The sequence below is a fragment of the Arenimonas terrae genome (genome assembly GCF_006265115.1).
Classification (GTDB): Bacteria; Pseudomonadota; Gammaproteobacteria; order Xanthomonadales; family Xanthomonadaceae; genus Arenimonas; species Arenimonas terrae.
In genome coordinates this window covers 1,118,355-1,171,813 of record NZ_SMDR01000001.1, presented here as the reverse complement: position 1 = coordinate 1,171,813, position 53,459 = coordinate 1,118,355, and the positions used below count along the sequence as shown (strand labels likewise).

At 70.1% G+C, this 53,459-nt stretch carries 59 protein-coding genes (2 of these 59 cut by a window edge); 29 read left to right on the top strand and 30 right to left on the bottom strand.

The genetic code is table 11. The features are described from left to right. The 4 genes from hutU to E1B00_RS05690 all read left to right on the top strand — a co-directional run. Window positions 1-1,487, top strand: the 3' portion of a protein-coding gene (hutU, locus tag E1B00_RS05705) for a urocanate hydratase (RefSeq protein WP_139446504.1). Its footprint begins 181 nt before the window's first position; the window shows 1,487 of its 1,668 coding nt (coding positions 182-1,668); its start codon lies off the left edge, out of view; it ends in the stop codon at window positions 1,485-1,487. Window positions 1,488-1,512: 25 nt separating this feature from the next. Further along, window positions 1,513-1,890 (top strand): VOC family protein, encoded by a 378-nt coding sequence (locus E1B00_RS05700; protein ID WP_139446502.1) that lies wholly within the window; start codon window positions 1,513-1,515, stop codon window positions 1,888-1,890. Beyond that, a complete protein-coding gene (locus tag E1B00_RS05695; protein ID WP_139446500.1) occupies window positions 1,887-2,687 on the top strand; it encodes an energy transducer TonB in 801 nt (266 codons plus the stop codon). Before E1B00_RS05700 ends, E1B00_RS05695 begins: the two co-directional genes overlap by 4 nt. 65 nt (window positions 2,688-2,752) lie before the next feature. Next, a complete protein-coding gene (locus tag E1B00_RS05690) occupies window positions 2,753-3,010 on the top strand; it encodes a GlsB/YeaQ/YmgE family stress response membrane protein (protein WP_139446498.1) in 258 nt (85 codons plus the stop codon). A gap of 6 nt (window positions 3,011-3,016) precedes the next feature. Here the strand turns inward: E1B00_RS05690 and E1B00_RS05685 are convergent, their stop codons facing one another. From E1B00_RS05685 to E1B00_RS05675, 3 genes are all read right to left on the bottom strand, one after another. Next, window positions 3,017-4,267, bottom strand: coding sequence for a PQQ-dependent sugar dehydrogenase (locus tag E1B00_RS05685; protein WP_220396234.1), 1,251 nt, complete (start codon window positions 4,265-4,267; stop codon window positions 3,017-3,019). Window positions 4,268-4,345: 78 nt separating this feature from the next. Beyond that, on the bottom strand, window positions 4,346-4,564 hold the full coding sequence (locus E1B00_RS05680) for an RNA-binding S4 domain-containing protein (RefSeq protein ID WP_139446496.1): 219 nt from the start codon (window positions 4,562-4,564) through the stop codon (window positions 4,346-4,348). Between the two features lie 17 nt (window positions 4,565-4,581). After that, window positions 4,582-5,475, bottom strand: a complete 894-nt coding sequence (locus tag E1B00_RS05675) for a LysR substrate-binding domain-containing protein (protein WP_139446494.1) — start codon at window positions 5,473-5,475, stop codon at window positions 4,582-4,584. Between the two features lie 106 nt (window positions 5,476-5,581). Between E1B00_RS05675 and E1B00_RS05670 the strand changes: the two genes are divergently transcribed. The 5 genes from E1B00_RS05670 (at window position 5,582) to E1B00_RS05650 (ending at window position 8,880) form a co-directional block, all read left to right on the top strand. Beyond that, window positions 5,582-6,481, top strand: a complete 900-nt coding sequence (locus E1B00_RS05670; RefSeq protein WP_139446492.1) for a DMT family transporter — start codon at window positions 5,582-5,584, stop codon at window positions 6,479-6,481. A gap of 9 nt (window positions 6,482-6,490) precedes the next feature. Beyond that, complete coding sequence (locus E1B00_RS05665; RefSeq protein WP_139446490.1) at window positions 6,491-6,718, top strand: cyclase; 228 nt, start codon at window positions 6,491-6,493, stop codon at window positions 6,716-6,718. Between the two features lie 418 nt (window positions 6,719-7,136). Continuing rightward, entirely contained in the window at window positions 7,137-8,156 is a 1,020-nt protein-coding gene (locus tag E1B00_RS05660) for a fatty acid desaturase (RefSeq protein WP_139446488.1), read from the top strand. Window position 8,157: 1 nt separating this feature from the next. Continuing rightward, window positions 8,158-8,520: an energy transducer TonB gene (locus E1B00_RS05655; protein WP_139446486.1), complete on the top strand. Its 363-nt coding sequence runs from the start codon at window positions 8,158-8,160 to the stop codon at window positions 8,518-8,520. 12 nt (window positions 8,521-8,532) lie between these two features. After that, window positions 8,533-8,880 (top strand): GFA family protein, encoded by a 348-nt coding sequence (locus tag E1B00_RS05650; protein ID WP_139446484.1) that lies wholly within the window; start codon window positions 8,533-8,535, stop codon window positions 8,878-8,880. On the opposite strand, the gene E1B00_RS05645 is transcribed toward E1B00_RS05650, so the two are convergent. The 5 genes from E1B00_RS05645 to E1B00_RS05625 all read right to left on the bottom strand — a co-directional run bounded on the left by E1B00_RS05645 (window position 8,877) and on the right by E1B00_RS05625 (window position 13,972). Beyond that, window positions 8,877-10,184, bottom strand: a complete 1,308-nt coding sequence (locus E1B00_RS05645) for an NTP/NDP exchange transporter (RefSeq protein WP_139446483.1) — start codon at window positions 10,182-10,184, stop codon at window positions 8,877-8,879. The genes E1B00_RS05650 and E1B00_RS05645 overlap by 4 nt on opposite strands. Then, on the bottom strand, window positions 10,184-11,098 hold the full coding sequence (locus tag E1B00_RS05640) for an aldo/keto reductase (protein ID WP_139446481.1): 915 nt from the start codon (window positions 11,096-11,098) through the stop codon (window positions 10,184-10,186). Before E1B00_RS05640 ends, E1B00_RS05645 begins: the two co-directional genes overlap by 1 nt. 152 nt (window positions 11,099-11,250) lie before the next feature. Beyond that, window positions 11,251-11,613 (bottom strand): hypothetical protein, encoded by a 363-nt coding sequence (locus E1B00_RS05635; protein WP_139446479.1) that lies wholly within the window; start codon window positions 11,611-11,613, stop codon window positions 11,251-11,253. Window positions 11,614-11,748: 135 nt separating this feature from the next. Next, window positions 11,749-13,263, bottom strand: coding sequence for an esterase/lipase family protein (locus E1B00_RS05630; RefSeq protein ID WP_139446477.1), 1,515 nt, complete (start codon window positions 13,261-13,263; stop codon window positions 11,749-11,751). Window positions 13,264-13,366: 103 nt separating this feature from the next. Next, the gene (locus E1B00_RS05625) at window positions 13,367-13,972 is read right to left on the bottom strand and encodes a response regulator (RefSeq protein ID WP_342774263.1); all 606 of its coding nucleotides are present in this window, start codon (window positions 13,970-13,972) and stop codon (window positions 13,367-13,369) included. Between the two features lie 131 nt (window positions 13,973-14,103). On the opposite strand from E1B00_RS05625, the gene E1B00_RS05620 reads away from it, so the two are divergent. Continuing rightward, window positions 14,104-14,652 (top strand): YaeQ family protein, encoded by a 549-nt coding sequence (locus E1B00_RS05620; protein ID WP_139446475.1) that lies wholly within the window; start codon window positions 14,104-14,106, stop codon window positions 14,650-14,652. Window positions 14,653-15,298: 646 nt separating this feature from the next. On the opposite strand, the gene E1B00_RS05615 is transcribed toward E1B00_RS05620, so the two are convergent. From E1B00_RS05615 to E1B00_RS05605, 3 genes are read right to left on the bottom strand one after another with little or no spacing between them, the layout of a single operon-like run. After that, window positions 15,299-16,225, bottom strand: a complete 927-nt coding sequence (locus E1B00_RS05615; protein ID WP_139446473.1) for a DMT family transporter — start codon at window positions 16,223-16,225, stop codon at window positions 15,299-15,301. Then, window positions 16,222-16,482 (bottom strand): GIY-YIG nuclease family protein, encoded by a 261-nt coding sequence (locus tag E1B00_RS05610; RefSeq protein WP_139446471.1) that lies wholly within the window; start codon window positions 16,480-16,482, stop codon window positions 16,222-16,224. The genes E1B00_RS05615 and E1B00_RS05610 overlap by 4 nt, the downstream gene beginning before the upstream one ends. Then, on the bottom strand, window positions 16,479-16,790 hold the full coding sequence (locus tag E1B00_RS05605) for a YkgJ family cysteine cluster protein (RefSeq protein ID WP_139446468.1): 312 nt from the start codon (window positions 16,788-16,790) through the stop codon (window positions 16,479-16,481). Before E1B00_RS05605 ends, E1B00_RS05610 begins: the two co-directional genes overlap by 4 nt. Before the next feature lie 113 nt (window positions 16,791-16,903). On the opposite strand from E1B00_RS05605, the gene E1B00_RS05600 reads away from it, so the two are divergent. After that, window positions 16,904-17,800, top strand: a complete 897-nt coding sequence (locus E1B00_RS05600; protein ID WP_220396233.1) for a DUF2785 domain-containing protein — start codon at window positions 16,904-16,906, stop codon at window positions 17,798-17,800. A 4-nt stretch (window positions 17,801-17,804) separates the two neighbouring features. Here E1B00_RS05600 and E1B00_RS05595 read toward each other — a convergent pair whose 3' ends face one another. From E1B00_RS05595 to E1B00_RS05580, 4 genes are read right to left on the bottom strand one after another with little or no spacing between them, the layout of a single operon-like run. Continuing rightward, window positions 17,805-18,740 (bottom strand): peptidylprolyl isomerase, encoded by a 936-nt coding sequence (locus E1B00_RS05595; RefSeq protein ID WP_139446466.1) that lies wholly within the window; start codon window positions 18,738-18,740, stop codon window positions 17,805-17,807. 51 nt (window positions 18,741-18,791) lie between these two features. Continuing rightward, entirely contained in the window at window positions 18,792-19,769 is a 978-nt protein-coding gene (locus E1B00_RS05590) for a serine/threonine protein kinase (RefSeq protein ID WP_139446464.1), read from the bottom strand. Between the two features lie 33 nt (window positions 19,770-19,802). Then, window positions 19,803-20,393, bottom strand: coding sequence for a class I SAM-dependent methyltransferase (locus tag E1B00_RS05585; RefSeq protein WP_139446462.1), 591 nt, complete (start codon window positions 20,391-20,393; stop codon window positions 19,803-19,805). Then, window positions 20,390-21,256, bottom strand: a complete 867-nt coding sequence (locus E1B00_RS05580; protein WP_139446459.1) for a bile acid:sodium symporter family protein — start codon at window positions 21,254-21,256, stop codon at window positions 20,390-20,392. The genes E1B00_RS05585 and E1B00_RS05580 overlap by 4 nt, the downstream gene beginning before the upstream one ends. Before the next feature lie 129 nt (window positions 21,257-21,385). On the opposite strand from E1B00_RS05580, the gene E1B00_RS05575 reads away from it, so the two are divergent. Next, window positions 21,386-21,811 (top strand): DoxX family protein, encoded by a 426-nt coding sequence (locus tag E1B00_RS05575; protein ID WP_139446457.1) that lies wholly within the window; start codon window positions 21,386-21,388, stop codon window positions 21,809-21,811. 4 nt (window positions 21,812-21,815) lie between these two features. Here E1B00_RS05575 and ygiD read toward each other — a convergent pair whose 3' ends face one another. Continuing rightward, window positions 21,816-22,604 carry a 4,5-DOPA-extradiol-dioxygenase gene (gene ygiD, locus E1B00_RS05570; protein WP_246048483.1) on the bottom strand — a complete coding sequence of 263 codons (789 nt, stop codon included), beginning with the start codon at window positions 22,602-22,604 and terminating at the stop codon, window positions 21,816-21,818. Window positions 22,605-22,745: 141 nt separating this feature from the next. Between ygiD and E1B00_RS05565 the strand changes: the two genes are divergently transcribed. Both E1B00_RS05565 and E1B00_RS05560 read left to right on the top strand, forming a co-directional pair. Further along, window positions 22,746-23,111 (top strand): PadR family transcriptional regulator, encoded by a 366-nt coding sequence (locus E1B00_RS05565; protein WP_139446455.1) that lies wholly within the window; start codon window positions 22,746-22,748, stop codon window positions 23,109-23,111. Continuing rightward, window positions 23,108-24,013, top strand: coding sequence for a sensor domain-containing protein (locus E1B00_RS05560; protein WP_139446453.1), 906 nt, complete (start codon window positions 23,108-23,110; stop codon window positions 24,011-24,013). The genes E1B00_RS05565 and E1B00_RS05560 overlap by 4 nt, the downstream gene beginning before the upstream one ends. Before the next feature lie 54 nt (window positions 24,014-24,067). On the opposite strand, the gene E1B00_RS05555 is transcribed toward E1B00_RS05560, so the two are convergent. After that, complete coding sequence (locus E1B00_RS05555; RefSeq protein WP_139446451.1) at window positions 24,068-24,460, bottom strand: MAPEG family protein; 393 nt, start codon at window positions 24,458-24,460, stop codon at window positions 24,068-24,070. A 137-nt stretch (window positions 24,461-24,597) separates the two neighbouring features. Here E1B00_RS05555 and E1B00_RS05550 point away from each other — a divergent pair, with 137 nt between their 5' ends. Beyond that, complete coding sequence (locus E1B00_RS05550; protein WP_139446449.1) at window positions 24,598-25,899, top strand: NADH:flavin oxidoreductase/NADH oxidase family protein; 1,302 nt, start codon at window positions 24,598-24,600, stop codon at window positions 25,897-25,899. Between the two features lie 9 nt (window positions 25,900-25,908). Next, on the top strand, window positions 25,909-26,481 hold the full coding sequence (locus E1B00_RS05545; RefSeq protein ID WP_176693127.1) for a DUF1415 domain-containing protein: 573 nt from the start codon (window positions 25,909-25,911) through the stop codon (window positions 26,479-26,481). 4 nt (window positions 26,482-26,485) lie between these two features. Here E1B00_RS05545 and E1B00_RS05540 read toward each other — a convergent pair whose 3' ends face one another. Then, on the bottom strand, window positions 26,486-28,267 hold the full coding sequence (locus E1B00_RS05540) for an acyl-CoA dehydrogenase C-terminal domain-containing protein (RefSeq protein WP_139446447.1): 1,782 nt from the start codon (window positions 28,265-28,267) through the stop codon (window positions 26,486-26,488). Window positions 28,268-28,381: 114 nt separating this feature from the next. On the opposite strand from E1B00_RS05540, the gene E1B00_RS05535 reads away from it, so the two are divergent. Next, window positions 28,382-30,199: a DUF885 domain-containing protein gene (locus tag E1B00_RS05535; protein WP_139446445.1), complete on the top strand. Its 1,818-nt coding sequence runs from the start codon at window positions 28,382-28,384 to the stop codon at window positions 30,197-30,199. Between the two features lie 12 nt (window positions 30,200-30,211). Here E1B00_RS05535 and E1B00_RS05530 read toward each other — a convergent pair whose 3' ends face one another. Continuing rightward, complete coding sequence (locus E1B00_RS05530; RefSeq protein ID WP_139446443.1) at window positions 30,212-31,447, bottom strand: BaiN/RdsA family NAD(P)/FAD-dependent oxidoreductase; 1,236 nt, start codon at window positions 31,445-31,447, stop codon at window positions 30,212-30,214. A 93-nt stretch (window positions 31,448-31,540) separates the two neighbouring features. On the opposite strand from E1B00_RS05530, the gene E1B00_RS05525 reads away from it, so the two are divergent. Both E1B00_RS05525 and E1B00_RS05520 read left to right on the top strand, forming a co-directional pair. After that, window positions 31,541-32,347 carry a DUF4349 domain-containing protein gene (locus tag E1B00_RS05525; RefSeq protein WP_139446440.1) on the top strand — a complete coding sequence of 269 codons (807 nt, stop codon included), beginning with the start codon at window positions 31,541-31,543 and terminating at the stop codon, window positions 32,345-32,347. A gap of 10 nt (window positions 32,348-32,357) precedes the next feature. Next, a complete protein-coding gene (locus E1B00_RS05520) occupies window positions 32,358-33,029 on the top strand; it encodes a hypothetical protein (protein WP_139446438.1) in 672 nt (223 codons plus the stop codon). A 22-nt stretch (window positions 33,030-33,051) separates the two neighbouring features. Here E1B00_RS05520 and E1B00_RS05515 read toward each other — a convergent pair whose 3' ends face one another. Further along, window positions 33,052-34,932, bottom strand: a complete 1,881-nt coding sequence (locus E1B00_RS05515; protein WP_139446436.1) for a DEAD/DEAH box helicase — start codon at window positions 34,930-34,932, stop codon at window positions 33,052-33,054. Window positions 34,933-35,105: 173 nt separating this feature from the next. Between E1B00_RS05515 and E1B00_RS05510 the strand changes: the two genes are divergently transcribed. From E1B00_RS05510 to yddG, 3 genes are all read left to right on the top strand, one after another. Further along, window positions 35,106-35,900: a M48 family metallopeptidase gene (locus E1B00_RS05510; RefSeq protein ID WP_139446434.1), complete on the top strand. Its 795-nt coding sequence runs from the start codon at window positions 35,106-35,108 to the stop codon at window positions 35,898-35,900. Window positions 35,901-35,921: 21 nt separating this feature from the next. Then, on the top strand, window positions 35,922-36,341 hold the full coding sequence (locus E1B00_RS05505; RefSeq protein WP_139446432.1) for a CopD family protein: 420 nt from the start codon (window positions 35,922-35,924) through the stop codon (window positions 36,339-36,341). A 91-nt stretch (window positions 36,342-36,432) separates the two neighbouring features. After that, window positions 36,433-37,308, top strand: coding sequence for an aromatic amino acid exporter YddG (gene yddG, locus E1B00_RS05500; RefSeq protein ID WP_139446430.1), 876 nt, complete (start codon window positions 36,433-36,435; stop codon window positions 37,306-37,308). Here the strand turns inward: yddG and E1B00_RS05495 are convergent. Beyond that, window positions 37,305-37,700 (bottom strand): hypothetical protein, encoded by a 396-nt coding sequence (locus E1B00_RS05495; protein ID WP_139446428.1) that lies wholly within the window; start codon window positions 37,698-37,700, stop codon window positions 37,305-37,307. The genes yddG and E1B00_RS05495 overlap by 4 nt on opposite strands. A gap of 926 nt (window positions 37,701-38,626) precedes the next feature. Continuing rightward, complete coding sequence (locus E1B00_RS05485; RefSeq protein ID WP_139446426.1) at window positions 38,627-39,952, bottom strand: DEAD/DEAH box helicase; 1,326 nt, start codon at window positions 39,950-39,952, stop codon at window positions 38,627-38,629. 292 nt (window positions 39,953-40,244) lie between these two features. Here E1B00_RS05485 and E1B00_RS05480 point away from each other — a divergent pair, with 292 nt between their 5' ends. From E1B00_RS05480 to E1B00_RS05470, 3 genes are read left to right on the top strand one after another with little or no spacing between them, the layout of a single operon-like run. Beyond that, on the top strand, window positions 40,245-40,796 hold the full coding sequence (locus E1B00_RS05480) for a YkvA family protein (protein WP_139446424.1): 552 nt from the start codon (window positions 40,245-40,247) through the stop codon (window positions 40,794-40,796). A gap of 35 nt (window positions 40,797-40,831) precedes the next feature. Beyond that, complete coding sequence (locus E1B00_RS05475; RefSeq protein ID WP_139446422.1) at window positions 40,832-41,317, top strand: acyl-CoA thioesterase; 486 nt, start codon at window positions 40,832-40,834, stop codon at window positions 41,315-41,317. Continuing rightward, window positions 41,314-41,697 (top strand): YbaN family protein, encoded by a 384-nt coding sequence (locus tag E1B00_RS05470; RefSeq protein ID WP_176693126.1) that lies wholly within the window; start codon window positions 41,314-41,316, stop codon window positions 41,695-41,697. The genes E1B00_RS05475 and E1B00_RS05470 overlap by 4 nt, the downstream gene beginning before the upstream one ends. Here E1B00_RS05470 and E1B00_RS05465 read toward each other — a convergent pair. Further along, window positions 41,694-42,263, bottom strand: a complete 570-nt coding sequence (locus tag E1B00_RS05465) for a C40 family peptidase (protein WP_139446420.1) — start codon at window positions 42,261-42,263, stop codon at window positions 41,694-41,696. The genes E1B00_RS05470 and E1B00_RS05465 overlap by 4 nt on opposite strands. 38 nt (window positions 42,264-42,301) lie before the next feature. Here E1B00_RS05465 and E1B00_RS05460 point away from each other — a divergent pair, with 38 nt between their 5' ends. The 4 genes from E1B00_RS05460 (at window position 42,302) to hutG (ending at window position 46,997) form a co-directional block, all read left to right on the top strand. Continuing rightward, entirely contained in the window at window positions 42,302-42,781 is a 480-nt protein-coding gene (locus E1B00_RS05460) for an FKBP-type peptidyl-prolyl cis-trans isomerase (protein ID WP_139446418.1), read from the top strand. Window positions 42,782-43,684: 903 nt separating this feature from the next. Beyond that, window positions 43,685-44,920: a DUF418 domain-containing protein gene (locus E1B00_RS05455; protein WP_139446416.1), complete on the top strand. Its 1,236-nt coding sequence runs from the start codon at window positions 43,685-43,687 to the stop codon at window positions 44,918-44,920. Between the two features lie 34 nt (window positions 44,921-44,954). Continuing rightward, window positions 44,955-46,211: an NAD(P)/FAD-dependent oxidoreductase gene (locus tag E1B00_RS15550; RefSeq protein WP_176693125.1), complete on the top strand. Its 1,257-nt coding sequence runs from the start codon at window positions 44,955-44,957 to the stop codon at window positions 46,209-46,211. Between the two features lie 9 nt (window positions 46,212-46,220). Next, window positions 46,221-46,997, top strand: coding sequence for an N-formylglutamate deformylase (hutG, locus tag E1B00_RS15545; protein ID WP_176693124.1), 777 nt, complete (start codon window positions 46,221-46,223; stop codon window positions 46,995-46,997). 25 nt (window positions 46,998-47,022) lie between these two features. Here hutG and E1B00_RS05445 read toward each other — a convergent pair whose 3' ends face one another. From E1B00_RS05445 to parE, 7 genes are all read right to left on the bottom strand, one after another. Beyond that, complete coding sequence (locus tag E1B00_RS05445) at window positions 47,023-47,838, bottom strand: hypothetical protein (RefSeq protein ID WP_139446413.1); 816 nt, start codon at window positions 47,836-47,838, stop codon at window positions 47,023-47,025. Further along, complete coding sequence (locus E1B00_RS05440; RefSeq protein WP_139446412.1) at window positions 47,835-49,811, bottom strand: carboxypeptidase-like regulatory domain-containing protein; 1,977 nt, start codon at window positions 49,809-49,811, stop codon at window positions 47,835-47,837. The genes E1B00_RS05445 and E1B00_RS05440 overlap by 4 nt, the downstream gene beginning before the upstream one ends. Then, window positions 49,808-50,599 carry a COG1361 family protein gene (locus E1B00_RS05435; RefSeq protein WP_139446410.1) on the bottom strand — a complete coding sequence of 264 codons (792 nt, stop codon included), beginning with the start codon at window positions 50,597-50,599 and terminating at the stop codon, window positions 49,808-49,810. Before E1B00_RS05435 ends, E1B00_RS05440 begins: the two co-directional genes overlap by 4 nt. Then, window positions 50,599-51,066, bottom strand: coding sequence for a hypothetical protein (locus tag E1B00_RS05430; protein ID WP_139446408.1), 468 nt, complete (start codon window positions 51,064-51,066; stop codon window positions 50,599-50,601). Before E1B00_RS05430 ends, E1B00_RS05435 begins: the two co-directional genes overlap by 1 nt. Next, window positions 51,063-51,704: a hypothetical protein gene (locus E1B00_RS05425; RefSeq protein ID WP_139446406.1), complete on the bottom strand. Its 642-nt coding sequence runs from the start codon at window positions 51,702-51,704 to the stop codon at window positions 51,063-51,065. The genes E1B00_RS05430 and E1B00_RS05425 overlap by 4 nt, the downstream gene beginning before the upstream one ends. Before the next feature lie 78 nt (window positions 51,705-51,782). Next, window positions 51,783-52,367: a hypothetical protein gene (locus E1B00_RS05420; RefSeq protein ID WP_139446404.1), complete on the bottom strand. Its 585-nt coding sequence runs from the start codon at window positions 52,365-52,367 to the stop codon at window positions 51,783-51,785. Between the two features lie 320 nt (window positions 52,368-52,687). After that, window positions 52,688-53,459 carry the end of a DNA topoisomerase IV subunit B gene (gene parE, locus E1B00_RS05415; RefSeq protein ID WP_139446402.1) on the bottom strand. It continues 1,118 nt past the right edge of the window, so the window shows 772 of its 1,890 coding nt (coding positions 1,119-1,890); its start codon lies beyond the right edge, outside the window; it ends in the stop codon at window positions 52,688-52,690.

The following is a 53,459-nucleotide window of genomic DNA, read 5'->3' as shown; positions in this document are numbered from 1 at the left end:
ACTGGGCCTGTTACGACGCGATCCTGAAGTCGCTGCGCGAACTCGGCGACGACGAGACCCTGCTGATCCAGAGCGGCAAGCCGGTCGGCGTTTTCCCCAGCCACGCCGACGCGCCGCGCGTGCTGCTCGCGAACTCCAACCTTGTGCCGCACTGGGCCACCTGGGAACACTTCAACGAGCTGGATAAGAAGGGCCTGGCCATGTACGGCCAGATGACCGCCGGTTCCTGGATCTACATCGGTTCGCAGGGCATCGTGCAGGGCACCTACGAAACCTTCGTCGAGATGGGCCGACAGCATTACGGCGGCGACCTCACCGGCCGCTGGATCCTGACCGCGGGCCTGGGCGGCATGGGCGGCGCGCAGCCGCTGGCCGCGGCGCTCGCCGGCGCCAGCTCGCTCAACATCGAGTGCCGCCAGACCAGCATCGACATGCGGCTGCGCACCCGCTACGTGGACGAGCAGGCGACCGACCTGGACGACGCGCTGGCGCGCATCGAGAAGTACACCGCCGCCGGCCAGGCCAAGTCGATCGCGCTGCTGGGCAATGCCGCCGAGATCCTGCCGGAGCTCGTGCGCCGAGGCGTGCGCCCGGATGCGGTGACCGACCAGACCAGCGCCCACGACCCGCTCAACGGCTACCTGCCAGCCGGCTGGACGCTGGAGGAGTGGTTCAGCGAGCAGAAGAACAACCCGCAGCGCGTCGTCGATGCCGCCAAACACTCGATGCGCATCCACGTCGAGGCGATGCTGCACTTCCAGAACCAGGGCATCCCGACCTTCGACTACGGCAACAACATCCGGCAGATGGCCAAGGACGTCGGCTGCGCCGATGCCTTCGACTTCCCGGGCTTCGTGCCGGCCTATGTGCGGCCGCTGTTCTGCCGCGGCGTCGGACCGTTCCGCTGGGTCGCGCTCAGCGGCGACCCCGAGGACATCTACAGGACCGACGCCAAGGTGAAGGAGCTGATCCCGGACAACCCGCACCTGCACCGCTGGCTGGACATGGCGCGCGAGCGCATCAGCTTCCAGGGTCTGCCGGCGCGCATCTGCTGGGTCGGCCTGGGCGATCGCCACCGCCTGGCGCTGGCGTTCAACGAGATGGTGCGCAACGGGGAAGTCAGCGCGCCGATCGTGATCGGCCGCGACCACCTGGACTCCGGTTCCGTGGCATCGCCCAACCGCGAAACCGAGGCGATGAAGGACGGCAGCGACGCCGTGTCCGACTGGCCGCTGCTCAACGCGATGTTGAACGTCGCCGGCGGCGCCACCTGGGTGTCGCTGCACCACGGCGGCGGCGTCGGCATGGGCTACAGCCAGCACAGCGGCGTCGTGATCGTGGCCGACGGCACAGACGCCGCGGCCAGGCGCCTGGGCCGCGTGCTGTGGAACGACCCCGGCACCGGCGTGATGCGCCACGCCGACGCCGGCTACGACATCGCCCGCGACTGCGCGAAGCAGCAGGGCCTGAAGCTGCCGATGCTCTGAACGCAAGGGCTGCCAGGAATCCACCATGATCGGCTACGTCACCCTCGGCACCCGCGACATCGTCCGCGCGGCCGCGTTCTACGACCGCCTGCTGCGCGATCTCGGCGCCAAGCGTTTCATCGACAGTCCCCGCTTCATCGCCTGGTCGGCGGGGCGGGGAAAACCCTGGTTCGCCATCGCGCTGCCCTACGACGGCGAGCCCGCGCACCGCGGCAACGGCCTCATGACCGCGTTGGCGGCCGAGGATCGCGGCGCGGTCGATCGCCTGCACGCGCTGGCGCTCGAGCTCGGCGGCACCGACGAGGGCGGACCCGGCGAACGGGTGCCCGGTTTCTACGCCGCCTACTTCCGCGACCTCGACGGCAACAAGCTCAACTTCTTCCACATGGGGCCGCGCGCGTGACGCCGTTCTTCGCACTTTGGCTGGCGCTTGCCGTCGCGCCGGCGCCGGTGCCGGTTGCTGCGTCCGAAACGGACGCCGCAGCGGATTTGTCGGCGTGCCCGCCACCGGTGCGCGGCTTGCCCCGCTACCCCATGGACGCGCTGCGCGCCAATCGTTCCGGCGTGACTCTGGTCCTGGCGCGCATCGATGCCTGTGGCCGCGTGGTCGAGTCGCGCATCCACACGCCCAGCGGCCATCCGCAGATGGATGAGGCGGCGCATGACGCGGTGAAAGGCTGGGTTCTTTCGCCAGCCGAACGCGAACGTATCGGCGGCGAGTGGGTGAAGCTGCCGGTCAAGTTCGGGGGCGTGACCACCTACTACCCGAAGCGGGTCGATTGGCCGGAATCACACCGTCGGCCGCACTACGTCGCCGACCCCGGGGGGATCGGCTATCCGGACCTGGCCGCGTTCTACGCGGCGAGGCGGCTCGCCGTTTTGCGCCCTCTGAAGTCGCCCTACGCGCGCGTGACCGATCGCATCGGAACCCGCGTGCTGACCTCGTTCTACCCCGATGTCGAAGACGATCGCACGTTCTGGATGTACTTCACCCAGCTCGACGAGCCGCTGCGGATCGCCGCCGGGAAGCGCACGATCGAATCGCGTGTGGTCGCGGTGGCCAGGTATCGGCTTGACGAATCGGCCCAGCGACCCATCGTGCAGGTGGGTCTGCTGTGCGATCTGGAGCCCGGCGCCTGCGACGAGCTGAGGGCCTTCCTGCTCGAAGGCCTGCCTATCGCCAGGCCGCCGCGCCGCTGAAGGATCCACGGGACGAGCAGTGCTAGGCTTCCCGCGCGGCATCCGCCGCATGGGAGGGCGCAAGCATGCTGAGCATTCTCTGGACCATCCTGATCGGTTTCGTGGTGGGCCTGGTCGCGCGCGCGATCAAGCCGGGCAACGACAAGCTGAGCCTGCTGTGGACGATGGTGCTGGGCGTCGGCGGCGCGCTGCTGGCCAAATTCGTCGGCCAGGCCATGGGCTGGTACGCCGAGGGCGAGCCGGCGGGATTCATCGCCTCGGTGGTGTTCGCCATCGTGCTGCTTTTCCTCTACGCCGCGGCGAAGAAGAACAAGGCGTCCTGAGCGCGTTCAGCGCTCGCGCGGCGGGGCTGTCGTTCGGCGTGCGGGCGACGGCGCCAGCCGCTGGCCGGGAGCGGGCGAGGGCAGGGAACGCGTGCGCGGACGCCAGACATTCTTGCCCTGCTCGATCTTCAGCACGCGGCCATTGGACGAGTCGGTCAGCAGGTACAGCGCGCCGTCGGGCCCGTTGCGCACATCGCGGATGCGGTAGCCGAAACCGTTGAGCAGGCGCTCTTCGCCCACGACGCGGTCGCCGTCGAGGTCGAGCCGGACCAGCTGCTGCGTCGCCAGCGCGCCCACGAACAGGTCGCCGTGCCAGCGCTGCATCTGCAGCCCGGTGTAGAAGGCCATGCCGCTGGGGCCGATCGACGGCACCCAATAATGCAGCGGCTGCTCCATGCCGGGCGCGCTGGTGCCGGTGGATTCCGGGATGGGCTGGCCGTTGTAGTCCAGCCCATGGGTGATGATCGGCCAGCCGTAGTTGCGGCCCGCCTGCGGGATGTTCACTTCGTCTCCGCCCATCGCGCCGTGCTCGACCGTCCACAGCACGCGTGTCCACGGATTGAGCGCCGCGCCCTGGGGATTGCGGTGGCCGTAGGACCACAGGTCCACCAGCGCGTCCGGGTCGTCGACGAAGGGATTGTCGGAGGGGATGCTGCCGTCCGGCCACAGCCGCACCACCTTGCCCTGGTGGTGGTCGAGATACTGCGCGGTGATGCGCACGTTGTTCTCGCCCAGGGTCACGAACAGGTGGCCGGCGTCGTCGAACACCAGGCGCGAACCGAAGTGGTTGCCGCTGCTGAGCTTGGGCGACTGGCGGAAGATCACCTGCACGTCCTGCAGCGCCAGGTCGACCAGGCGGCCGCGCGCCACGGCGGTGCCCGCCAGGCCGTTGCCGCCGACTTCGGCGTAGCTGAAGTAGATGCGCTGGTTCTGCGCGAAGGCCGGGTCCAGCGCGATATCCAGCAGTCCGCCCTGGCCCGAGGCCCAGACGCCGGGCAGGCCGCTGACCGGCGCCGACAGCGTGCGCGTGGCCAGGTCGAGGATGCGCAGCCGGCCCGGGCGCTCGGTCACCAGGGCGCGGCCGTCGGGCAGGAAGGCCAGAGCCCAGGGATTCTGAAGGCCCTGCACGATCGTCGTGACCCGCAGCGGGCCGAGGCTGCTGGGCGCGATGGCGACATTGCCGGTCTGAGCCGTCGTCATGCCGGCGACGGAGGACAGCAGCGAGATGGACAGCAGGCGAACGGCGAACCGGGACATGGTGGGGGCTCCAGCGTCCCGCCCGTGCGGGCGTGCGGCGATCTTAGCGCCGGCGCGTTCGTCCGGCGTGAGGGCGGCTCAGGCCGCGCGCACGCGGATCTCGACCCCGTCCAGGCGCACGACCTGGCCTGCGCGGACCTTGCACGTCTTGCGCAGCTCCACCTCGCCGTCCACGGTCACCGCGCCGCTGGCGACGATGGCCTTGCCCATGCCGCCGCTGTCGCAGAGGCCGGCGAGTTTCAGCAGCTGGTTGAGTTCCACGAACTCGCGGTCCAGTTCGAAGTCGATCGTGTCCATGGCGACAGCGTAGCGGATCAGGCGCCGTGTTCGGCGACGTCGTCGAGCAGCCAGCGCACGAAGGCCTGCGCGCCGGGGCGCAGGCGCCGGTGCGCGGGATAGACGATGTGGTAGCTCCAGCGCGCGGTCAGCTTCGGGCCCGGTAGCCGGCGCAGCCGTCCATCGGCCAGGAAGGGCCCCAGCAGCCGGTCGCGCGCCAGCACCGCGCCCAGGCCCTGCACCGCGGCCTGCAGGCTGCCGGTGCTGTCCACGAAACGGTAGCGCTCTTCGAAGCGCAGGCCGTGCACGCCGGCCGCGCGGAACCAGTCGGGCCAGCCCTGCCGCGCCAGGTCGGCGATCAGGGGCAGGGTGGCGATGTCGGCCGGCTCGCGCAGCGCGGCGATGCCGGGCAGGCCGGGCGACGCGACCGGGTAGAGCGTCTCGTCCATCAGCGGATGCGAGCTCAGCCCCGGCCAGTGGCCCGGGCCGTGGCGGATGCCCAGGTCGGGGCCGCCTTCGTCGAAGCGGGCCAGGCCGGCGTCGGTTTCGAAGCCCAGCGCGATGTCGGGGTGGGCCGCGGCGAACCGCGGCAGCCGCGGCATCAGCCAGCTGAAGCTCAGCGAGTGCAGGGTGGTGATGCGCACGCGCGGGGTTTCCTGGCGGCGGCCGCGCAGGCCGCGCAGGGTGCCGTCCAGGTCGGCCAGGGCATTGCCGGCGGCATCGGCCAGCTCGCGGCCTTCGGCGGTCAGGGACACGCCGCGGGCATGGCGCAGGAACAGCGTCACGCCCAGCCGCGCCTCGAGCTTGCGCACGTGGTGGCTGACGGCGCTCGCGGTCAGGTGCAGCTCTTCCGCGGCGTGGGCGAAATTCTGGTGCCGGGCCGCGGATTCGAAGGCGGCCAGGGCCGGCAGCCAGTCCGATCTCAGGGTCATTACCTAGCCTCAAGCAGGATTTGTGGCTGACTCGGAAAGTATGCGCTTGTGCCGCCCTTGGCCTCAAGGAAAATGGCGGCCAGACACGAATCGAGCTTGCCTCGCCATGAAGAACCCCAGCCCCGCGGTAGTGCCCGTCGAACCGGTCCAGGTCCCCGCCTGGCGGACTCCCGTGGAGCTGGGCCTGCTGGCCGCCATCTGGGGCGCGTCCTTCCTGTTCCAGCGCGTCGCGGCCCCGGAGTTCGGTGCCAGTGCGCTGTCGGAACTGCGCCTGGCCCTGGGCGCGGCCGTGCTGCTGCCCTTCCTGTGGCTGGCGCGGGCGGACTTCCCGGCACGGCTGTGGCCGCGGCTGGCCCTGCTGGGGGCGATCAATTCGGCGATTCCCTTCGCCCTGTTCGCCTGGGGCGCGCAGCGCGCCCCGGCCGGCGTGGGCGCCATCACCAATGCGATGGCGGTGCTGTTCACCGCCCTGGTGGCCTTCCTGTTCTTCGGCCAGCGCATCGGGCTGCGCAAGGTGCTCGCGCTGGTGGTCGGCTTCGTCGGCGTGATCGTGCTGGCCAGCGACAAGACCGAAGGCGCCAGCGTCGGCTGGGCCACGGCCGCCGGCGTGCTGGCGGCGCTGATGTACGGCGTCGGCGCGAACCTTGTGCCGCGGCTGCTGGCGGGCCTGCCGCCGTCGGCGGTCGCCGCCGCGACCCTGGGCAGCGCCGCCCTGCTGTCGCTGCCGTTCGCGGTCGCGCAGTGGCCGGAGCATGAGGTGTCGGCGCCGGCCTGGGGCTCGGCGATCGCGCTCGGCGTGATCTGCACCGGCCTGGCCTATGCGATCTACTATCGCCTGATCCAGCGCATCGGCGCCGCGCGCGCGGTCACCGTCACCTACCTGGTGCCGCTGGCCGCCGTGGCCTGGGCCTGGAGCGTGTTGGGCGAGCCGCTGACCTGGCCGATGGCCATCGCCTGCGCCCTGATCCTGGGCAGCGTGGCGATGAGCCAGCGGCCGGCGAAGTAGGACATCGCCATGCAGTGGCGGGTCGTGTTCGACTTCGAGATCGAGTTCAGCAACGGCGGCGGCCTGCAGGGCCAGGATTTCCGCCTGGACATCCCGGGCGAGCAGATCGGCGACGGCGACCTGGCCGCGTTCCTGGTCCGCGACCTGCGCCTGCTGATGGTCGAAACGGTGCGGATCTTGCGCAAGCGGGTGGTCGTCGAGCCGCACAAGCGGGCGGCGGAACTGTCCTGGGGCTGAGCCGCGGGCAAAAAAATGGCAGGGCCGCCTGTCCCGAAAACAGTCGATTGCCCTGCCCAAGGTCGTCAACGCCAGGGGGCGATTGACCTGAAGTGGCGCCGCCGTTCCGACGAGGAGGAACGGTGGCGTGCGGCGACTGGACCATTGCACGGACTCCGGACGCAAGCGCATGGCCGGGGCCCCACGGTGTCGGGCGCGGCTAAACTGCTCAGTATCACTGCCCAGTCGGCATCACGGCCTTTCAATCCAGTGGCTTGGCATGAACCAGCAGCGATGGCTGACAAGCTTTGCCTAGCTGTCCTTGCCAGGTACATAAACGCTGACGCACCGAGGGTCGCCGGGGCGATTGGAGCAAGCGCTTGAATTTGCCCAAACGCCTCCCGGGCCGGACAATGCCCCGTCCCCACGGAGCCGTGCCTTGAGCGAAGCCGCCGAAACACCGTCCACCCCCGTCAACCTGCGCCAGCTGTGCGCGGGTTTCGCAAAACCCCATCTGGGCAAGGCGGTCTGGCAACTGCTCAACACCCTGCCGCCGTTCGCGGCGATCTGGGCGCTGATGGCCTGGAGCATCCACGCCGACTGGAACTACCTCTGGACCCTGCTGCTGGCGATCCCGGCGGCCGGCCTCTACGTGCGCACCTTCATCTTCCAGCACGACTGCGGCCACGGCTCCTTCTTCGCCAGCAGCAAGGCCAACGACACCGTCGGCCGCTGCCTGGGGTTGATCACCCTGTTCCCCTACGGCTACTGGAAGAAGACCCATGCCGTGCACCACGGTACTTCGGGCAACCTCGACCGCCGCGAGATGGGCGACATCGAGACGCTGACCGTCGCCGAGTACCAGGCGCTGTCGCCGTTCCGCCGGTTCTGCTACCGCTTCTACCGCAGCACGCCGGTGCTGCTGGGCATCGGCCCGGCCTACCAGTTCGTGATCAAGCACCGCTTCCCCTTCGACCTGCCGTTCTCGTGGAAGAAGGAGTGGGCCAGTGTCTGGATCAACAACCTGATGCTGCTGGTCGTCGGCGGCCTGATGGCCTGGGCCATCGGCTGGCAGACCGTGCTGATGGTGCACATCCCGATCGTGCTGATCGCCGGCGCGCTGGGCGTGTGGCTGTTCTATGTGCAGCACACCTTCGAGGATGCGTACTGGACCAAGGGCAAGGAGTGGGATTCGAGCCAGGCGGCGATCGCCGGCAGCTCCTTCTACGACCTGCCGCGGGTGATCCACTGGTTCACCGGCAACATCGGCTACCACCACATCCACCACCTGGCCAGCCGCATCCCGAACTACAACCTGCGTGCCGCCTTCGAGTCGCATCCGCTGCTGCAGGCGGCGCCGCGGCTGACGCTCTGGACCAGCCTGAAGTCCGCGCGCCTGAAGCTTTGGGACGAAGAGCTGCAGCGCATGGTCGGTTTCCCGAAGCGCGCGCGGGCCTGACTTGGCGTTTGCGGCGCACCTGCTGTTGCTGGCGCTGGCTGCTTCAGGCGACCTGCCCGACGACGGCATTGACTATGGTGCCTTCGAGGACGTCAGCTGCCGCGAGCATGCGCCGCGGGTGAAGTACCCGGGGAAGTTGCGCCGAGCGGGCCTCGGCGGGATCGTGATCTACCGCGTGTCGGTTGACGCCGGGAACAATTACCTCGGTGCCGTCGTCCACCAGAGCAGCGGCCATCCCGAGCTTGATGCCGCCGGCATGAAGGTGTTGCCGACTTGGTGCTTCAAGGCTGGCCGCGAAGGCGGCGTACGCGTCGCCGGCGACGTGCTGGTCCCGATCCGGTTCACCCCGAGACAGTCCCGCTAAAGGAGATCGCGCATGAGCCACCAGGGGAGTTGCCACTGCGGACGCATCGCCTTCACGGTCGAGGGCGAGCCGGAGTCGGGCCTGGAGTGCAACTGCTCGATCTGCCAGCGGCGCGGCCACGTGCTGTGGTTCGTGCCGCGTTCGGCGCTGACGCTGCTGACGCCGGAGGCGGATATGGCGACCTACACGTTCAACAAGCACAGCATCCGGCACCAGTTCTGTGCGGTCTGCGGCTGCGGCGTATTCGGGCTTGCCTCCATGCCCGATGGTACGCCGATGGCGGCAATCAACCTGCGCAGCCTCACCGACATCGATCTCGCGTCGGTTCCGCGGCAGTTCTTCGACGGCAAGAGCCTCTAGCCGCGTGACGCCGGCTCGCTTGCGCCGGCCGCCAGGATCGTCTGCCGCCGCGCCAGCGACCAGCCGGTGAAGGCCCAGACCAGGGCCAGCGCCGCGCCGGCCACCGCGACCACCGCCGGATTCGACGCGATCGCATCGATGCCGGTTTTCACCCACGCGCTGACGGCATCGGCGCCGCGGTAGACCGCGGTGTCGATGACGTTCTTGGCCTTGTACTTGGCCTCGGGCGGCACGACGGTGAACAGCATCTCCCGGCCCGGGCGCGCCAGCGCGTATTCGCCGGCCCGGCGCGTCACCATCACCACCGCGAACACCGCGAAGGTCGGGGCCAGCGCCAGCCACAGGAAGCCCAGCGCCATCACCATCGGCACCGTCGTCAGCAGCACCACGATGCCCAGCCGCTGCACGATGCGCCCGGTCAGGAACAGCTGGGTCAGCAGCGCCAGGGCCTGAACGATGAAGTCGAGCGTGCCGAACACGCGCGCCTGGTCGGCGCGGTCCGGGAAGTGCAGTTCCACCAGCCGCGCCTGTTCGAAATAGAGGAAGGTCGTGACGCTGGCCAGCAGCACCACGAAGGCGGCGATGCCCAGCAGGTAGGGCGAACGCAGCACCGTGCCGATGCCCGCGAAGGGGTTGCCGCCCAGCGGCTGGCGGCGCGCGGTTGTTTCGTCCGCCTGCAGCGGACGGCGGTCGCGCCAGACCTGCAGCGCGCGCGCCGCCACCGCCGAACCCAGCAGCAGCGCGGTGCTGAGCACCATCAGGCCGGCCAGGTCGAGCGCGCCGACCAGCAGCACGCCCAGCAGCGGACCAGCCAGTCCACCGGCGCTGGCGCCCGCCGCCATCAGCGCGAACAGGCGCTTGGCCTGCGCGACGGGGAACAAGTCGGCAAGAACGCTCCAGGCCACCGAGATCGCCAGCAGGTTGAACACCGACAGCCAGATGTAGAAGCCGCGCGCGATCCAGGCGTTGTCCGGCTGCAGCGCGATCGCCGCGGCGAAGCCGAGCAGGTTCAGCGCGAAGAAGCCGTAGGTCCAGGGCAGGATGCGCCGCCGCGGCGCCCGCGCCGCGATCCATCCGAACAGCGGAATGGCCGCGAGCGTTGCGACGAAGGTCCCGGTGAACAGCCACTGCAGGTTGTCCACGCCGCCGGCGATGCCCAGGGTTTCGCGCACCGGCCGCAGCATGAAATAACCCGCGAACAGCAGGAAGAACATCAGCACGCCGGCAGCGACTGCCGGCGTTTCGTCGGGTTCGACGCCGAACAGCCGGGACAGCCCGCGGATGACCGGCCCCGGCGTCGCCATCAGGCAAACATCGCCGCGAGTTCGGCGCGCTCGGCGGGGCTCAGGTCGCGGCCGACGCCGGCCTTGAGGTTGTCGCTCTGCCGGTCGGGCTTGCCGGTGGCGGGGATCACCACGGTCACCGCCGGATGGCTGGTGACGAAGCGCAGGAACATCTGCGCCCACGAGGTGACGCCGGCTTCGGCCGCCCAGCCGGGCAGCGGCCGGTCGCCGACGAGGGAAAACAGCCGGCCGTCGTCGAAGGCGCGGTTGATCATCACCGCCACGCCGGTGTCCTTCGCCAGCGGCAGCAGGCGCCGGTCGGCATTGGTGGTGCTGACCGAATAGTTGATCTGGATGAAATCGGGTTTTTCGGCGGCCATGATGTCGGCCAGCTCGTCGTGCTTGCCGTCCACGTAGTGCGTGAGGCCGACGTATTTCGTCTTTCCCTGGGCCTTGAGCTCGCGCGCGAAGGCCAGCTGCGTCTTCCAGTCGCGCAGGTTGTGCACGGCCAGCAGTTCCACCTTGTCGGTGCGCAGGCGCCGCAGCGAGGCCGCGAACTGCGCCTCGCCCGCGGCGCGGTTGTCGGCGGCGAGTTTGGTTGCCAGCCAGATCCGGTCGCGGATGCCGAGCTCGGCCATCAGGTCGCCCAGCACGTCCTCGGCATTGCCGTAGTTGGGCGAGGTGTCGATGACGCTGGCGCCACCGGCGACGAAGCGGCGCAGCACTTCCTTCAGCGGCTCGCGTCCGGCGGCGTCGACTTCGAAGCTGCCCGAGGTGCCCATGCCGATCACCGGAATGGTCTCGCCGGTGGACGGGATGGCGCGCCGCGTCATCCCGGCCGCGGACGGCGCCGACGCGAAGGCGGGCAGGGGGTGCAGCGCCGCGGCGGCCGCGGCCAGTGCGGTGGCGGAAAGGAAGGAGCGGCGACTGGTCATGGCGGCACCTCGTGGCGTGGTTGGCCCGTCCGATGGTGCGTCAGCCTAGGTGAAATTTCCGTTCGTCAGCCCCTGCCATTCGTCGGGGCGTGGCTGGGGCGCGACGAACCGAGCGGCCCGTGCGGGCCTGCCATGTCGCCCGGCCGGAACGCTCAGGATTCGCTGAGCGTAAGTTCGATGGAGGTGTAGAACGGCGCCTTCCACGTGCCCTTGAAAGTGGCGGCCGGCAGCAGGGCGTGCACGCACCGGGCCAATGGGGTTTCGCCCTGGCGCCAGGTCTTCGCGACGGACCCGTCGGCGTTCAGCACGAACACCACGGTGAACTTGGACAGGTCCATCCCCGGGCGCGCGCACTGGGGCAACGCCGCTCGCAGGAAGTTGCCCTGCGCCTGCATGAGTTCGGACATCGTTTCCGAGGGCAGGCTGGCTTCGTTGGCGTCGGCCAGCGCCTTGGCCTCGTCATAGCTCTGGGCGGCGGAGGCGAGCTGGATGGCGAGCAGGATCACCTGGAACATGTCTGGTGCTTCCTTGAAGGCTTGAAGTGACGCCCGGAGCGCCGGTCGGCCCATGGTTCAGCAGCCTCGCTGGCCGGTCAAGCGTGTGCCTGCGGGCCCGCGGCGCCGGCAGTCGGCCGCGGCGATCAGATGGGCTCAGGCCACGCCACCGGGCGGGTCCTTTCGGAAGTCGCGCGCCGCCAGGCTGCGGGTGAAACGGAACACGCCCTCGCGCACCACGCGGGTCAGGCGCAGGTCGATGATGGTGGTCTGGTTCGGCCGGATCACGTCCAGCAGGTCGGCGATGTCGGCGCCGAGTTCGGCCGGCCAGTGTTCGACGAAACGTTCGGCCTCGCGCGGCTGCAGGCGCAGGCCGTAGGGCGGGCGCGGGATCAGTTCCGGACGGCGCACCTTGCCGTCTTCGTCACGCAGCTCCGGGCAGCCGGTCAGCACCGCGTGGTTGAGGAAGAAGGCCAGGTTGCCGGACGCACGGCGGTTGCCCTGGCGGTCGGTGAGGAAGTTCTCCGGCAGCTGGTTCGGGTCGGCGGCGGGCCCGGCGGTGAGCAGCAGGTTCATGTCGGGAACGCGCGCGCCGGTGTCGTCGAGCAGGCGGAAGATCACCATCGCGTGCGGGTCGTGGAAGTAGCGGCGGTCGGGAAGCACGGGGATCTTCTCGATCTCGATGCGGCGCGACAGCTGCTGGTGCTGGGCGTTTTCCGCGGCGAAGGCCTGGCGCAGCGCGGCGTACTGCGCCGAGGACGTCACGCCCAGGCAGCGCAGCACGGCATCCACCGTCGGATGCGGCTGGCCGTCGTTGCGCACGCTGCCCAGGATGCCCATGTCGGTGCCGCTGTGCGACACGCCCGGCACGATCTTGAAGGCGCTCGGCGCCGAGGCGCCGCTCGAGACCTTGCGCAGCGTGCGCAGCCGCTTGCGCGCCGCCGGCAGCGCCTCGCCCGGCTGCAGCGGTTCCTGGGCCAGTACCAGGTGGCTGCAGTCGAGGTTGGCGGCGGCCAGCCGCACCACGCCGTCGCCGCCGGTTTCGCCGGTGTAGCTGTTGATGTGGTCGTAGAGCTTGCGGTCGATCGCGTCGCCGCTGAGCACGAAGGGGAAGACCGGGTTCGCGCCTTCGGTGAGCTTGAGTTTCGGGTAGTCGTGGATCCAGCGCAGGTTGAGCGCCAGCGATTCGGGGCTGGCCAGCTCCAGCCAGTCCAGCACCCCTTGCCCCGGCTCCACGCCGTTGAACCAGGCCTTGATCGCGCCGAGCCGGCTCTTGCCCAGCTGCGCCAGCGCCGAGCCGAAGTTGGCCGGCGCCAGCATCACCAGGTGGCTCATCGGGCAGGCGTCGAGCGTCTTGCGCTGCACGTGGTAGCGGTCCAGCCACTCGCGCACCACCGGACCGCCGGTGCTGTGGGTGATGCAGGCGAAGCGGCGCTTGCCGCCGGCCTCCGCCAGCACCTTCGCGATCGCCTGGTCGAAGCCGCGGGCGATGTCGGCGACGGTGACCTCGTCGCGGAAGCTGACGTACTGGCCCAGGTGCACATGGGCGACGTCGATGCCGGGACCGCCGGCCTTCGCCGCCTCGGCCTTCAGCCGGGCAGGCAGTTCGCCATAGGTCGAGGTGCTGGTGACGGACCAGCCATGCACGAAGACGAGCAGGGGCTTGGACATGCGGGCCTCGGTTCGGGGGGATGCCGGGGCCGGCGGTGGCGCCGGCGATCCAGTATCGCGAACGCGGGCGCGGCAGCCAATCGGCCGCCGGCGCCGGCCGGCTTCAGGCCGGGCTGGCGGGCGCGCCTTCGGCGTCGGCGGCCTGCGGCTGGGCCGGCAGGCGCTTGGGCACCTGGTTGGCGTCGAGCAGCCGCTCGACGCGGGCGAAGACTTCGGCGCGCGAGAAGGGCTTCTTCATGAAGTCGTCGGCACCGATGCGGTGCACGTAGAACTGCTCGGTGGCTTGTTCGTTGCCGCTGATCATGATCACCGGGATGTCGCGCGTGTACGGGTCGCGGCGCAGCTGGCGCAGCGCGGCGAAGCCGTCCATGCCGGGCAGCACGATGTCCAGGAAGATCAGCTCGGGGCTCTGGGTGCGGGCGATTTCCAGTCCGGTCTCGGCGTCCTCGGCCTCGAGCACGTGGTACTCGTTCTGGCGCAGCATGCGCGAGAGCAGGGCGACGATGGTGGCCGAATCGTCGATCACCAGCATGCGGGTGCCGGGGCGGGCATTGGTGCGCGGCTTGAGACGGCGCTCGGGCGTCGGGTTGCCGCCCTCGGCGGGCACGGCGGGCGAAACGGCGGCAGGGGCCGCAGCGGATGCCGGCCGGGCCGGTTCGGCTTTTGGTCCCCAGCCGAACATGCGCTTGATCTTGTCGTAAATGTCCACGTTTCCAGCGCTCCCCGCGCGATAGCCGCGGCACAGTGTCCACGGCCCGCGGCCGGCTGGCAATCGCCCCGGGCTGGACATCGGGGGCAGGGGCGCGCACCCTTCCGGCCCCGATCTTCGCCGGAGTGCCCGTGGCCCCGAAATCCACCGTCTTCAAGGCCGAGCTGCAGGTCAGCGACATGGACCGGCACCACTACGCCAGCCACGCGCTGACCCTGGCCCAGCACCCGTCCGAGACCGAGGAGCGGCTGATGCTGCGCCTGCTCGCCTTCGCGCTGTACGCCGACGAGCGCCTGGAGTTCGGCCGCGGCCTGAGCACCGACGACGAGCCCGACCTGTGGCGCAAGGACCTGACCGGCTTGATCGAGCAGTGGATCGAGCTCGGCCAGCCGGACGAGTCGCGGGTGCGCAAGGCCTGCGGCCGCGCCAACGAGGTGGTCGTGGTCACCTACGGCGGCCGCGGCGCCGACCTGTGGTGGGAGAAGAACGAGGCCGCGCTGGCGCGCTGCCGCAACCTGACGGTGCTCGACATCGCGCCCGACACCAGCAAGGCGCTTGCCGCGCTCGCGCAGCGCAACATGGCGCTGCAGGCGCTGGTCCAGGACGGCGTGCTGCAGCTGATCGCGGGCGACACCACGCTCGAGATCACGCCCCGCCTCCGCCGCGCGCCTACGCCCTGATCATTCGGACTTGCTGCCGCAAGCAGGTCCCTTGCTCGCCCTTCTTTCGGCGCCGGGCTCGTTCTTCGCGATAGGCCGCCGCACGTGGGGTCTCTTGGTGCCGGGATCGTTCTTGGCGATAGGCCGCCGTACGTGAGGGCTCTTTCCGCGGACGCCGTGAATCCATCCATGGAGGCTCTTCGAAAACGTCCATGTTTTCGAAGCCGCGGAAAGAGCCCTCACGCACGACGGCCTCCGAACCGTCCGGGCCGGACTATCGAACTCGAAAGGCTCGCTTGGAAAAGGCTTCTGGCATCTCTGCCGTTGAACTGCGGCTTGCCCGGGTCTGCTCCTGAAGCCATATCCGTCCAGACAGCGAGCTTCCGTGCCTTCTGGGGGCACGCGCTTCTCCCGACGGCTCGCGACACCGCTCCGTGGCGACGACGTAGACAAGAGGGGGTGACTGAAGTGGAGGGCAGGAAGCCCGTAACGGCCGCTCGTGAGTTGGGCAGGATGCCGCTCACGCCGGACAGGAGTCCAAGTGCCGCGAAGGGCAGGATGCCCGAGAGCGGCCGCCCGAGCGGGCAGGCACCCCCTCTTGTCTGCGGCGGCGCACGCCGGATCAACCGCAAACGAGCAAGGGATCTGCTTGCGCCAAAGGCGCAAGTCAGTCGAGGGACTTGGATTCGGCGGCGCCGAGGGTCGAGGGGTCGGGCTTGTGCGGCGGCTGGCGCGACAGCAGCGGGTGCACGAAGACGCCGGCCAGGATGATGGCGACGCCGGCGTAGAACATCCCGCCCAGCTCCCGCTGCTCGCCCAGCAGCAGCATCGCCAGCACGATTGCGTAGATCGGCTCCAGGTTCACCGCCAGCTGCGCCGAGAACGCACTCATGTGCCGCAGCGCCACCAGCGACAGCGCGAACGGCAGCAGCGTGCATGCGAGTGCCAGGATCACCAGCAGCATGCCGTCGCGCAGGCCGGGCAACACCAGCGGCGAGCCGAACCAGGGCAGAAGCGGCGTGCAGAGCGCCAGGAACAGGCCGCCGGCGCCGAGCTCGACGCAGGTGACCGTGAGCGGATCGGCCCGCTCGACGTAACGCTTCTGCAGCGCACCGAACAGCGCCACCAGCACCGCCGAGATCGTGCCGACCACGATGCCCGCGCGCATCCCACCGGGCACACCGCCGACCACCAGGGCCACGCCGGGAACGGCCGCCACGCCCAGCAGCAGCTCGCGCGCCTGGAATTTCTTGCCGGTGACCCAGGGTTCGACCAAAGGCACGAAGACGGTCGCCAGCGCGATGCAGGTGACCGCCACCGACGCATTGGCCAGCTTGATCGCGCCATAGAAGGTCAGCCAGTGCAGCGCCACCAGCGCGCCGATGCCGGCATAGATGGCGACCAGGCGCGGCGGCAGCGCCCGCAGCCCGCGCCACACCCGCGGCACCAGCAGCAGCGCGCCGGTCACCAGCGCCATGCGCCAGACCACCAGGGCCATCGCCGGCAGCGTGATCGCCTTGCCCAGGATCGCGGTGAAGCCCCAGAGCAGCACGCACAGGTGCATCTGCCAGTGGGCCTTGGTGGTGGGCGTCATCGGCTGTCGGGTCTGGTAGGGGCCAGCGCGCGTTTTTCCGCCGCCGTCAGTTGCTTGATCGCGTACTCGGCCTTGAGCGCGCTGGAGCGGTCGGGATGCTCGAAGCGCGCCAGCAGCTGCCGCGGCGGATGCGAGCGCGTGTAGCGCGCGCCCTTGCCGGCCAGGTGCTGCGCGTAGCGGCGCTCGACGTCGACGGCGACGCCGGTGTACAGGCTGCCGTCCTCGCATTCGATCAGGTACACGTACCAGGGTTTCACTGCAGGCTCAGGGCGATCCGGCGCCAGTCGTCGCGCACCTGGCCGCAGTCGCCGCCGCCCATGGCGAACTCGCGGCAGACGAAGGGGCGCTGTTCGTAGATGCTGCAGCACATGCGCTCGCGGTCCAGGGCCACGCACCAGCCGTCGTCGGCCTTGGCCATGATCAGGTAACCCTGGTCGTCCTCGTCGAGGAAGTGCTCGGGCGGCGCGTCGCCGGGCAGCACCAGCACGGGCAACTGGCAGCAGCAGGCCTGGCAGTCGCTGCAGGCAACGGTCGGGTCGATCGTCGGGTCGAGGTCGGTGTCCACGGCGGCATTGTCCCATGCCGGGCCCGCCGCCCGGATGGCGAATGGCCAGATCCGGGCAAGGCTGCGGCCGGTCCGCGTCGTAACATCCCGCGTCCGCCCTGCCGAGACCAATCATGAAGCCCGCCCTGCGCCTGTCCTGCCTGATGCTCCTGTCCGGCCTCGCGCCGGGTGTCCTGGCTGCCTGCCCACCGCAGGGATGGCCGCGGGACGCGCTGGAGTCGCTGAAGAAGGAACATTTCAAGGTGGAGGACAGCGCCCGGCGTCAGGCCCTGGCGCTGGGCCTGCTCGACTGCCTGGCCGATCCCGACCCCAGGCTCCGCGACGGGCTCGCCTACGAGGCGTATGCGACCTGGCTGCGCGGCGATGCGTTGACGCCGGAAACCCGCCGGAGGCTGCTGAGCCAGCTGCTGGTCCGGCTCACACCCGATGCCGAAGGGTATGGCCCGCCTTTCGCCGCCTTGGTGCTGTCCGAGGTGGCGCGCACCGACCGCATCCTGGCCTGGATGACCCCGGTGCAGCGGGAGGATCTGGTGGAGATCGGATCGGCCCACCTGGCTTCGGTGCGCGACTACCGCGGCTTCGACAGCGCCCAGGGCTGGCGCCATGGCGTCGCGCACGGCGCCGACCTGCTGATGCAGCTGGCCCTGAATCCTGCACTCGACCGCGCCCAGCTCGACCGTTTGCTCGCCGCGGTGGCCACCCAGGTGGCGCCGCCCGGCGAACACTTCTACACCTACGGCGAACCCGAACGGCTCGCGCGGCCGGTGCTGTTCGCGCTCCAGCGCGGTCTGCACGACGACGCGGCCTGGTCGGCCTGGCTGCAGGGCGTAGTGGCGCCGGCACCGCTGCCGGAGTGGTCGGCCGCGTTCGCATCGCAGGCCGGCCTGGCCAAGCGCCACAACACCCGCGCCTTCCTGCTGGCGCTGTACGTGGGCCTGGCCGAAAGCGGCGACGAGGCCATGAAGGCGCGGCTGCCGGCCGTGGTCGCGGCGCTGCGGACCCTGCCCTGAGCGGTCAGGGCTTCTTTTCGGGCGCCGGAATCGCGCGCACCGGCACCGGGATGTTGCACAGGTCGATGTGCCCGGCCGGGTGGCGGTACCAGTCGTCGCGGCGGTTGCGGCGTGATTCCACCAGCGCGTCCCAGGCGCGCGTGTCGGTGCGGAAGACCTCGATCGGCTCGCGCTCGGCTTCCGGCACCGTCGCCGCCAGGCGGATGGCGCGGATCGCGGTGCGCTGTTCGGGCTTCTCGTAGAAGCCCAGCGGCCCGGTGCCGCGCGGCAGCACGCTCAGCCGCTCCATGCCGGAAATCACGCGGCCGACCGTGGTGATGTTGCGGTCGAGCTGGCGCGGCGACTGGCCGATGACCACGTAAAGTTCGCTGCCGTTGCTGCTGTCGGCTTCCATGCCGCGGCCGGCGCCGACGGCGGCGTAGCAGTGCGCCGGCCAGGCCAGGTTCGCCTTGGGGTCGCGGGCGGCCGGGAAACCCTGCGAGAAGCCGACCTCCGGCGCCCAGCCGTCGACATCGGGCAGCTTCGTGAACGCCAGGCCTTCGGCCGGGCGGGTGAACTCGGCGGGAAGTTTTGCCTTGGCCTCGCCCAGCGGTTTGGCCTTGGCCGGGTCCTCGCCGTTGGCGTCGCCCCACTGCACCACGAAGTTGTCGTGCGAGCGGTTGATGCTCAGGCCGTCCCAGTAGCCGCCGCGGGCGAGCGCGCGGATGTTGGCGACGTGCGCGGGCGCGAAGTCGGGCGCCAGTTCGATCACGACACGGCCGCTGTCGAGTTCGAGGTAAAGCGTGTTCTCCGGGTCGGGCCGACGCCAGTCATCGGGCGTGGACGCGTCGAGCACGTCCTGCATGGTCAGCGCCTTGAGCGGCTGGTCGGCGACGGCTTTCGGCGCGTGCTGGCAGGCGGCGAGCGCGAGCACCAGCAGGGCGGGGCGGAGCAGGGTCATGGCGGGTTACCTCGGAGATGTCCGCACCAAGCCTAACCGAGCCGCGGCCGCTCAGTCCGGATCCGGGGGCGGCTCCTGCAGCGCGGCCAGCTGTTCCTGCATCTGGGTGATCACGGTTTCCCAGTGCCGCGGTTCCTGGAACCAGGGGAAGGCGGCGGGGAAGGCCGGGTCGTGCCAGCGCCGGGCGATCCAGGCGTTGTAGTGCAGCAGGCGCAGGGTGCGCTGCACCTCGATCAGGTGCAGTTCGCGACGGTCGAAGCGGCGGAACTGTTCGTAACCTTCCAGCAGCCAGCGCAGCGGCCGCGCCATGTCCTCGCGCCGGCCGGCCAGCATCCACAGGTCCTGCACCGCGGGGCCGGTCAGCGTGTCGTCGAAGTCCACGAACAGGCCCGCGCCCTCGCGCCATAGGATGTTGCCGGGGTGGCAGTCGCCGTGGATGCGCAGGCGGCGCACGTCGCCGGCGCGGTCCTCGGCGGCCTCCATCGCATCGAGCAGGGCTTCGGCCAGGCGTTCGAAGTTCGATTCCAGCGCGGGCGGCAGCCAGCCTTCTTCGAGCAGGAAATGCACCGGTTCCTCGCCGTGGCTTTCGATGCCGATCACGCCGCGGTTCGCGAACGCCGCCCCCTCGCCGATCGCGTGCATGCGCCCCAGGGTCCGGCCCAGGTGCGTGAGCACCTCGCGTTCGCCCAGCTCCGGCGCGTGGCCGCCGCGCATCGGGTAGAGCGCGAAGCGGTGGCCCTCGAAGCCATGCAGGCTGGTGCCGCCGTGGGCCAGCGGCGCGACCACGGGCAGGTCGGCGGCCTGCAGTTCCAGCGCGAAGGCGTGCTCCTCGCCGATGGCCGCATCGGTCCAGCGGCCGGGCCGGTAGAACTTCGCCACCAGCGGCAGGCCTTCCTCGATGCCGATGCGGTAGACGCGGTTCTCGTAACTGTTGAGCGCCAGCACGCGACCGTCGGCGCGCAGGCCCAGGGACTCGACGGCGTGCAGGATGCGGTCGGGGTCGAGGTCGGCGTAGGGCGTATCGCTCACGGCGAGCCCGGCGAGGCGGGGATCCGGCGCACGTCAGGGCAGCTCGAGCGCGGTGGTCACGGCGGCGACCCCTTCGCTGAGGTACAGATGCGAGCCGGCGGCCGTGAATCCCGCCTTGGCGAACGCGCGGCGGTACCAGACGGCCGGGCGGCGGCGCATCTCCACCAGGTCGCCGACGATGTCGTCGCCCTCGGCGAAGACCTCCAGGTAGGCGACGCCATCGCACAGGCGCGCGAATTCCTTCAGGCCGCGTTTGAGCTCGTCATCGGGCAGGTAGTGCATCACGTCCGAACACACCAGCAGGTCGACCGGGCGCATCGGCGGCAGCGCCGCCAGGTCGCCGAAGGGCAGCCAGTGCAGGTTGCGGCGCAGGCCGTGGCGGGCGATGGCGTATTCGCTCGAGTCCACGCCCATGTAGTGCAGCTTCGGCCGCAGCGCCAGCAGCGGCGCGCGCCAGGCACCTTCGCCGCAGCCGACGTCCAGCACCGAGCGGATCGGGCGGCCCAGGTGGTATTCGGCGACCGCCACCGCCATCGCCACCTTGCGCGCCAGCGCGGCCCTGCCGCCCAGGTCGCGCTGCCGATACCAGGTGTCGAAATAGCGACGGTCGTAGGTCTTGTTCATGCGGCGCGCGGACGCTTGTGCAGCAGCCAGGCGGCGAACAGTGCGGCGGTGAGGTACATGCTGAGCGAATAGATCGCTGGCGCGATCGACGCCTGGGCCCGGCCCAGCACCTCGAGGGCGATGAAGATCGCCAGGGTGCCGTTGTGGATGCCGATCTCGAAGCCGATCGCGATCGCCTGCGGCTCGGCCAGCTTCAGCGCGCGCGGCGCGAAGTAGCCGATCAGCAGGCTGGCGAGGTTGAAGCTGATGCAGGCCAGGCCGACCACCGGCGCGAACTCGCGCACGGTGTCCCATTCCGAAGCGAAGGCCAGCACGATCAGCACGCCCAGCAGCAGCGACGACAGCAGGCGCACGGGTTTTTCCGCGGCATCGGCCAGCACCGGGTTCCAGGCGCGCAGGCCCATGCCCAGAGCCACCGGCACGATCACCAGGGTCGCCACCTCCAGCACCTTGCCGGTCGGCGGCGGCACGCTGGCTTCGGCGCCAAGGAAGGTGGACAGCGCCAGCGCCGTCCACAGCGGCAGCGTGAGCAGGGCCAGCAGGCTGTTGATCGCGGTCAGGCTGATGTTGAGCGCGACATCGCCGCGCGCGAGGTGGCTGAAGAGGTTGGCGGTGACGCCGCCGGGCGAGGCGGCCAGCAGGATCAGGCCCAGCGCCAGTTCCCCCGGCAGCGCGAACACGCGGCAGAGCCCGAAGGCCAGCGGCGGCAGCAGCAGGGCCTGGACCACCAGGGCCACCGCGACGGCCTTGGGCGCGGCGAGCACGCGACGGAAGTCGGCCAGGGTCAGGTGCAGTCCCAGGCCCGCCATCACCACGGCCAGCGCGATCGGCAGGAACAGGACGAGCAGGGTGTTGTCGGCCACGGTGTCCTCCGGGTTCACGGCCGGCGCAGCCTAGCATCCGTCCCGGAACCTGGCACGTTCGTCCCAGGGCGGATGGGCCGGAGCGCCGCAGGCGCTAGCGTGGCCTCCACACCATCCGGGGGAATGTCCATGTCCGAACACGCCGTTGCGCAGGCACAACGCGCCGAGCGCACGCTGACCGGGATCCGCCGTCTGGCGGCGGGACTGGTCTTCATCCATGGCGCGGCCCGGCTCAGTGTCGGCGGCGTGGTGCCCTTCGGGGCCTGGCTCGACGGCATCGGGTTTCCGCTGGGCCTCGGCATCGCGTCCTTCGTGACCGCGTTCGAACTGTTGTGTGCGCCGCTGCTGGCCTTCGGCCCGAGGCGCTGGCACACGCCGGTCGCGCTGGTGTTCGCCACCATCTACGGCTTCGGGCTGTGGCTGGTGCACTGGCCCGCGGGCTGGTTCGTGGTCGGGCTGGGCCGCAACGGCATGGAGTACAGCGTCTGCCTGATCGGCCTGTTCCTCGCGATCGCCTGGCGCGGCTGGCCGGAGTCCGCGCTGCTCCGCCGCTGAGCGCTCAGCCGCCGATCAGCAGCGAGCGCATCGAGATCGAACTGGCGACCTGGTCGTTGAAGAACTCCACCGGCTCGCCCTCGCGCTGCAGCGCCAGGACATAGAGCAGGGGCAGGTAGTGTTCGGGAGTTGGGATGGCGAGCAGGGCGTCGGGGCCCAGGGTTTCGTAGCCGAGCATGCCTTCGTGGTGGCCTTCGGTGATGCGGTCGGCGATGTCCTCGTCGAATCGCTGCGCCCAGTCGTAACCGTCGGTCATGCCCGGGCGCCACAGCCGCAGGTTGTGCACGATGTTGCCGCTGCCCACGACCAGCACGCCCTCGTCGCGCAGGGGCGCCAGCTGTTTGGCTAGGTCGTAGTGCCAGGCGCCGGGCTGCAGGCTCGACAGACTCAGCTGCACGATCGGGATGTCGGCCTCGGGATACATCGGCGCCAGCACGCCCCAGGCGCCGTGGTCCAGGCCGCGCTTGTGGTCCAGGTGCACGTGCGGCGTGCGCACCAGTTCGGCGACGCGGTGGGCGAGCTCCGGGCTGCCGGGCGCACGATAGCGCACGTCGAACAGGGCCTTGGGAAACCCGTGGAAGTCGTGGATGGTCTCGGGCTTCTCGGCCGCCGAGACGTAGACGCCCTGGGTTTCCCAATGTGCCGAAACGCACAGGATCGCCTTGGGTCTCGGCAGGCGCCGGCCCAGGTCCTGCCAACTTCGCCGCCAGGCGTTGTCCTCGATCGCGTTCATCGGCGAACCGTGCCCCAGGAAGACCACGGGCATCGGACCGGACATGGACGCAGCGCTCATCGAGGAACTCTCCGTTGGGGTGGGGCCTGCCTAAACACTATCACCCTGACTTCCGGCACTGCGCGGCCTGCGTCACGGCTGGCTAGTATTTACTTAACGATATAGCCAAGTGGGTTGTATCAGGCAGTCGAGGACAGGGCCATGGCCGACATCGAGCCGCACCTGAAGAAGTTCCAGAAAGAGCTCAGCGCCGGGACCGTGTCCCTGGTCCTGCTGGCGGTGCTGGGCCAGTCCAGCGAGCCGCTGTACGGCTACCAGATCGCCAAGCGGCTCGAGCAGACCGGCGACCCGCTGCTGGGCGGCAAGCAGAGCGCGCTCTACCCGGTGCTGCGCAACCTCAGCGCCGCGGGCCTGGCCGAGAGTCACGTCGAGCCGTCGATCAGCGGCCCGCCGCGCCGCTACTACCGCATCACCCCGCTGGGGGAGCAGGTGCTGGCCGAATGGGCCGCCGCCTGGCGCACCACCCGCCAATCCGTTGATTCCGTGCTGGAAGGACACCTGCGATGAACGCCCCGACCCCGACCACGATTCCCCAGTACCTGGACCAGCTGAAGCTGGCCCTGCAGGGCGCCGACCCGGCCCTGGTGCAGGACGCGCTTTACGACGCCGAGGAGTACCTGCGCTCCGAGATGGCCGAGAACCCCGACACCGACGAGGCGACCATGCTCGCCCGCATCGCCACCAGCTACGGCGCGCCGGAAGAAGTGGCCGACATCTACCGCGACACCGAAGTGCAGGTCAGCCAGGCCCTGCGCACGCCGCGGCCGCCGCCGCGCGGCAGCGCCATCGGCCGATTCTTCGCGGTGGCCGTGGATCCGCGCGCCTGGGCGGCGATGTTCTACATGCTGCTGTCGCTGGCCACCGGCATCGTCTACTTCACCACCGTGGTCACCGGCCTGAGCCTGTCGGCCGGCTTCGCGGTGCTGATCATCGGCATCCCGGTGGTGATCCTGTTCATCGGCCTGGTGCGGCTGCTGAGTCTGGTCGAAGGCCGCCTGGTCGAGGTCATGCTCGGCGAACGCATGCCGCGCCGGCCGCTGTACGTGGGCCGCGGCCAGCCGCTGCTGACGCGCATCGGCGCGATGTTCACCGATCCGCGCACCTGGTCGACGATGCTGTACATGGTGCTGATGCTGCCGCTGGGCATCCTCTACTTCACCGTCGCGGTGACGGCGATGAGCGTTTCGCTGGGCCTGATCTTCGGCGGCCTGTCGCTGGGCCTGGCGGGCGTGGGCCTGGATGTCTTCGAGACGCACTGGTACATCGGCTACCCCGACTTCTGGGAAGCGCCGGTGGCCCTGGCGATCGGCATCGTCGGCCTGTTCGCGACCCTGCACCTGGCGCGTGCGGTCGGCAAGGTGCACGGCCTGCTGGCCAAGCAGCTGCTGGTCAAGACCGCGCAGCACTGAAGCGCGAAGGCGTGACGCATGACGGGCCGGCCTCGCCGGCCCGTCCTCTTTTTTTCAGGCCAGCACCAGGGTCCAGCCGATGCCCCACAGCCCCTGCAGCACGAGGCCGAGCACGGCCACGAAGGACAGCGTGTAGGCCGGGCCGCGCGACCGCGCCGGATTGGCGTAGGCGACGATGTACCAGGTCCGCGACAGCAGCCAGACGGCGCCGAGGGTCGCGCTGAGCCAGACCGCACCGAAGCTGGCGGCCGTCCACAGCGCGGGCAGGAACATCAGCGCCGATTCGTTGCTGTTGGCCTGGATGCGCAGCATGCGTTCAAAACCTTCGGGCCCGGTGGTTGCCGGCGCCTTCACCTGGTAGCGGCTGCGGGCGCGGGCCACCAGCAGCATGCAGGCCATCAGCAGCACGACGGTGAGCAGGGTGATCAATCCGATCAGGGGATGCATGGCGGGCTCCGGGAAGAAAAACCGACTGTAGCCGCTGCGGGGCCGGCGTGGGGGTCCCCGGGCCTTGGGGCGGTCGAGAGACGCCGGGCCCGATTCCGGTATGGTGGCGGCCTGCGCCGTCCTGTCAGGAGCTTCCCATGGTCGATCCGCTGGCCCAGCCGCTGCGGCTCCCCTGCGGTGCGGTGCTGCCCAACCGGCTGTGCAAGGCGGCGATGACGGAAGGGCTGGGCGACGAGCGCCTGCGCGCCACGCCCCGGCACGAGCGGCTGTACCGTGCCTGGAGCGAAGGCGGCGCCGGCCTGCTGGTCACCGGCAACGTGATGATCGACCGCCACGTGCTCGAACGCCCCGGAAACGTCGCGATCGACACCCGCCATGCGGCCAGCATCGACGCCGATGCCCGTGCGCGGCTCGCGGCCTGGGCACGTGCCGGCACGGTCGCCGGCAACGCGCTGTGGATGCAGATCTCGCACGCGGGAAGGCAGTCGCCGCGTTACGTCACCCGGCAACCGGTCGGTCCGTCCGACGTGCAGCTGGACTTGCTGGGCAACTACGCGCGGCCGCGGGCCTTGGGCGAGCCGGAAATCCTTGCCCTGGTGCAGCGCTTCGCCGAAGTCGCCGTGATCGCGCGCGAAACCGGCTTCACCGGCGTACAGGTGCACGGCGCGCATGGCTACCTGCTCAGCAGCTTCCTGTCGCCGGTGACCAACCGCCGCGACGACGCCTGGGGCGGTTCGCTGGAGAACCGCGCGCGTTTCCTGATCGAAACCGTGCGGGCGGTGCGCCGGGCCGTGGGCGCGGATTTCCCGGTGTCGGTGAAGCTCAACTCCGACGATTTCCGCAAGGGCGGCTTCAGCCATGAGGACTGCCTCGGCGTCGTGCGGCAGCTCGACGGGGAGGGTATCGACCTGCTGGAGATCTCGGGCGGGAACTACGAACAGCCGCGCCTGCTCGGCGCGGCCGGGCGAGAGGAGGATGCGGTGGAGGTCCGTGCGAGTACCCGGGTGCGCGAGGCGTATTTCCTAGAGTACGCCGCCTCGATCCGGCGGGCGGCGACGATGCCGCTGATGGTGACCGGCGGTTTCCGCACCCGCGCCGGCATGGAATTGGCGCTGGCCAGCGGCGACACCGACGTGATCGGCATCGCGCGGCCGTTCTGCACCCACCCCGATGTCGCGCGCCGGCTGCTGGCCAGGGAACTCGACGCGCTGCCGGCGTTCGAACAGGGGCTGCACCTGCGCGCGCGCGGCCGCCTGTCGCCGGCCAGCCCCTGGCTGGCCGCCAAGATGGTCAACGTGCTGGGCGCGCAGGGCTGGTACTACCAGCAGATGGACCGCCTGGCCGACGGCCGGCCGGTGGACCTGTCGCGGGGGCTGCTGCGCTCGTTCGCGCGCTACTGGTGGAACGATCTGAGCAAGGCCGCGGCGCTGCGGCGATAGGAGGCGAACATGCACCACTCCGATCCGCTGCACGGCATCGAGCCGCTGTCCGACGAGGCCGTGATCGAGGCGACCCGGGCCTGGCTGGAGAAGGCCGTCATCGGCCTGAACCTGTGCCCCTTCGCCAAGGCCGTGCACGTGAAGCGCCAGATCCGCTACGTGGTCAGCCACGCCGAAAACGAAGAGTCGCTGCTCGAGGACCTGCTGCACGAGCTGCAGCTGCTGGCGGCCGCCGACCCGGGCGACATCGAGACGACGTTGCTGATCCACCCGCGCGTGCTGCGCGATTTCCTCGACTACAACGATTTCCTGGACATCGCCGACGCCGCGGTCGACGAACTCGGACTCGACGGCGTGCTGCAGGTCGCCAGCTTCCACCCGCACTACCAGTTCGCCGACAGCGAACCGGACGACATGGGCAACTTCAGCAACCGCGCGCCGTACCCGACCCTGCACCTGCTGCGCGAGGACAGCGTGGACAAGGCCGTGGCGGCCTTCCCGGAGGCCGAGCGCATCTACGAGACCAATATCGAGACGCTGCGCAAGCTGGGCCCCGAAGGCTGGAAGGCCTTGTGGAAGTGACCGCCTAGAACTGCCCGGCCGGGATGGCCATCAGCGTCGACGCCCCGGCACGCGCCGCCCGGAACTGGTGCTCGGTTTCCGGCAGCAGCCAGGCGTAGTAGAAGCGGGCCGTCGCCAGCTTCGCCGCGTAGAAGTCCTCGCCGGCCCGGTCTGCCGCCACCGCCGCCATGCGCGCCCACATCCAGGCATAGGTCAGGTGGCCGACGATGCGCAGGTAGGGCACCGAGGCGGCGCCGACTTCGTTCGGGTCGGCCTTGGCCCGGGTGCCGATCTCGGCGGTGAGCCTGGCGGTGTCGGCCAGCAGCTTGGCCAGCGGGCCGGTGAACTCGGCCAGGTCGGCGCGGCCGGCGTGGTCTTTCAGGAAGCCCTCGATCAGGCGCGCGAAGCGCCCGAACTTCGCGCCGCCGTCCATCAGCACCTTGCGTCCCAGCAGGTCCAGCGCCTGGATGCCGTTGGTGCCCTCGTAGATCATGTTGATGCGGGCGTCGCGCACGAACTGGTCCATGCCCCATTCGCTGATGTAGCCGTGGCCGCCGAACACCTGCTGGCAAAGCGTGGTGGTCTCGTAGCTGTTGTCGGTGATGAAGGCCTTGACCACCGGCGTGAGCAGCGCCATCAGTTCGTCGGCGTCCTCGCGCACGGCGGCGTCGGGATGCGCGTGCTCGCGGTCGATCAGCAGGGCCGTCCAGGTGGTGAAGGCGCGGCCGGCTTCGGTGTAGGCGCGGCTGGTCATCAGCATGCGGCGCACGTCGGGGTGCACGATGATCGGGTCGGCGGGTTTGTCCGGCAGCGCGGCGCCGGCCGGCGCGCGGCCCTGCAGGCGGTCCTTCGCGTAGGCCACGGCATTCTGGTGCGCGGCCTCGGCCAGGCCCAGCGACTGCATGCCCACGCCCAGGCGCGCCGAGTTCATCATCACGAACATCGCGGCCAGGCCCTTGTGCGGTTCGCCGATCAGCCAGCCGGTGGCGCCGTCGAGGTTGATCACGCAGGTCGCGTTGCCGTGGATGCCCATCTTGTGTTCGATCGAGCCGGCTTTCACGCCGTTGCGTTTGCCGGGTTTCCCCTCCGAGTCCGGCAGGAACTTGGGCACCAGGAACAGCGAGATGCCCTTGGTGCCGGCCGGCGCGCCGGGCAGGCGGGCGAGCACGAGGTGCAGGATGTTCTCGGCCAGGTCGTGTTCGCCGGCGCTGATGAAGATCTTGGTGCCGCTCAGCGCGTAGCTGCCGTCGCCATTGTCCTCGGCCTTGGTCTTGAGGATGCCGAGGTCGGTGCCGCAGTGCGGTTCGGTCAGGCACATGGTGCCGGTCCATTCGCCCGAGACGATCTTCGTCAGGTAGACCTGCTTCTGTTCCGGCGTGCCGAAGGCCACCAGGCATTCATAGGCGCTGTGCGAGAGGCCGGCGTACATCAGCCAGGCCTGGTTGGCCGAATTCCACATCTCGTACAGGCGGTTGTTGACGATCGTCGGCAGGCCCTGGCCGCCGAAGTCCGGGTCGCAGCCCACCGAGGGCCAGCCATTGGCCACGAACTGCGCGTAGGCATCCTTGAAGCCGGCCGGTGCGGTCACCACGCCGTCGCCGTGGAAAGTGCAGCCCTCGCGGTCGCCGACCTGGTTGAGCGGCTGGATCACCTGGCTGGCGAACTTCGCGCCTTCCTCGAGCACCGCGTCGATGGTTTCGACGTCGAGCCCGGCGTAGGGCGGCAGGGCCCTGAGTTCGTCCTGGACCTTGAGCAGCTCGAACAGCACGAAGCGCATGTCGCGCAGCGGCGCGGTGTAGTGGGGCATGGGAACAGACCGGCGGGGGAAAGGTGAGCCGGACTCTAACATACCGGCCCGTACGGATCGGGTGACGACCCGGGGGCGGCTATGCTTCGGCTTCGCTCACTTCCGGGAAGCCCCATGCGCCAGACGCTGATCGCAGCCGCCCTCGCCACCGTCCTGCTCGCCGGCTGCGGCCAGGGCAACCCCGCGCCGTCCACCGACACGGCCGCCGCGACCAGCCCGACCGCCGACGTCGTCTCCGAAGCCGACACCGCTTTCGCTGCGCTGTCCAAACGTTTCCTCGAAGAAGGCCTGGCCCTGAGCCCGGTCTACGCCACGGGCATGGGCGACCACCGCTTCGACGCCGAGCTCGACGACCTCAGCCCCGAAGGCCGGCAGAAGGCCGTGGCCTGGGCGCAGTCGCTGCTGGCCGACCTGGCGAAGATCGATGCCGCGCAGCTCTCGCGCGAGAACCAGGTGGACGCGGCGATCCTGCGCAACCAGCTCGAATACGGCCTGTGGGACGAGGCCGTGCTGCAGCGCTGGGCCTGGGACCCGCAGAGCTACAGCAGCCTGGCCGGCGGCGCGATCTACAGCCTGATGGCGCGCGAGTTCGCGCCGATGCCCGAACGCCTGGTATCGGCCACGGCGCGCATGGAAAAACTTCCGGCGCTGCTGGCGCAGGCACGCGCCAACCTCGACCCCGCGCGCGTGCCGAAGACGCATGCCGAAACGGTGGCGAGGCAGAACCGCGGCGTGCTCTCGCTGCTCGATACCTTCATCCTGCCCAACGCCGGCCAGCTCGAAGGCGAGCAGCGCGCCCGCCTGGACGCCGCGGTCGCCACCGTGCGCGCCGCGGTCGAGGAGCACCAGAAGTGGCTGGACGAGACCCTGGTGCCGAACGCCGCCGGCGACTTCCGCATCGGTGCGGAGAAATACGATCAGCAGCTGAAGTTCGCCCTGAACTCGTCGCTGAGCCGCCAGGAGATCCGCCAGCGCGCCGAGGCCGAGCTGGCGCGCGTGCGCGACGAGATGTACACGGTCGCGCGCGGCGTGCTGAAGGACCGCGCGGGCGCGCCGGAAACGCCGGAGTCGCCGAGCGAGGCGCAGCGCCAGGCCGCGATTGAAGCCGCGCTGGAGCTCGCCTACGCCGAGAAGCCCGGCCGCACCGAAGTGGTCGATTTCGCCAAGCACACCCTCGACGTCGCCACGCAGTTCGTGCGCGAGAAAGACCTGGTCACGGTGCCAAACGACCCGGTCAAGATCATCCTGATGCCGGAGTTCCAGCGCGGCTTCTCGGTGGCGTACTGCGATTCGCCCGGCCCGCTCGACAAGGGCCTGGACACGTATTACGCGATCTCGCCGATCCCGGACGACTGGACCGACGCCCAGGTGGATTCGTTCCTTCGCGAATACAACAACTACATGATCCACGTGCTGAGCATCCACGAGGCGATGCCGGGCCATTACCTCGAGGGCGTGCACTCGGCCGAACACCCGTCGACGCTGCGCGCGGTGCTGCGCTCCGGCCCGTTCGCCGAGGGCTGGGCCGTCTACACCGAGCGCATGGTCGCGGACGCCGGCTACATGGACAACAGCCCGCTGTTCCGGCTGACCCAGCTCAAGTTCTACGCCCGCGCCGTCGCCAACGCCATCCTCGACCAGGGCGTGCACGTGGACAACTGGAGCAAGGAACAGGCGATGGACCTGATGGTGCGCCAGACCTTCCAGCAGGAGCGCGAGGCCGAAGGCAAGTGGGTGCGCGCGCAGCTCTCGTCCACCCAGCTGGCGACCTATTTCGTCGGCGCGCAGGAGCACTTCGACGCGCGCGAGGCGGCGAAGGCCAAGTGGGGCGAAGCCTTCTCGCTGAAGGACTACAACAACCGCATGCTGTCCTACGGCGCGCCGCCGGTGCGCTTCGCGCGCCAGCTGATGCTGGACGAGCCGATCAGGTAAGCCGCATGCCGGTCACGCCGCCAGTCCGGCGGCGTGGCCGGAGGCCCAGGCCCACTGGAAGTTGTAGCCGCCCAGCCAGCCGGTGACGTCGAGCACCTCGCCGACGAAGAACAGGCCCGGCACGTGTTTCGAGGCCATCGTGGCGGACGAGACGCCGTCGGTGTCGACGCCGCCCAGGGTGACCTCGGCGGTGCGGTAGCCCTCGGTGCCGCTGGCGACGATGGGCCAATGCGCGAGCTGCCGGGCGATGTTCGGCAGCTCGTGGTGCGTGTACTGGCGCATCGGCTTGTTCTTGAACCAGACCTCGCACAGGCGCTGCGCGAAGCGTTTCGGGAACACGTCGCCGAGCACGGTCTTGAGCTCGGCGGCCGGCTGCGCGGCCTGGCGCTCCAGCAGCCAGGCCTCGATGTCGTGTTCGGGCAGCAGGTCGAGCAGCAGTTCCTTGCCCGGCTCCCAGTACGAGGAGATCTGCAGGATGCTGGGGCCGCTCAGGCCGCGGTGCGTGACCAGCATGGCGTTGTCGAAACGCGCCTTGCCGCAGCGCGCCGACACGTGCAGAGCGACGCCGGCGAGGTCGGCGTAGTGCTCCTGGTGTTTGCCGCTGAGTGTGAGCGGCACCAGGCCGGCGCGGGTCGGGAGCACGGTGTGGCCGAACTGGCGGGCGAGTTCATAGCCGAAGCCGGAGGCGCCCAGGCTCGGGATGGACAGGCCGCCGGTCGCGACCACCAGCGAGGCCGTTTCGAGGGTCGCGGCAATGCCTTCGCCGCGGCTGCCGCCCTCGCGGCTGGGCGCCGTGCGCAGGCGGAAGCCGCCGCCGGTCGTGGCCATCACCTCGGTGACCGCGGTCGCCGTATCGATGCGCACCCCGGCGCGCCGGCATTCTTCGATCAGCATCGCCACGATCTGCTTGGACGACTCGTCGCAGAACAGCTGGCCGAGCTCCTTCTCGTGATAGGCGATGCCGTGTGCCTCGACCATCGCGATGAAGTCGGTCGGCCGGTAGCGCGCCAGCGCCGACTTGCAGAAATGCGGGTTGGCCGAGAGGAAGTTCGCCGGCGTGGTGCCGGTATTGGTGAAGTTGCAGCGGCCACCGCCCGACATCAGGATCTTCTTGCCGCAGCGGTTGGCGTGTTCGATCAGGCGCACGCGCCGGCCGCGCCGGCCGGCGGTGAGCGCGCACATCAGGCCCGCGGCGCCGCCGCCGATCACCACGACATCGTTTTCCGGCGGTCTGTTCGGGTCGGTCATGGCAAGGAAGTCGCGGGCCAGGCGGCATGATACCGGCCGGCGGCTGCCGCGCCGCGCCCGACTCGGCTAGTCTTGGCGAAACGGAGGACATCCATGCATCGTTTCCTGGGTTCGGCGCTCGTGCTGCTGTGCGTTCTGGTCGCGGGCTGCGCGAACAAGGTCGGCGAATCGCCGGCGGCCGCGGAGGCGTCGGCACCGGCGATGGCCGGGCAGGGCAATGCCCCCGGCAGTTTCCTGGCCTACAGCCACGAGGCCGGCATCCGCCTGCCGGCGGACCGCATCGCCGGGCGGCTGGGCGCCGTGCGCAAGGCCTGCATGGACCAGGCGCACGGCGACTGCGTGGTGCTGGGCGAGCAGCAGAGCGCCGGCCAGTGGCCCAGCGGGCAGCTGGTGATGCGCGCCGCGCCCAAGGCCATCGAGCCGCTGGTGGCAATGGCCGCCGAAGGCGCCGAACTGTCCGAGCGCAGCACCCAGGCCGAGGACCTGGCCGACGCCGTGCGCGACAACGGCCTGCGCCGCCAGCGCCTGCAGTCCCAGCACGTCCGGCTCAGCGAGTTCCTGGCCCGCAAGGACCTCAAGGCCGAGGACCTGATCGCCCTGGGCAACCAGCTGGCCCAGATCGAGGCCGAGCTGCAGACCGCCGAACAGGAGTCGGCGCAGCAGCAGCGGCGCATCAACACCAACCTGCTCACGCTCAACTTCCGCGCCAGCGGCGTCGACGCCGAGCGGTCCGAGGTGCGCATGGCCTTCCGCGACAGCCTGGAGGTGCTCGACGGCAGCGTCGCGATGCTGGTCACCACCGTGGTGGCGCTGACGCCGTTCGCGCTGTTCGGCCTGTTCCTGATCTGGATCGTGCGCGCCTGGCTGCGGCGCCGTCGCCGCGCAGCGGCCAAGGGCTGAGGAGAACGACATGGCCGCGAAAAAATGGCTGGCGGGTTGCCTGGTGGTGATCCTGGTGTTGGTGATCGGACTGGGCGCGGCCTGGTGGTTCGTGCTGCGGCCGATGTGGAGCGCCGGCAGCGACCTGGTGCAGGGCGCGAAGGACTGGGCGACCACGATCGACCTGGGCAAGGACATCACCAATACGGCGCCCTACACGCCGCCCGCAGACGGCCGCCTGACGCCGGCCCAGGTGCAGTCCCTGGTGCAGGTGCAGGAAGTGTTCGTCGCGGAGATGGGCGCCGACCTCGGACGCCTGGCGCAGCGCGCGCGCGAGGCGCAGGCGCTGAAAAACGGCGGCGAGGCCTCGTTCCAGGACGTGGCCACCGCGTACTCGGAGTTGTCCACCCTGCTCAAGCGCGCCCGCGAGGCGCAGGCCAAGGGCGTGAACCAGGCCGGGCTGTCGCGCGACGAATACGCCTACATCCGCCGCCAGGCCTTCGCGGCGCTGCCGCTGCTGGTGGAGATGCCGGACCTGGCGAATGTGCCGGGCATGCCCGGCATGTCGGAACTGCCCGCGATGCCGGGCGTCGACCGCGGCGACGAAGCGGCCATGGCCGCCGCCCGCCACAACGCCGACCTGCTGCGCCCGCATCTTCCGCTGCTGCAGAAGGGACTGGGCAGCCTGCCGACCGCGCCCTGAGGCGCGGCCGGCGTGGCGCGCCTTACTCCGCGCGCGGGCCCTTGCGGTGCGGCTTCTTGTTGAACGGCGGCTTGTCGCCACCGAACTTGCGCGGGCCGAATTCCTTCTTGGCGCCGGCGAAGGGCCGCTTGCCGGCGGGCTTCTTGCCCGCGGTGTCCGGCGTCTCGCCGTCGCGGGTGATGCGCAGCTGCTGGCCGGCGCACCAGACGCCCTTGAGGTGCTGCATGATCTCCGGCGGCATGCCGTCCGGCAGGTCGAGCAGGGTGTGGTCCTCGAAGATCTCGATGCGGCCGATGTGCTTGGCGTCCAGGCCGGCCTCGTTGGCGATGGCGCCGACGATGTTGCCCGGCTTCACGCCATGGTCGTAGCCGACCTCGATGCGGAAGGTCGCCTTGCCCTCGTCGGGTGTGCGCGCCTCGCGCTGCTTCTTCGGGAAGGCCGGGCGTTCCGGGCGCTCACCGCGCTCCGGGCGCTCGCCGCGCTCGAAGCGCGCCGGCTTGGCGAACCTGTCGGTCGCCGCCTGCACGTCGCGGTCGAAGGCGCGCTTCTTGGCCTCGAACTTCGGCGGCTCCATCAGCAGCGGCACGTCGCCGCGGGCCATCTTGGCCAGGGCGGTGGCGATCTCGATGGCCGGCACGTTCTTCTCGCGCTCGTACTCTTCGATCAGCTTGCGGAACTCGGCCAGCTCGCCGCCGGCCAGGGTGTCGCTGATCTGCTGCTTGAACTTGGCGATGCGCACGTCGTTGACGGCGGCCACGGTCGGCAGCTCCATCGGCGTGATCGGCTGGCGGGTGGCGCGTTCGATCGCACGCAGCATGCCGCGCTCGCGCGGGGCGATGAACAGGATCGCCTCGCCGCTGCGGCCGGCGCGGCCGGTGCGGCCGATGCGGTGCACGTAGCTTTCCGTGTCGTAGGGCACGTCGTAGTTCACGACGTGGCTGATGCGGTCCACGTCCAGGCCGCGCGCGGCGACGTCGGTGGCGACCAGGATGTCGATCTTGCCGTTCTTGAGCTGCTCGATGGTGCGCTCGCGCTGGGCCTGGGCGACGTCGCCGTTGATCGAGGCGGCGGAGAAGCCCCTGGCCTGCAGCTTCTCGGCCAGCTCATCGGTGGCCTGCTTGGTGCGGGCGAAGACGATCATCGCGTCGAAAGGTTCGGCCTCGAGGATGCGGGTGAGCGCGTCGAGCTTGTGCAGGCCGGACACTTCCCAACTGCGCTGGCGGATGTTCTCGGCGGTGCGGGTCTTGGCCTCGATCGTGACTTCGACCGGGTCCTTCAGGTAGGTCTGGGCGATGCGGCGGATCGCGTGCGGCATGGTCGCCGAGAACAGCGCGGTCTGGCGCACGGCCGGCATCTTCTTCAGGATCGCCTCGACGTCGTCGATGAAGCCCATGCGCAGCATCTCGTCGGCTTCGTCGAGCACGAGGTTCTTGAGCAGCGACAGGTCCAGCGAGCCTTTTTCAAGGTGGTCGATGATGCGGCCGGGGGTGCCGACCACGACGTGCACGCCGCGGCGCAGGGCCGACAGCTGCGGGCCGTAAGGCTGGCCGCCGTAGACCGGCAGCACGTGGAAGCCGGGCATGTGGGCGGCGTAGCGCTGGAAGGCTTCGGCGACCTGGATGCCCAGCTCGCGGGTCGGCGCCAGCACCAGGGCCTGGGGCTTGGTCTGGCTCAGGTCGATCTGCGACAGGATGGGCAGGGCGAAGGCGGCGGTCTTGCCGGTGCCGGTCTGGGCCTGGCCCAGCACGTCGCGGCCGCCCAGCAGGTGCGGGATGGTCGCGGCCTGGATCGGCGAGGGCGACTCGTAACCGACCTCGGCCAGCACCTTGAGCAGGGCGTCGCTGAGGGCGAGATCACGGAAATGGAGCGTGGCGCTGGGCGCCTCGGGCGTTTGGGCGGTCATGGGAGTCCTGGAGGAAGCGAGGTACTTCGCATTCCGGCACACCACGGACACGAAGAAGGCGCGCGATTGTACCCCAGAACCCCCGCAGGCGCCTGAACCGCGGCGGTATTGCGGCCGGCGGGCGATGCCGGAATCATGGGGCCCCGATGCAGCCCCACCCGAAGGAGAGAGCCATGCGCCCGCACCCCTCGAAACTGCTCGCCGGCCTGGCCCTGGCCATCCTCGCCGCCTGCACCACCACGCCCACCGGCCGGTCCCAGCTGATCCTGGTCAGCGATGCCGACATGGACAAGATGGGCGCCACCGCCTTCAACCAGATCAAGACCAGCGGCAAGCTCGCCAACGATCCGGCCCGCGCCCGCTACGTGCGCTGCGTCGCCGATGCGCTGATCGCCCAGCTGCCCGAGCCCGCCCGCAGCCAGAAATGGGAAGTCGCCCTGATCGCCGACGACAGCGCCAACGCCTTCGCCCTGCCGGGCGGCAAGGTCGGCGTGCACACCGGCCTGCTGAAGGTCGCCAAGGACCAGGACCAGCTGGCGGCCGTGATCGGCCACGAGCTCGGCCACGTCATCTCGCGCCACGCCGCCGAGCGCGTGTCGCAGCAGTTCGCCGCCGAGACGGCGCTGCAGGTCGCCAACTCCGCCACCGGCGGCCAGCGCCAGCAGTTGCTTGGCCTGCTCGGCCTGGGCGCGCAGGCGGGCGTGATCCTGCCGTTCTCGCGCAAGCACGAAAGCGAAGCCGACGTGCTCGGCCAGCGCTACATGGCGCAGGCCGGCTTCGACCCCAACGCCGCCGCGGCCCTGTGGCAGAACATGGTCGCCCAGGGCAACGGCAGCCGCGTGCCGGCCTGGATCTCGACCCATCCGGACCCGCAGCAGCGCATCGTCTCGCTGCAGGCCGCCGCCCCCGCCCTGATGCCCACCTACCAGCAGGCCCGCGCCGCCGGGCGCAAGCCGGCCTGCCGCTGACACCCCGCAAGGAAACCGAACGTGGCCTATCTCTGGACCAAGACCTTCCACCTGCTCTTCGTCATCGCCTGGATGGCGACAGTCTTCTACCTGCCGCGCATCCTGGTGAACCTGGCCGAGACTCGCGGCCAGCCCGAGGTGCAGGCGCGGCTGGTGCTGATGGGGCGCCGGCTGTACGGCTTCGGCCACAACATGTTCGGCATCGCGGTGATCCTGGGCGGCGTGCTGTGGTTCTACTTCGGCATGAGCGGCGGCTGGCTGCACGCGAAGCTGGCCCTGGTGGCGGCGCTGCTGGCCTATTTCATCGTCGCCGGCCGCTGGCTGAAGAAGGCCGCGGCGGGCGGCGACCTGCCGTCGCCGACGACGCTGCGCTGGTTCAACGAACTGCCGCTGCTGTTCCTGATCCCGCTGATCTTCCTGGTGCTGGCCAAGCCGTTCTGAACCGGACCCAGGCGCGATTCCCCCGGGGATCGCGCCGCGCCGCGGTGTAGCATCCCGCGGTCCCCGTGCGGCATCGGCCGCGGAACCGCCCATGACCGCCCGACGTCGCGCCACCTTCGCCGGCTTCTGTGCCGTGCTGCTCTGGTCCTCGCTGGCCGTGCTGACCACGGCCACCGGCGACATCCCGCCGTTCCAGCTGCTGGCCCTGGGGTTTGGCATCGCCGGAATATCCGGGGTGCTGTTGCTGGCGCGACCGGGCGGGCCGGGGCTGACGGCCCTTCGGCAGCCGCCGGCGGCCGCTGTGCTCGGCATCGGCGCGCTGTTCGGGTACCACGCGCTGTATTTCATCGCGCTCAAGAACGCGCCGGCGGTCGAGGCCAATCTGCTCAACTACCTGTGGCCGCTGCTGATCGTGGTGTTCGCGGCCCTGCTCGGCGGCGTGCGCGTGCGCGCGGCGCAGTGGCTGGGCACGGTGCTGGGCCTGGTCGCGGCGGTGCTGCTGGTGTCGCGCGGCGGCAGCGTCGACATCGAGCCGGCGCATCTTCCCGGCTACCTGGCCGCGATTGGCGCGGCCCTGATCTGGTCGCTGTATTCGGTACTCAACCGCCGCTTCGAAGCGGTGGCGAGCGCGGCGATGGCCGGATCCTGCCTGGCGGTCGGTCTGCTCGGCGCCGGCGCGCACCTGGCGTTCGAAACAACGGTGCCACCGACGCCGCTGCAGTGGCTGGTGATCGCCGTGCTCGGCCTGGGGCCGACCGGCATCGCCTTCTGGCTGTGGGACATCGGCACCAAGCGCGGCGATATCGCGGTGCTGGGCACCTTGTCCTACGCTGCACCGCTGCTGTCGACCGGATTGCTGCTGCTGTTCGGGCGCGCCACGCCGCACTGGAGCCAGGGCGTGGCGGTCGCGCTGCTGCTGGCGGGCGCGTGGCTGAGCGTGCGGTCGGCGCCCGACGCGGCGACCTAGGCCTTCGCCAGCTTCCAGGCCAGCAGGGCGAAGGGCAGCGGGATCAGCACGCCGAGCACGACCATCCACATCGGATGCGCGATCACCGAGAAGTTCAGCGCGGCCAGGGCCAGCATCAGCACGCCGATGATGACCGCGACGCCACGCTTGTGCGCGACGCTGATGGTCGCGGCGGTGTAGGCGCCGAGGAAGGTGCCGAAGGCGTAGGCGAGCAGCACGAAGGCCAGGGCCATCACCGGCATGCTGGCGATCAGGGCGATCATCGCGTCGTGGTCGGTCGGGTCCACGCGGGCCGGCGGCGGAAAGATCGAGTGGCCGAGCCATTGCACGGCCGCCACGGTGATGCCCATCACCAGGATGCCGGCCAGTACCGCCAGGATGCTCCTCAGCATGATCGTTCCTCCCCGTTGATGGCGGGAGCTTCGGGGGGCGCCGCTCAAAACGCAAGCGCGTGGTGGATCTGGCGCCGTCAGTACCGGAGACGTGAGGTCCTCTTTCTGCTCAGTGAAGCCTTTTATTTCGCAGAAAGAGGACCTCACGTCTCCGGTACTGACGGTTCCATCTGTGCGGTTTCGTGAAGGGAGTTCCCGATGGGCATCGGCGCTTTGCTTGCGCGTGCTGGCTTGCGGGCTTCCGCATGCAGGATCCTTCCTGCGCCACGCGGTTTGTTAAGAGGGAGCACGCTCAAAATCGGGGCGGCTCGCCTATCGTGGGGCGCGTTCCCCTGAACGCGTCCGGTGCCATTTTGGCGAGGTTGCGACAAGGGCTCGCCGCTGTGCGGCGAACAGCCACTGCAACAGCCACTGCAACATCCACTGCAACATCTACTGCAACATCTACTGCAACATCTACTGCAACATCTACTGCAACGGCAGCATCGGCTTCGGTTCGGGTTCCGCTCTGGTCCTGGCTTCGGCTCCGGCTTCTGCTTTTCGCCGCGCAGCGGCGAGTACTTCTGACCAGTTTGCACAAATGGCACCGGACGCGTTCAGGGGAACGAGCCCCACGGGAGACGCGCGGTCGACAAGGGACGCGAACGCTTTAGCAAACGACAACGCGCAAGAAAGACCCCGCACGCGGAAGCCCGCAAGGTGCATGCGCAAGCAGAGCACCGATGCCGCTCAGGAACTCCAATCAGCGCCCCGGGTGATACGTACCGGTAGTGCCGGAGGAGTGGAGGTCTCTTTCTGCGAAATAAAAGGCTTCACTGAGCAGAAAGAGACCTCCACTCCTCCGGTGCTGCCGGCGCCAGATCCAACAGCGCCCAAAGAAAAGGGCCGCTCAAGGCGGCCCTTCCCATCACGCTAAGCAGCGGAAATCAGCGCGCGGCGCGCGGATTGTCGCCGCGGCCCCGGCCGCCGTCGCGGCTGCCGGTGTGGCTCTTCGGGCCGGCGTGCGCGTGGCGCTCGCCGTTGCCCGTGTGCGGACGACGCGCATGGCGCTGCGGCGGACGCTGGCCACCCGGACGACCGGCTGGCGAGGGCGCATCGTTGCCCATCCGGATCGGACGGCTGGGCGAATAACCCTCGACCTCGACCATGGCGATGTCGGCCTTGAGCAGGCGCTGGATCGCGCGCAGCAGGCCGCCTTCATCCGCCGACACCAGGGACACGGCTTCGCCGGAGGCACCGGCGCGGCCGGTGCGGCCGATGCGGTGCACGTAGTCTTCCGCGACCATCGGCAGGTCGAAGTTGATGACCATCGGCAGCAGCGGAATGTCGAGGCCGCGCGCGGCGACGTCGGTGGCGACCATCACCCGGACCTTGCCCGACTTGAAGTCGCGCAGGGCCTTCAGGCGCTGGGCCTGGCTCTTGTTGCCGTGGATGGCCACGGACTCGATGCCGGCCTTCTCGAGCTGCTCGGACAGGCGGTTGCAGCCGTGCTTGGTGCGGCCGAACACCAGCACCTGGTCTTCGTAGCGCTTGGACAGGATCTCGATCAGCAGGTCGCGCTTGCGGCTGGCGTCCACCGGGTGCACCACGTGGGTGACGCTGGTGGCGACGGCGTTGCGCACGGTGACCTGGACTTCCTTCGGCTCGCGCAGGAACTCCATCGCCAGCTTCTTGATCGCGTCCTCGAAGGTGGCCGAGAACAGCAGGGTCTGGCGGCGTGACGGGATCTTGGCCAGCACGCGCTTGATCGCGGGCAGGAAGCCCATGTCGAGCATGCGGTCGGCTTCGTCCAGCACCAGGATCTCGACGTGCGAGAGGTCGACGCTGCGGCGCTCGAGATGGTCGAGCAGGCGGCCCGGCGTGGCCACCAGGATGTCGATGCCGCGGCGCAGGGCGTCGATCTGCGGCTGCATGCCGGCGCCACCGTAGATGGTGGTGCTGGCCAGGCGCAGGTGCTTGCCGTAAGCGCGCAGGCTGTCGTTGACCTGCACCGCGAGCTCGCGGGTCGGGGTCAGGATCAGGGCGCGCGGCTTGCGCGGGCCGTGCATGGGGCCGCCTTGGGCCAGGCGGTGCAGCAGGGGCAGGGCGAAGGCGGCGGTCTTGCCGGTGCCGGTCTGGGCGCCGCCCATCAGGTCGTGGCCGGCCATGACCAGCGGGATCGCCTCGGCCTGGATCGGGGTGGCATTGGCGTAGCCGAGTTCGGCGAGCGCACGGTTCAGCTCGGGCGCGAGCCCAAGGGTTTCAAAAGACATGGTTGTACTCCGTTGCGTAACCCGGAGCGTTCCCTGAAACCGCGCTGCGAGCTGGTGATGCTGGTTTTACGGCAGGGACCAAGGCGGTCCTGACGGGTTTGCGCAGCGAAAGGCGTGCGGAGTGGGGCCAGACGCAGGGCGAGCGACGCTCGAAGCCTGGGTGGCGGGCATACCGGGGGAAAACGGTCAGCCGTGCAGCAAACGCCGCGAACTGTACGCGAAACCGGCTTCCCCGGCCAGTGCGGCCTCCAAAGGGGTGAATGGTTCGTTCAGCCTGTCGTAGGATGGCGGCGTGAAGATCACCTTCGAACTCGAGCCCGGCGACATCGACCGCTTCCACGAGGCCCTGGCCCGGGCCGAGCGCCGCGTGGCCTGCGCCGACGAGTGCGACATCGTCGCGGCGGCCCGCCACGGCCTGGAAACCCTGCCCATCGCCACCGCGCCGGGCTACATCCGCCGGCGCATCCTGGAAGTGCAGCGCCTGATCGACATGCTCGAGGACGAGGCCTGGGCGCTGCCCCAGGTCGAGCGCGCCGAGGTGCTGCGCCTGCTGGCCTACTTCAGCGATCCCGAAGATCTGATTCCCGACGACGTCGCGGTGATCGGCCTTCTCGACGACGCGATCATGCTCGAACTGCTTCTGCGCCGGATCCGCCATGTCGTCTCCGCCTACACCGAATTCTGCGCCGTGCGCGCCGCCCAGGCCGATGCGCCGGACGTGGAAACCCGCATCGCCCAGGCCCGCGACCTGGCGCGCCGCCGCGAGCGCCTGCACGCGCGCATGCGCCGGCGCGCGGTGCGCGACGCGGTCGCCGGTGCGGCGGCCCAGGTCACGGATGTCTGATCCATCCCGCCGCGATGCGGCAAGGAGCCGGTGCGATGAGCGGTGAACAGCGCGAACTGACCTTCCGTTTCCTGGCCGAACCCACCGACGTCAACTACGGCGGCAAGGTGCACGGCGGCGTGGTGATGAAGTGGATCGACCAGGTCGGTTACGCCGCCGCGGTCGGCTGGAGCGGGCGCTACAGCGTCACGGTGGCGGTGGGCGGCATCCGCTTCGTATCGCCGATCCGCACCTCGGACCTGGTCACGGTCACCGCCAAGCTGGTCTACACCGGCACCAGCAGCATGCATTTCGCCGTGGACGTGCGCGCCCGCGACCCGATGCAGGAAAGCGGCGACCGGCTGTGCACGCACTGCGTGATCGTGTTCGTGGCGCTGGACGCGGTCGAGGGCAAACCCATCGCGGTGCCGGCCTGGAAGCCGGTGGACGACGACGACTGCCGGCTGGCCGAATACGCCACCAAGGTGATGGCCCTGAGCAAGGACATCGAACAGGCGGTCGCCCGCCTGCGCCCCGGATGAGCCTGGGCCTGCACGTCCGCCGCTGGCTGTGGCTGGTGCTGGCCTACGCCTGCCTGGCGCTGGGCATCGTCGGCATCTTCCTGCCCGGGCTGCCGACCACGCCCTTCGTGCTGCTGGCGGCCTATGCGGCGGCGCGGGGCTCGAAGCGGCTGCACGCCTGGCTGCTGGCGCACCGCCTGTTCGGACCGATGATCCGCGACTGGGAGGCCAGCGGCGCGGTCAGCCGCAAGGCCAAGTACTGGGCGATCGGCACCATGGCGCTGTGCGCGCTGATCTTCTTCCTGACCGCGCCGAAATGGTGGATGGCGGCGACCGGCACCGCGATCATGGCCATCGTCGGCGCCTGGCTGTGGCGGCGGCCGGAGCCTGCGCGGGCCTAGTCGAGCACGCGGCGGGCGCCGGTGTACTGGCGCACCCAGTAGGGGTTGTCGAGGCGGTCCAGGCGCACCGTGCCGCCGGTGCTGGGCGCGTGCACGAAGCGGCCTTCGCCGACGTAGATGCCGACGTGGAAGGTGGGTTTGCCGAACAGCACCAGGTCGCCGGGCGCGAGGCGATCGCGTGGGGGCACGTCGGCATCGAACTTCGCGATCTCGCGGGTCGTGCGCGGCAGGTAGACCCGGGCGGCATCCAGGAACACATAGCCGACCAGGCCGCTGCAGTCGAAGCCGCCTTCGGGGGTGTTGCCACCCCAGCGGTAGGGCGTGCCGACCAGGCCCAGGGCGCGCATCAGCACGTCGTTGGCGCGCGCCGGGTCGTCGGGCATGACGTCCACGACCCGGATCGCCGGCGCGGGCGGCGCGCTGGTCCGGCGGTCGGGGGTGGACGAGCAGGCGGCCAGCAGCAGGGCCAGCAGGAGAGGGAGGGCGGCCGCCCCCCGGGGAACTGGCGCCGGGAGGGAGGGGCCGGGATAATGCGCGCTCGCTGTCACGGGCCGAGTGTGCCCCATCCCGCCGGTCGCGTCACCGGCCCATCCACGGAATCCCCATGAAGATCGAGAAGAACCGCGTCGTCCGTTTCCACTACACCGTGTCCGAACCCGGCCAGGCGCCGGTGGAGAGCTCCAAGGACCGCGATCCGCTGGCCATCCTGGTCGGCCACAACAACATCATCCCGGGCCTGGAAGCGGCCATGCTCGACCGGGCCGCCGGCGACAGCTTCGAGGTCACGGTCGAGTCCGAGCAGGCCTATGGGCCGCGCCGCGACGGCTTTACCCAGCGCGTGCCGAAGAAGCACTTCCGCGAGGCGCGCCTGCGTCCCGGCCAGGAGGTGATGCTCAACACCTCGATGGGTCCGCGCCCGGTGACGGTGCTCAAGGTCGGCGCCACGGTGGTGGACGTGGACCTGAACCATCCGATGGCCGGCAAGTCGCTGCAGTTCCAGGTCGAGATCATCGACGTGCGCGAGGCCGAGCCGGTCGAGATCGAGCACGGCCACGTGCACGGCGAGGGCGGCGCGCAGCACTGACCTGCGCTTCGGCGTCCGCTTGAAAAGCCCGCTTCGGCGGGCTTTTTCTTGCTCGCGGCTCTTGGATCTGGCGCCGGTTACACCGGAGAGGCCAGGGTCTCTTTCTGCTCAGCAGAGCCTTTATTTCGCAGAAAGAGACCCTGGCCTCTCCGGCGCCCCCGGTGCAGGCTGCATGGGTTCGCAACGGAAAGCGTGGTGCGGGTTTGGCAAGATGCTTGCGCCTGGGCCTCGGGCTATCGGTTGCGGGAAATTTTCTGCGGGGCACGTTGGGCTAACCTGGGCGCGCCTTCGATGCCGCGCATGCCTCCCGCGGCGCGTCCCTTCGGACACTTGTTGGATTGGCGGGGCGAGGTTGGGTCCCAGGCGGGTCCGGGAATCATGGGTCTTCGCCCGGATTCGGGAACGTCGCCATGCGCCGTTCTTGATCTGGCGCCTCCGTATTGAAGGGCTTTGCCGATTGCCCGTGACGGCGCGTGCGCTGGCTCTGGCTGTTCGCCTTTCACCTTTCGCCGCGCAGCGGCGAGACCTCGTCGCCCGTTTGCCGGAATGGCACCGGACGCGTTCAGGGGAACGCGCCCCACGGGAGGCGCGCTGCCGACAAGGGGCGCACGTGTATTAGCAAACGACAAGGCGCAGGAAAGTTCCCGCACGCGGAAGCCCGCAAGGCCCACGCGCAAGCAAGGCGCCGATGCCCCTCAGGAACTCCAATCAATCTCCCCGATGGTCCGCACGGGCAGTGCCGCGGAGTCGAGGGTCTCTTTCTGCGAAATAGAGGCTCTGCTGAGCAGAAAGAGACCCTCGGCTCCGCGGTGCTGATCCGCACCGGATCCAGAAGAAGCGATCCCTACTTGCGGCCACGCAAGCCAGCAACGATGATCGAAGCGTCCCGTTGAAGAGAACGCCATGGCCGAGCCGCAGCCTTTCGCCCCCGTGGCGATGCACGAGCGGATCGCCGCCATGGACGTGCTGCGCGGCTTCGCCCTGTTGGGCATCCTGCTGATGAACATCGAGGCCATGGCCGGCCCGCTGCTGATCGCCCAGACCGGCCTGGACCCGGCGCTGACCGGCGCCGACCGGATTGCCGACGCCTTCGTCTACCTGTTCGTGCAGGGCAAGTTCTATCCGCTGTTCTCGCTGCTGTTCGGCATGGGCTTCGCGGTGATGCTCATGCGCGCCGACGCGGCCCAGCAGCCCTTCTTCATGGTCTACCTGTGCCGCGTGCTGGCCCTGCTGGCGATCGGCCTGGCGCATGCGCTGCTGGTGTGGTCGGGCGACATCCTGGTCACCTATGCCCTGGTCGCTTTCGTGCTGCTGCTGTTCTTCCGGAGCACGCCTGCCGCCTACCTGGCGGCGGGCGGCATCCTGGCCATCCTGTTCGCCGAAATGCTGCTGATGACGCTGGGCGCGCTGGGCCAGCTGGCGATGCAGACGCCCGACATGCAGGAAGCCGTTGCCGGCCAGCGCGCGGAGATCGCCGCGACCCTCGAGGCGCAGCGCCTGGCCGGCACCTCGGAAAGCTGGAGCGCGGCGATCGCGCAGCGCGCCGAGGACCTGTCCAACAGCCTCACCTCGCTGATGCTCTGGGGCTGGCAGATCCTGGGCCTGTTCCTGCTTGGCGCCTGGTTCGTGCGCAGCGGCGCGATCGCGCGGCCGGAGCAGTTCCCGCGCTTCTACGCCAGGCTGCGCGGCGTCGCGCTGGCGGCCGGAATGCTGATGGTCGGCCTGTCCTTCCTGATCGAGCCGACCTTCGACCTGGTCAGCCTGGACCTGCGCTCGGCCAGCGCGCTGAGCCTGTTCAACCTCGGCGGCACCCTGATGGCGCTGGGCTACCTGGCCTGGGTCGTGCGCGGACTGCAGGGCGGGACGCCGGCGCGCCTGCTGTCGAAGCTGGCGCCGGCCGGACGCATGGCCCTGACCAATTACCTGCTGCAGTCCCTGGTCTGCACCTGGATCTTCTCGGGCTACGGGCTGGGATACTTCGAACGCCTGCCGCGGGCCTGGCAGATCCCGTTCGTGCTGGCGTTCTTCACCCTGCAGGTGCTGGCCAGCCAGGCCTGGCTGTCGCGGTTCCGGATGGGGCCCATGGAGTGGCTGTGGCGCGCTGCGACCTATCTGCGCCTGCCGCCGATGCGGCGTTGACGGGCCGCCCGGCCGCCCCGGCTAGAATGCCGGCATGAACGAAGGCGATGCGGATGTCCTGATCCTGGGAGGCGGCGTGATCGGCCTGGCCTGCGCCCACTACCTGCTGGCCGAAGGCCGCTCGGTGCGCCTGCTGGAGCTGGGCACGGTGGGCGGCGGTGCGTCCTGGGGCAACTGCGGCACGCTCACGCCCAGCCACGCCCCGCCGCTGGCGGCGCCCGGAATGGTTGGGCAGGCCCTGCGCTGGATGCTCAGTCCGTCGGCGCCGCTCTACATCAAGCCGCGATGGGACCCGACGCTGATGCGCTGGCTGCTCACGGTCGCCGGCCGCTGCAACGCCCGCGACTGGCGCGCCAGCGGCCTGGCCAAGGGCGCGCTGCTGCGCTATTCGCGCGCCCTGGTCGAAGAGCTGGTGACCGGCCAGGGCCTGGACTGCGGTTTCGAGGCCGGCGGTTTCCACTACGTGTTCCGCAGCGAGCGCGCGCTGCGCCGGCAGCAGCGCGACCTGCCGCTGCTGGCCGAGCTCGGCATCGAGGCGCGCCTGCTCGACGGCGCCGCGCTTGCCGCCGACGAACCGGCGCTCAAGCCGGGCATGGCCGGCGCGCTGTTTTTCCCCGGCGACGCGCAGCTGCGGCCGGACCGCTACACCGCGGAGCTGGCGCGCATCGTGCGTGCCGCCGGCGGCGTGATCGAGGAAGGCGTGCGCGTCACCGGGCTCGAACGCGGCCGCCACGGTATCGAAGCGGTGCAGACCAGCGAGGGCCGCCGTCGCGCCGGCAGGGTGCTGGTGGCGATGGGCGCCTGGTCGCCGGAGTTCGCCCGCATGATCCGGCTGCCGATCCCGATCCAGCCCGGCAAGGGCTATTCGATCACCTACGACCGGCCGGGCCTGGCGCCACGGCGGCCGCTGGTGCTCAAGGAGCGCAGCGTCTGCGTCACCGCCTGGGAGGACGGCTTCCGGCTGGGCAGCACGATGGAGTTCAGCGGCTACGACGACCGCCTCAACCGCACTCGGCTGGACGCGCTCGAGCGCGGCGCGGGCGAGTACCTGCACGAACCGGTGGGCCCGGTGAAACGCCACGAGTGGTGCGGCTGGCGGCCGATGACCACCGACGACCTGCCGCTGCTGGGCCGTGCGCCCGGCCACAACAACCTCTGGCTCGCCACCGGTCACGGCATGATGGGCGTGGGCATGAGCGCCGGTACCGGCCGCCTGGTCGCCGACCTGATGCTGGGCCGCGAGCCCGCGGTGGACCCCGCGCCCTACGCGCCGGCGCGCTTCGCCCGCTAGACTGCCGCCATGGACGTCTGCACCCTGCACCGCGGCACCGCGCCGCTGCTGATCAGCCTGCCGCACGACGGCATCGCGCTGCCCGAGGACATCGCCGTGCGGCTGACGCCGGAAGCGCGCGCCGTGCCCGACACCGACTGGTTCGTCAGCCGCCTGTACGACTTCGCGCGTCGCCTGGGCGCTTCGGTCCTGGTGCCGACCTTCTCGCGCTACGTGGTCGACCTGAACCGGCCTCCGGACGACGTGTCGCTGTATCCGGGCCAGAACACCACCGGCCTGTGCCCCGCCGTGCGCTTCAGCGGCGACCCGGTCTACCTGCCGGGCCAGGAGCCCTCCGCCGACGAAGTGGCGGCGCGGGTCGAACAATACTGGCGGCCCTACCACGACACCCTGGTGCGGGAGCTGGCGCGCCTGCGCGGCGAGTTCGGCCGCGTGCTGCTGTGGGAAGGCCATTCGATCCGCAGCGTGGTGCCCTTCCTGTTCGAGGGCCGGCTGCCGGACTTCAATCTCGGCACCGCCGGCGGCAACAGCTGCGCCCCGGCGCTGCAGGCGCGCCTGGAAGCGGTGCTGGCGGCGCAGCAAGACTACAGCTGGGTCGCCAACGGCCGCTTCAAGGGCGGCTACATCACCCGCCAGTACGGCCGGCCATCGGAGGGCGTGGACGCGGTGCAGCTCGAGCTCGCGCAGTCCACCTACATGGACGAGAGCGCCGGCCGCTACGACCGGCCGCGCGCCGAAACCCTGCAGAAGCTGCTGTCGGCGCTGCTGACGGCCGCCCGGGGCTGAGCCGGCGCGGATCCATCGGCGGGGATCAACGGAACAGGCGGCGCGACTGCGCGGCGTGCGTCGCCGGATGGCGCGGATCGCGGAAGCAGACCGCCTGGCGCGGCCGCACCTGGCGCGCCACGTTGCAGCCCGCCTCGCGCGCGGCCCGGCCGTCGAAACCCTGCAGGCCGACCGTGGCCTGGCCGCCCAGGCTGTCGTCCACCGACGCGTACTGCAGCACGATTTCGTGGCTGCCGTGGTAGAGCACGGCCTGCGCGTGCAGCGGCTGGCTGCTGTGCAGCGGGCCCTCGCGCTCGAAGCCGCTCCATTCCACCACCGTGCACGCTTCCGGCGCGCCCATCGCGCTGGTGCGCGGGCAGCGGCTGAAGTGGGCCTGCTTGACCACCGCGCCGGGCTGGGGGCGCAGGTCGTCGTGGTAGAGATAGATGCGTTCCTGGCTGGCGGCCGGGTTGTCGGCGCGCACGGGCAGGCCGCAGTCGTTGCTGAAGTCCGAACCGTCCTCGCGCTCGAGCGAATCGGCGATCGCCAGATAGCCGTTGTCCGAGGCCACCACGGACGCGGCCGGCTCCTGGTAGAACTCGAACGGCTGCGCCAGCGCCAGCACGCCCGCGCGGTCGTCGCCGGCGGCTGCGGCGTTCGCCGGGGCCATGGCCAGCGGCAGGCCGGTCGGTCCCAGGTCGACAAAATCGAACCCACACTGCGGGTCGCCCGTACTGTCGGACAGCGCGTAGTCGTAGAGCGGGCTGTTGGCGCGCTCGCGCGCCTGCAGGCCGACCGCGACCGCGGCGGCCAGCACCAGGCTGGCGAGCTTGAGCAGCAGGCTGGCGCGTTCGTGGTTCATCGCGGCCTCCGCGCGCCGATGTCCACGCGCTGCTGTTCGCGCACCTTGACCTCGATGCTGCGCTTGTCGGCCTCTTCGTCCAGCGACCAGGGCAGGGGCAGGTTGTCGGGCAGCACGGTGATCACGTGGGCGCCGACCGCCACCCGCGGGAATTCGAAGTTGCCCTGGCTGTCGGTGCGCACCGAATAACGGCCATCGAGCACGACGGTGACGTTGGCGGCCGGCAGCTCGGAGGCCGCGCGTTCGCCGTCGCCGTTGTCGTCCAGGTAGACGCTGCCGCCGATGCTGCCCACCGCGCTGCCGGGCGCGCCGCCGAGCACGGCGCTGGGCGTGCCGGCGCGGCGCTCGTAGCGAAGGCTCAGGAAGATCGAGCGGTCGCGCGGCAGGTCGTAGTAGGTGTCGGGCGCCAGCGGGTCGAGGATGAAGGGCGAGCGGCGCGAACCGCGGTTCTCGAACACGCTGCCGATCAGCCACCAGCGCGTGGCGATGCGCCAGCTGAGGTTGAGGTTGAGGTCGGTGCCGCGGAAGGCCTCGGGGCCGGAGCCGCGGCTGTAGCGCGCGCTGCCGTCCAGGGTGATGCGGTCGGTCAGGTTCAGGCCGCCGATCGCCGCGAACGAACTGGTCTCGGTGGCCGGTTCGCCGTCGAAGGAGAGCGAGCCGTGGGTGAGCGAGAACGACAGTCGCGTGCCCTGTTTCATCGGCAGCGCGTGGTCGAGCTTGAGCTCCCAGCTGTCGTTGCCGCCGGCGCCCCCGTCCAGATGGTCGTACTGCAGGCGCGACTGGCCCCAGCGATGGGTCCGGTCGAGGAAGAGCTGGGTGCTGTAGGCGGTGGAGAACTGCGAGTCACGCACGTTCACGCCGCCGCCCACGCCGGTGCGGGTATTGGCCTGGTAGCGGGCGTAGACGTTGCCGTAGGTTCCCTCGAAGCTGTCGCCCGAGACCGAATCGATGCGGTCCAGGCCGGCGTTCCAGGACCAGCGCGCGTGCTGGTAGGCGAGCCGGTAGTAGCCGCCCTGGGCGTCGTTGGCGATCGGCAGCGCACCCCAGGCCAGGCCGGGTTCGAGCCGGAACAGGCCATAACGATGGCTGTAGCGGCCGCGGTCGGCGCGGCCGTCGGCCCAGGCGCCGATGGCGTTGCCCAGGTCGCCGTCGCTGGATTGCAGGGTGACGGTGACGCCGTCATCCGCATCCTTCCAGCCGGTGGCGACGAGCAGGGCGCGGGTCTGGCTTTCTTCGACCAGCAGGCCACCGTCGTCGTCGGGAATCAGACGGCCGTCGGTGGCCAGCGCGGCGGCGGCGCCGGTCCAGCCGGGCGCCCACTGCCACTGCGAGGCGAACGAGGCGACGTCGCCGTCGGCGAGGTCGAAGCCGACCACGCGCGCGCCGTCGAAGCTGCCGCCCCGGCCGTAGGAGGCCTGCAGCTGCAGGTTGCGTTCGGTCTGCAGCCATTCGGTGCCGGCGCCGGCGAAGGTGACGCTGGGCAGGATGAAGCGGTACTGCTCGCGCAGCAGGCTGGGCAGGCCGGTGTTGAGCACGCCCAGGCCGTTGTTGACGCGCCAGCCGCCGTCCAGGAACAGGCCGCGCTGCCAGAGCGTGGCGGTGCCGCCCCAGGGATCGACCTCATCGCGGCTGCGGTCGGAGTGCAGCAGGGTGGCGTCGAGCGAGAAGCTGCCGAGCGCCGCGGTTTCCCAGAACGCGCCGACCGACAGGCCCTGTTCGTGGAAGCTCTCGTCGCCGCGGTCGGTGCGGCTGGTCAGCAGGTCGACGGTGAGCGAGCGCGGCAGGCCTTCGGTGCTGGCGATCTCGTCCTCTTCCGGCGGCAGCGGCTCGAGCGCCTCGGCGGCGATGATGCGGTCGCGGTAGGGCTCGGCCGGCGCCGGCGTTTCCGCCGCGCGCGCGGGCAGGGCCGCGGCCAGCGCCAGGGCGGCACCTACCGCCAGTGCCAGCGCGTGGGGTCGGAGGGGCGGACTCATTTGCTCGCGCTGTCGTCGAGGTCGAGCCGCAGCGGCGGGGACTCGAGCGTGCCCTTGAGGCGCAGCGGGAAGCTGAGCTTGGGCTCGGGCGCGTTCGGGCCGTCGCCGATCGGGATCAGGGCGATGGCGCGGGTGCTGCCCGGCAGGATCGGGTCGGACGAGGGCGTCAGCGTGACCTTGGCGCCGTTGGCGTCGATCGCGTCGAGGAAGCCGGCCAGGCGCGCGTGCGCATTGCCGGTGTTGCGGATGCTGATCACCGGCAGGTCGCGGCCCTGCACGGCCTCGACCTTGGTGCCGAGGTAGCTCAGCACCGGCGCGCCCTTGCCGATGGTCAGGTAGACGATGATGCCGATCCGGCCGGTCACCTGCAGGCTGCCGTCGGCCTGCTTCTGCGGCTCGCCCTCGATCATGATCGCGAAACGGCACTGGCCGTCGGCGGCATCCGCCGGCACGGCGACTTCGAAGCGGTAGCGGCGGCGGCCGTTGGGCGCGACCTGGATCTCGGGCGCCTCGATGCCGACCCATGGGCGGCAGCTGCCCGGCGCCAGGGCATCGGAGAACTGCACCGACCCGTCCGGCGCCAGCTGCCAGTCGGCGGTCTTGAGCAGGAAGCGCGCGCTGCGGGTCGAGCCGTTGGTGATCTCGAGCACGTTGCGGAAGGTGGTGCCGGGCTGCGCCGTTTCCTCGAAACGCGGCGGCGCGACCTGGGCTTCGAAACCCTGGGCCAGCGCGGCGTTGGCGATCATCAGGCTCAGGCCGGCGGCCAGCCGGGCAAGGGAACGGAACATCAGGGCGACTCCAGCTCGATCTCGAAGGTGAAGCTCAGCTGCGACTGGTCGGGCAGCCGGTCGCCATCGGCCTGCAGGGTCACCATCAGGGTGTCCTCGAGCCGGTCGGCCACGATCGGGCCGCTGTAGACGAGGGTGCGCTCGCCGTCGCGCAGCTGGCCCGGCAGCAGCACGCCGCGGCTGGTCCACTGCGCCAGCACCGGCCCGCTGGGCTGGGGCGCGAGCTTCTTGTAGATGCGGCCCGAACGGCCGCGCCAGGGCGAGACGTCCAGGCGCACCAGCACCGTCAGGCGGCCGGTCATGGTCGAAGCCTGGCCCGGGCGCGGCAGCACCGAATCCCACTTCATGCGCACGTTGCCGCTCAGCACCTGGCTGCCGGAGTCGTCCACCGGATAGGCCTGGGCGAGGGCGGCCGGGCTGGCGCAGAAGGCGGCGACCAGCAGGGCGGCGGTCAGCAGGCGGTTCATGGCGCGGTGATCGTGTAGGTGACCTGGTTGGTGTAGGTGCCGGCACCCACCAGAAGGTCGTTGCCATAACGGAACTGGTGGCAGCTCTCGTTGAATTCGTTGCGGCCGAACATGGCGATGGTCTGACCGCTGCCGGTGAAGCTGCCGGACGGGAAGGGCTGGCCGCCGGTATCGCCGTTGCCGCTGCTGGTCCAGCTGATCTGCGACATCGGGATCGTGTCGCCGCTGGCATTGGTCAGGTTCGGCGGGTAGGTCGCGGTGACGGTGGCGTTGTTGTTGCCGCCGCCGCCGGTCGGGCGCCGGAAGAAGGCGCCGATGTAGATCTCGCCCGGGTCGCAGAACTGGAAGTTGTCCCACTGGCTGACGGTATTGCCGTCGCCGGTCATCGTCTGGTCGACACCGTTGCCGACCGCATTGGCGGCCACGGTGACCGAGACGTTGTTGATGGTGGCCAGGTTGCCGGGCGTGCCGCCACCGTTGTAGCTGCCGTTGCCGCCATTCATGGCGCCGGTGCCGACCCGCAGGTAGACCATCCGGGTCCCGGCACTGATGCCGACGGTGTAGGCGTCAACGCCGGCCGGGAAAAGCGCCGAGGCCAGCAGGAGCAGCCCCCCCGCGGTTTTCCAAGCATGCGTCATGGTGTTCTCCAGGAAACCGGGAGCCGGCGGCTTGCGCCGGCTCCCTTTGAACGGTCGTGAGCGTGTGTCCGCGCTGCCTTACGGCATGGTCGCGGTGTACTGCACCTGGCCGTTGTACTGGCCGGCGCCGACGACGGTGTCGTTCTCGTACACGTAGCTCCAGGTCGCGGTGCGGTCGGTACCGCGGGCGCCGACGTTCGGGGCCACGGCAACCGGCGCGCTGACGCCGTTCTCGACCAGGGTCGGGGCCGTGATGGTGCCGGTCGCCGTGGTGGTCGTGATCTGGGTGAAGGGAATGGTCTCGCCGCTGGCCAGGTCGGTCAGCGAGGTGCCGGTGGTGTTGGCGGTCAGGTTGATGGCGCCGCCGTTGCCGCGCAGGGCGACGTCCACGGCCAGGCCACCGGTGCGGGTCACGGCGGTGCCGTTGCCGACGTTGGCCGCGGCCACGTCGAACACGACCTGCTCGATGCCGGCGCCGGCCGGGCCGACGCGGAAGCTCAGGAAGCGCGGGATGTTGACCTGGAAGTTCAGGCGGGCGCTGGCGGTGGTCGGGGCGGCGGCGGTGGAGAACTGCGACTCGGCGAAGGCCGGGGTCACGGCGACCAGACCGAGGGACGCCAGGCCGGTGAGGGCGAGGCCTCGGATGACACGGACGGTATTCATCTTGATTGGATTCCTTGAGTTTGCGTGGTGATACGACTGGACTGTTGGGGACATTCCGGGTCGGATCACCGACCAGGGGCTCGCAAGGCTGCGGCAGGGAGGCAAATGCAGAAACCGTGCCAAGTCCCCCTGCAGGGGGAGGGGGGGGGGTCGAAAGTGAGGCTTTGGTCACATTACGGACTGCGGCGGCCGCACGCAAAGCGAAGCGGCCGCCGGCCACGCCGTCCCCAAGGCAGGGCGTGATTGCCGACGAACGGCATTTTTCCGGGTCTGGGCGGGTCCGGAATGTGACGCGGAGCGTCACATTTCCTAGTGGCCGGTCACACTTCGAGCGAGGCGAGGTCGCCCTTGGCCTCGAGCCAGGCCTTGCGGTCGCCGGCGCGCTTCTTGGCCAGCAGCATGTCCATCAGGCCGCGGGTGGCGTCGGCGTCGTCCACCGTCAGCTGCACCAGGCGGCGGGTGTCGGGGTGGATGGTGGACTCGCGCAGCTGCACCGGGTTCATCTCGCCCAGGCCCTTGAAACGGGTGACGTTGACCTGGCCGCGGATCTTCTCCTTCTCGATCCGGTCCAGCAGGATCCGCTTCTCTTCTTCGTCCAGGGCGTAGAACACCTGCTTGCCCACGTCGACGCGGAACAGCGGCGGCATGGCCACGAAGATGTTGCCGGCCCGCACCAGGGCCGGGAAATGGCGCAGGAACAGGGCCGAGAGCAGGGTGGCGATGTGCAGGCCGTCGGAATCGGCGTCGGCCAGGATGATGACCTTGCCGTAGCGCAGCCCGTCGATGTTCTCCACGCCCGGGTCGCAGCCAATGGCGACGGCGAGGTCATGCACTTCGGTCGAGGCCAGCACCCCGGAGGACTCGACCTCCCACGTGTTCAGGATCTTGCCGCGCAGCGGCAGGATCGCCTGGAACTCCTTGTCCCGCGCCTGCTTGGCGCTGCCGCCGGCCGAGTCGCCTTCGACCAGGAACAGTTCGGTGCGGCCCAGGTCCTGGCTGATGCAGTCGGCCAGCTTGCCGGGCAGGGCCGGGCCCTGGGTGATCTTCTTGCGGGTGACCTGCTTTTCGGTCTTCAGCCGGGCCGAGGCGCGG

Bases quoted from the DNA above. Each gene is read 5' to 3' on its own strand.
- E1B00_RS05700 (WP_139446502.1), top strand. From the start codon at position 1,513: ATGATCGGCTACGTCACCCTCGGCACCCGCGACATCGTCCGCGCGGCC.
- E1B00_RS05690 (WP_139446498.1), top strand. From the start codon at position 2,753: ATGCTGAGCATTCTCTGGACCATCCTGATCGGTTTCGTGGTGGGCCTG.
- E1B00_RS05685 (WP_220396234.1), bottom strand. From the start codon at position 4,267: ATGTCCCGGTTCGCCGTTCGCCTGCTGTCCATCTCGCTGCTGTCCTCC.
- E1B00_RS05680 (WP_139446496.1), bottom strand. From the start codon at position 4,564: ATGGACACGATCGACTTCGAACTGGACCGCGAGTTCGTGGAACTCAAC.
- E1B00_RS05675 (WP_139446494.1), bottom strand. From the start codon at position 5,475: ATGACCCTGAGATCGGACTGGCTGCCGGCCCTGGCCGCCTTCGAATCC.
- E1B00_RS05670 (WP_139446492.1), top strand. From the start codon at position 5,582: ATGAAGAACCCCAGCCCCGCGGTAGTGCCCGTCGAACCGGTCCAGGTC.
- E1B00_RS05665 (WP_139446490.1), top strand. From the start codon at position 6,491: ATGCAGTGGCGGGTCGTGTTCGACTTCGAGATCGAGTTCAGCAACGGC.
- E1B00_RS05650 (WP_139446484.1), top strand. From the start codon at position 8,533: ATGAGCCACCAGGGGAGTTGCCACTGCGGACGCATCGCCTTCACGGTC.
- E1B00_RS05645 (WP_139446483.1), bottom strand. From the start codon at position 10,184: ATGGCGACGCCGGGGCCGGTCATCCGCGGGCTGTCCCGGCTGTTCGGC.
- E1B00_RS05640 (WP_139446481.1), bottom strand. From the start codon at position 11,098: ATGACCAGTCGCCGCTCCTTCCTTTCCGCCACCGCACTGGCCGCGGCC.
- E1B00_RS05635 (WP_139446479.1), bottom strand. From the start codon at position 11,613: ATGTTCCAGGTGATCCTGCTCGCCATCCAGCTCGCCTCCGCCGCCCAG.
- E1B00_RS05630 (WP_139446477.1), bottom strand. From the start codon at position 13,263: ATGTCCAAGCCCCTGCTCGTCTTCGTGCATGGCTGGTCCGTCACCAGC.
- E1B00_RS05615 (WP_139446473.1), bottom strand. From the start codon at position 16,225: ATGACGCCCACCACCAAGGCCCACTGGCAGATGCACCTGTGCGTGCTG.
- E1B00_RS05600 (WP_220396233.1), top strand. From the start codon at position 16,904: ATGAAGCCCGCCCTGCGCCTGTCCTGCCTGATGCTCCTGTCCGGCCTC.
- E1B00_RS05595 (WP_139446466.1), bottom strand. From the start codon at position 18,740: ATGACCCTGCTCCGCCCCGCCCTGCTGGTGCTCGCGCTCGCCGCCTGC.
- E1B00_RS05585 (WP_139446462.1), bottom strand. From the start codon at position 20,393: ATGAACAAGACCTACGACCGTCGCTATTTCGACACCTGGTATCGGCAG.
- E1B00_RS05575 (WP_139446457.1), top strand. From the start codon at position 21,386: ATGTCCGAACACGCCGTTGCGCAGGCACAACGCGCCGAGCGCACGCTG.
- ygiD (WP_246048483.1), bottom strand. From the start codon at position 22,604: ATGAGCGCTGCGTCCATGTCCGGTCCGATGCCCGTGGTCTTCCTGGGG.
- E1B00_RS05565 (WP_139446455.1), top strand. From the start codon at position 22,746: ATGGCCGACATCGAGCCGCACCTGAAGAAGTTCCAGAAAGAGCTCAGC.
- E1B00_RS05560 (WP_139446453.1), top strand. From the start codon at position 23,108: ATGAACGCCCCGACCCCGACCACGATTCCCCAGTACCTGGACCAGCTG.
- E1B00_RS05555 (WP_139446451.1), bottom strand. From the start codon at position 24,460: ATGCATCCCCTGATCGGATTGATCACCCTGCTCACCGTCGTGCTGCTG.
- E1B00_RS05550 (WP_139446449.1), top strand. From the start codon at position 24,598: ATGGTCGATCCGCTGGCCCAGCCGCTGCGGCTCCCCTGCGGTGCGGTG.
- E1B00_RS05545 (WP_176693127.1), top strand. From the start codon at position 25,909: ATGCACCACTCCGATCCGCTGCACGGCATCGAGCCGCTGTCCGACGAG.
- E1B00_RS05540 (WP_139446447.1), bottom strand. From the start codon at position 28,267: ATGCCCCACTACACCGCGCCGCTGCGCGACATGCGCTTCGTGCTGTTC.
- E1B00_RS05535 (WP_139446445.1), top strand. From the start codon at position 28,382: ATGCGCCAGACGCTGATCGCAGCCGCCCTCGCCACCGTCCTGCTCGCC.
- E1B00_RS05530 (WP_139446443.1), bottom strand. From the start codon at position 31,447: ATGACCGACCCGAACAGACCGCCGGAAAACGATGTCGTGGTGATCGGC.
- E1B00_RS05525 (WP_139446440.1), top strand. From the start codon at position 31,541: ATGCATCGTTTCCTGGGTTCGGCGCTCGTGCTGCTGTGCGTTCTGGTC.
- E1B00_RS05520 (WP_139446438.1), top strand. From the start codon at position 32,358: ATGGCCGCGAAAAAATGGCTGGCGGGTTGCCTGGTGGTGATCCTGGTG.
- E1B00_RS05515 (WP_139446436.1), bottom strand. From the start codon at position 34,932: ATGACCGCCCAAACGCCCGAGGCGCCCAGCGCCACGCTCCATTTCCGT.
- E1B00_RS05510 (WP_139446434.1), top strand. From the start codon at position 35,106: ATGCGCCCGCACCCCTCGAAACTGCTCGCCGGCCTGGCCCTGGCCATC.
- yddG (WP_139446430.1), top strand. From the start codon at position 36,433: ATGACCGCCCGACGTCGCGCCACCTTCGCCGGCTTCTGTGCCGTGCTG.
- E1B00_RS05495 (WP_139446428.1), bottom strand. From the start codon at position 37,700: ATGCTGAGGAGCATCCTGGCGGTACTGGCCGGCATCCTGGTGATGGGC.
- E1B00_RS05485 (WP_139446426.1), bottom strand. From the start codon at position 39,952: ATGTCTTTTGAAACCCTTGGGCTCGCGCCCGAGCTGAACCGTGCGCTC.
- E1B00_RS05475 (WP_139446422.1), top strand. From the start codon at position 40,832: ATGAGCGGTGAACAGCGCGAACTGACCTTCCGTTTCCTGGCCGAACCC.
- E1B00_RS05470 (WP_176693126.1), top strand. From the start codon at position 41,314: ATGAGCCTGGGCCTGCACGTCCGCCGCTGGCTGTGGCTGGTGCTGGCC.
- E1B00_RS05465 (WP_139446420.1), bottom strand. From the start codon at position 42,263: ATGGGGCACACTCGGCCCGTGACAGCGAGCGCGCATTATCCCGGCCCC.
- E1B00_RS05460 (WP_139446418.1), top strand. From the start codon at position 42,302: ATGAAGATCGAGAAGAACCGCGTCGTCCGTTTCCACTACACCGTGTCC.
- E1B00_RS05455 (WP_139446416.1), top strand. From the start codon at position 43,685: ATGGCCGAGCCGCAGCCTTTCGCCCCCGTGGCGATGCACGAGCGGATC.
- E1B00_RS15550 (WP_176693125.1), top strand. From the start codon at position 44,955: ATGAACGAAGGCGATGCGGATGTCCTGATCCTGGGAGGCGGCGTGATC.
- hutG (WP_176693124.1), top strand. From the start codon at position 46,221: ATGGACGTCTGCACCCTGCACCGCGGCACCGCGCCGCTGCTGATCAGC.
- E1B00_RS05445 (WP_139446413.1), bottom strand. From the start codon at position 47,838: ATGAACCACGAACGCGCCAGCCTGCTGCTCAAGCTCGCCAGCCTGGTG.
- E1B00_RS05440 (WP_139446412.1), bottom strand. From the start codon at position 49,811: ATGAGTCCGCCCCTCCGACCCCACGCGCTGGCACTGGCGGTAGGTGCC.
- E1B00_RS05435 (WP_139446410.1), bottom strand. From the start codon at position 50,599: ATGTTCCGTTCCCTTGCCCGGCTGGCCGCCGGCCTGAGCCTGATGATC.
- E1B00_RS05430 (WP_139446408.1), bottom strand. From the start codon at position 51,066: ATGAACCGCCTGCTGACCGCCGCCCTGCTGGTCGCCGCCTTCTGCGCC.
- E1B00_RS05425 (WP_139446406.1), bottom strand. From the start codon at position 51,704: ATGACGCATGCTTGGAAAACCGCGGGGGGGCTGCTCCTGCTGGCCTCG.
- E1B00_RS05420 (WP_139446404.1), bottom strand. From the start codon at position 52,367: ATGAATACCGTCCGTGTCATCCGAGGCCTCGCCCTCACCGGCCTGGCG.